The 57,671-nt window shown below is 71.5% G+C and carries 47 protein-coding genes, 1 pseudogene, 1 CRISPR repeat array and 1 riboswitch (2 of these 50 cut by a window edge); of the genes and pseudogenes, 28 read left to right on the forward strand and 20 right to left on the reverse strand.

Features of this window, described 5'->3' with window-relative positions; genetic code table 11:
• The 4 genes from PWG71_RS19395 to PWG71_RS19410 form a co-directional block, all read right to left on the reverse strand.
• Window positions 1–1,359, reverse strand: the 5' portion of a protein-coding gene (locus tag PWG71_RS19395) for an ATP-binding protein (protein WP_274811304.1). It extends 762 nt beyond the left edge of the window; the window shows 1,359 of its 2,121 coding nt (coding positions 1–1,359); it begins with the start codon at window positions 1,357–1,359; its stop codon lies beyond the left edge, outside the window.
• Window positions 1,356–1,919, reverse strand: coding sequence for a DUF6879 family protein (locus PWG71_RS19400; RefSeq protein WP_274811305.1), 564 nt, complete (start codon window positions 1,917–1,919; stop codon window positions 1,356–1,358). The genes PWG71_RS19395 and PWG71_RS19400 overlap by 4 nt, the downstream gene beginning before the upstream one ends.
• Window positions 1,916–2,134: a hypothetical protein gene (locus tag PWG71_RS19405; RefSeq protein WP_274811306.1), complete on the reverse strand. Its 219-nt coding sequence runs from the start codon at window positions 2,132–2,134 to the stop codon at window positions 1,916–1,918. The genes PWG71_RS19400 and PWG71_RS19405 overlap by 4 nt, the downstream gene beginning before the upstream one ends.
• 91 nt (window positions 2,135–2,225) lie before the next feature.
• Complete coding sequence (locus tag PWG71_RS19410; protein WP_274811308.1) at window positions 2,226–2,396, reverse strand: hypothetical protein; 171 nt, start codon at window positions 2,394–2,396, stop codon at window positions 2,226–2,228.
• Window positions 2,397–2,660: 264 nt separating this feature from the next.
• Between PWG71_RS19410 and PWG71_RS19415 the strand changes: the two are divergent.
• From PWG71_RS19415 to PWG71_RS19425, 3 genes and pseudogenes are all read left to right on the forward strand, one after another.
• A pseudogene (locus PWG71_RS19415) lies at window positions 2,661–3,002 on the forward strand (transposase); the annotation flags it as partial.
• A gap of 296 nt (window positions 3,003–3,298) precedes the next feature.
• Entirely contained in the window at window positions 3,299–4,507 is a 1,209-nt protein-coding gene (locus PWG71_RS19420) for a right-handed parallel beta-helix repeat-containing protein (protein WP_274811311.1), read from the forward strand.
• A 224-nt stretch (window positions 4,508–4,731) separates the two neighbouring features.
• On the forward strand, window positions 4,732–5,538 hold the full coding sequence (locus PWG71_RS19425) for a PRC and DUF2382 domain-containing protein (RefSeq protein WP_274811313.1): 807 nt from the start codon (window positions 4,732–4,734) through the stop codon (window positions 5,536–5,538).
• A 293-nt stretch (window positions 5,539–5,831) separates the two neighbouring features.
• Here PWG71_RS19425 and PWG71_RS19430 read toward each other — a convergent pair whose 3' ends face one another.
• Window positions 5,832–6,407: a chorismate mutase gene (locus PWG71_RS19430; RefSeq protein ID WP_274811315.1), complete on the reverse strand. Its 576-nt coding sequence runs from the start codon at window positions 6,405–6,407 to the stop codon at window positions 5,832–5,834.
• A 192-nt stretch (window positions 6,408–6,599) separates the two neighbouring features.
• On the opposite strand from PWG71_RS19430, the gene PWG71_RS19435 reads away from it, so the two are divergent.
• Entirely contained in the window at window positions 6,600–7,985 is a 1,386-nt protein-coding gene (locus PWG71_RS19435) for a flavin monoamine oxidase family protein (protein WP_274811317.1), read from the forward strand.
• A gap of 36 nt (window positions 7,986–8,021) precedes the next feature.
• Here the strand turns inward: PWG71_RS19435 and PWG71_RS19440 are convergent, their stop codons facing one another.
• Window positions 8,022–8,318, reverse strand: coding sequence for an MTH1187 family thiamine-binding protein (locus PWG71_RS19440; protein WP_274811318.1), 297 nt, complete (start codon window positions 8,316–8,318; stop codon window positions 8,022–8,024).
• A gap of 34 nt (window positions 8,319–8,352) precedes the next feature.
• On the reverse strand, window positions 8,353–9,141 hold the full coding sequence (locus tag PWG71_RS19445; protein ID WP_274811320.1) for a hypothetical protein: 789 nt from the start codon (window positions 9,139–9,141) through the stop codon (window positions 8,353–8,355).
• 117 nt (window positions 9,142–9,258) lie between these two features.
• Between PWG71_RS19445 and PWG71_RS19450 the strand changes: the two genes are divergently transcribed.
• From PWG71_RS19450 to PWG71_RS19495, 10 genes are all read left to right on the forward strand, one after another.
• The gene (locus tag PWG71_RS19450) at window positions 9,259–11,073 is read left to right on the forward strand and encodes a carbon starvation CstA family protein (protein ID WP_274811321.1); all 1,815 of its coding nucleotides are present in this window, start codon (window positions 9,259–9,261) and stop codon (window positions 11,071–11,073) included.
• A 10-nt stretch (window positions 11,074–11,083) separates the two neighbouring features.
• Window positions 11,084–11,392, forward strand: coding sequence for a cory-CC-star protein (locus PWG71_RS19455; RefSeq protein WP_274811323.1), 309 nt, complete (start codon window positions 11,084–11,086; stop codon window positions 11,390–11,392).
• Window positions 11,383–12,303: an ArsA family ATPase gene (locus PWG71_RS19460; protein WP_274811404.1), complete on the forward strand. Its 921-nt coding sequence runs from the start codon at window positions 11,383–11,385 to the stop codon at window positions 12,301–12,303. The genes PWG71_RS19455 and PWG71_RS19460 overlap by 10 nt, the downstream gene beginning before the upstream one ends.
• Before the next feature lie 236 nt (window positions 12,304–12,539).
• Entirely contained in the window at window positions 12,540–13,298 is a 759-nt protein-coding gene (locus PWG71_RS19465) for a CDP-alcohol phosphatidyltransferase family protein (protein WP_274811405.1), read from the forward strand.
• 198 nt (window positions 13,299–13,496) lie between these two features.
• Window positions 13,497–16,001 (forward strand): mannose-1-phosphate guanyltransferase, encoded by a 2,505-nt coding sequence (locus PWG71_RS19470; RefSeq protein ID WP_274811406.1) that lies wholly within the window; start codon window positions 13,497–13,499, stop codon window positions 15,999–16,001.
• A gap of 611 nt (window positions 16,002–16,612) precedes the next feature.
• Entirely contained in the window at window positions 16,613–17,155 is a 543-nt protein-coding gene (locus PWG71_RS19475) for an FHA domain-containing protein (protein WP_274811324.1), read from the forward strand.
• 184 nt (window positions 17,156–17,339) lie between these two features.
• A complete protein-coding gene (locus PWG71_RS19480) occupies window positions 17,340–17,813 on the forward strand; it encodes a bifunctional nuclease family protein (RefSeq protein ID WP_274811325.1) in 474 nt (157 codons plus the stop codon).
• Between the two features lie 468 nt (window positions 17,814–18,281).
• A complete protein-coding gene (locus PWG71_RS19485; protein WP_274811407.1) occupies window positions 18,282–18,770 on the forward strand; it encodes a MerR family transcriptional regulator in 489 nt (162 codons plus the stop codon).
• Window positions 18,771–19,692: 922 nt separating this feature from the next.
• Window positions 19,693–19,786: riboswitch (glycine riboswitch) on the forward strand.
• A gap of 98 nt (window positions 19,787–19,884) precedes the next feature.
• On the forward strand, window positions 19,885–22,779 hold the full coding sequence (gcvP, locus tag PWG71_RS19490; protein ID WP_274811326.1) for an aminomethyl-transferring glycine dehydrogenase: 2,895 nt from the start codon (window positions 19,885–19,887) through the stop codon (window positions 22,777–22,779).
• A gap of 220 nt (window positions 22,780–22,999) precedes the next feature.
• Window positions 23,000–24,223: a tetratricopeptide repeat protein gene (locus PWG71_RS19495; RefSeq protein WP_274811327.1), complete on the forward strand. Its 1,224-nt coding sequence runs from the start codon at window positions 23,000–23,002 to the stop codon at window positions 24,221–24,223.
• Window positions 24,224–24,605: 382 nt separating this feature from the next.
• Here the strand turns inward: PWG71_RS19495 and PWG71_RS19500 are convergent, their stop codons facing one another.
• The 4 genes from PWG71_RS19500 to PWG71_RS19515 all read right to left on the reverse strand — a co-directional run bounded on the left by PWG71_RS19500 (window position 24,606) and on the right by PWG71_RS19515 (window position 28,159).
• Window positions 24,606–24,797: a DUF5999 family protein gene (locus tag PWG71_RS19500; protein ID WP_274811328.1), complete on the reverse strand. Its 192-nt coding sequence runs from the start codon at window positions 24,795–24,797 to the stop codon at window positions 24,606–24,608.
• Between the two features lie 168 nt (window positions 24,798–24,965).
• Entirely contained in the window at window positions 24,966–26,393 is a 1,428-nt protein-coding gene (locus PWG71_RS19505) for a threonine/serine ThrE exporter family protein (RefSeq protein ID WP_274811329.1), read from the reverse strand.
• Window positions 26,394–26,595: 202 nt separating this feature from the next.
• Window positions 26,596–27,285 carry a response regulator gene (locus PWG71_RS19510; protein ID WP_274811330.1) on the reverse strand — a complete coding sequence of 230 codons (690 nt, stop codon included), beginning with the start codon at window positions 27,283–27,285 and terminating at the stop codon, window positions 26,596–26,598.
• A 61-nt stretch (window positions 27,286–27,346) separates the two neighbouring features.
• Entirely contained in the window at window positions 27,347–28,159 is an 813-nt protein-coding gene (locus tag PWG71_RS19515; RefSeq protein ID WP_274811331.1) for a RecB family exonuclease, read from the reverse strand.
• 90 nt (window positions 28,160–28,249) lie between these two features.
• On the opposite strand from PWG71_RS19515, the gene PWG71_RS19520 reads away from it, so the two are divergent.
• Entirely contained in the window at window positions 28,250–29,401 is a 1,152-nt protein-coding gene (locus PWG71_RS19520) for a site-2 protease family protein (RefSeq protein WP_446725056.1), read from the forward strand.
• Between the two features lie 273 nt (window positions 29,402–29,674).
• On the opposite strand, the gene PWG71_RS19525 is transcribed toward PWG71_RS19520, so the two are convergent.
• Together PWG71_RS19525 and PWG71_RS19530 are read right to left on the reverse strand one after the other, a co-directional pair.
• Entirely contained in the window at window positions 29,675–30,148 is a 474-nt protein-coding gene (locus PWG71_RS19525; RefSeq protein WP_274811332.1) for a hypothetical protein, read from the reverse strand.
• A 102-nt stretch (window positions 30,149–30,250) separates the two neighbouring features.
• Window positions 30,251–31,474: a helix-turn-helix domain-containing protein gene (locus tag PWG71_RS19530; RefSeq protein WP_274811409.1), complete on the reverse strand. Its 1,224-nt coding sequence runs from the start codon at window positions 31,472–31,474 to the stop codon at window positions 30,251–30,253.
• A 378-nt stretch (window positions 31,475–31,852) separates the two neighbouring features.
• On the opposite strand from PWG71_RS19530, the gene PWG71_RS19535 reads away from it, so the two are divergent.
• Window positions 31,853–32,155: a hypothetical protein gene (locus PWG71_RS19535; protein ID WP_274811333.1), complete on the forward strand. Its 303-nt coding sequence runs from the start codon at window positions 31,853–31,855 to the stop codon at window positions 32,153–32,155.
• 446 nt (window positions 32,156–32,601) lie between these two features.
• Here PWG71_RS19535 and ppgK read toward each other — a convergent pair whose 3' ends face one another.
• Window positions 32,602–33,405 (reverse strand): polyphosphate--glucose phosphotransferase, encoded by an 804-nt coding sequence (gene ppgK, locus PWG71_RS19540; RefSeq protein WP_274811334.1) that lies wholly within the window; start codon window positions 33,403–33,405, stop codon window positions 32,602–32,604.
• Window positions 33,406–33,635: 230 nt separating this feature from the next.
• Between ppgK and PWG71_RS19545 the strand changes: the two genes are divergently transcribed.
• Entirely contained in the window at window positions 33,636–34,688 is a 1,053-nt protein-coding gene (locus tag PWG71_RS19545) for a tRNA (adenine-N1)-methyltransferase (RefSeq protein WP_274811335.1), read from the forward strand.
• 416 nt (window positions 34,689–35,104) lie between these two features.
• Window positions 35,105–36,874: a proteasome ATPase gene (arc, locus tag PWG71_RS19550; RefSeq protein ID WP_274811336.1), complete on the forward strand. Its 1,770-nt coding sequence runs from the start codon at window positions 35,105–35,107 to the stop codon at window positions 36,872–36,874.
• Window positions 36,875–37,152: 278 nt separating this feature from the next.
• Here arc and PWG71_RS19555 read toward each other — a convergent pair whose 3' ends face one another.
• Complete coding sequence (locus PWG71_RS19555; protein ID WP_274811337.1) at window positions 37,153–37,716, reverse strand: hypothetical protein; 564 nt, start codon at window positions 37,714–37,716, stop codon at window positions 37,153–37,155.
• 396 nt (window positions 37,717–38,112) lie between these two features.
• Between PWG71_RS19555 and dop the strand changes: the two genes are divergently transcribed.
• From dop to PWG71_RS19570, 3 genes are all read left to right on the forward strand, one after another.
• The gene (dop, locus tag PWG71_RS19560; RefSeq protein WP_342455992.1) at window positions 38,113–39,630 is read left to right on the forward strand and encodes a depupylase/deamidase Dop; all 1,518 of its coding nucleotides are present in this window, start codon (window positions 38,113–38,115) and stop codon (window positions 39,628–39,630) included.
• Window positions 39,631–39,939: 309 nt separating this feature from the next.
• A complete protein-coding gene (locus tag PWG71_RS19565; protein WP_274811339.1) occupies window positions 39,940–40,419 on the forward strand; it encodes a PPOX class F420-dependent oxidoreductase in 480 nt (159 codons plus the stop codon).
• 85 nt (window positions 40,420–40,504) lie between these two features.
• Window positions 40,505–43,149: a CRISPR direct-repeat array (repeat unit 29 nt; unit sequence GTGCTCCCCGCGCACGCGGGGATGGTCCC).
• 56 nt (window positions 43,150–43,205) lie between these two features.
• Window positions 43,206–43,403 (forward strand): SDR family oxidoreductase, encoded by a 198-nt coding sequence (locus tag PWG71_RS19570; protein ID WP_446725057.1) that lies wholly within the window; start codon window positions 43,206–43,208, stop codon window positions 43,401–43,403.
• Window positions 43,404–43,410: 7 nt separating this feature from the next.
• Here the strand turns inward: PWG71_RS19570 and PWG71_RS19575 are convergent, their stop codons facing one another.
• Window positions 43,411–43,980, reverse strand: a complete 570-nt coding sequence (locus PWG71_RS19575) for a TetR/AcrR family transcriptional regulator (protein WP_274811340.1) — start codon at window positions 43,978–43,980, stop codon at window positions 43,411–43,413.
• Window positions 43,981–44,235: 255 nt separating this feature from the next.
• Here PWG71_RS19575 and PWG71_RS19580 point away from each other — a divergent pair, with 255 nt between their 5' ends.
• Window positions 44,236–44,844 (forward strand): NAD(P)-dependent oxidoreductase, encoded by a 609-nt coding sequence (locus PWG71_RS19580; protein WP_274811341.1) that lies wholly within the window; start codon window positions 44,236–44,238, stop codon window positions 44,842–44,844.
• 75 nt (window positions 44,845–44,919) lie between these two features.
• On the opposite strand, the gene PWG71_RS19585 is transcribed toward PWG71_RS19580, so the two are convergent.
• On the reverse strand, window positions 44,920–46,428 hold the full coding sequence (locus tag PWG71_RS19585; RefSeq protein ID WP_274811342.1) for a PucR family transcriptional regulator: 1,509 nt from the start codon (window positions 46,426–46,428) through the stop codon (window positions 44,920–44,922).
• A gap of 156 nt (window positions 46,429–46,584) precedes the next feature.
• Between PWG71_RS19585 and PWG71_RS19590 the strand changes: the two genes are divergently transcribed.
• A complete protein-coding gene (locus tag PWG71_RS19590) occupies window positions 46,585–47,886 on the forward strand; it encodes an MFS transporter (RefSeq protein ID WP_274811343.1) in 1,302 nt (433 codons plus the stop codon).
• A gap of 89 nt (window positions 47,887–47,975) precedes the next feature.
• Window positions 47,976–49,586 (forward strand): amidohydrolase, encoded by a 1,611-nt coding sequence (locus PWG71_RS19595; protein WP_274811345.1) that lies wholly within the window; start codon window positions 47,976–47,978, stop codon window positions 49,584–49,586.
• Between the two features lie 90 nt (window positions 49,587–49,676).
• On the opposite strand, the gene PWG71_RS19600 is transcribed toward PWG71_RS19595, so the two are convergent.
• From PWG71_RS19600 to PWG71_RS19610, 3 genes are all read right to left on the reverse strand, one after another.
• Entirely contained in the window at window positions 49,677–50,819 is a 1,143-nt protein-coding gene (locus tag PWG71_RS19600) for a S1 family peptidase (RefSeq protein ID WP_274811347.1), read from the reverse strand.
• 576 nt (window positions 50,820–51,395) lie between these two features.
• Window positions 51,396–52,496, reverse strand: coding sequence for a S1 family peptidase (locus PWG71_RS19605; RefSeq protein WP_274811348.1), 1,101 nt, complete (start codon window positions 52,494–52,496; stop codon window positions 51,396–51,398).
• 416 nt (window positions 52,497–52,912) lie between these two features.
• A complete protein-coding gene (locus PWG71_RS19610; RefSeq protein ID WP_274811349.1) occupies window positions 52,913–54,052 on the reverse strand; it encodes a S1 family peptidase in 1,140 nt (379 codons plus the stop codon).
• Window positions 54,053–54,626: 574 nt separating this feature from the next.
• On the opposite strand from PWG71_RS19610, the gene PWG71_RS19615 reads away from it, so the two are divergent.
• The 4 genes from PWG71_RS19615 to pafA all read left to right on the forward strand — a co-directional run.
• Entirely contained in the window at window positions 54,627–54,827 is a 201-nt protein-coding gene (locus PWG71_RS19615; RefSeq protein WP_073382115.1) for a ubiquitin-like protein Pup, read from the forward strand.
• A 179-nt stretch (window positions 54,828–55,006) separates the two neighbouring features.
• Window positions 55,007–55,852: a proteasome subunit beta gene (prcB, locus tag PWG71_RS19620; RefSeq protein WP_274811352.1), complete on the forward strand. Its 846-nt coding sequence runs from the start codon at window positions 55,007–55,009 to the stop codon at window positions 55,850–55,852.
• A 53-nt stretch (window positions 55,853–55,905) separates the two neighbouring features.
• Entirely contained in the window at window positions 55,906–56,658 is a 753-nt protein-coding gene (gene prcA, locus PWG71_RS19625) for a proteasome subunit alpha (RefSeq protein WP_274811353.1), read from the forward strand.
• A 124-nt stretch (window positions 56,659–56,782) separates the two neighbouring features.
• Window positions 56,783–57,671: the 5' portion of a Pup--protein ligase gene (pafA, locus tag PWG71_RS19630; protein ID WP_274811354.1), read on the forward strand. It continues 470 nt past the right edge of the window; the window shows 889 of its 1,359 coding nt (coding positions 1–889); it begins with the start codon at window positions 56,783–56,785; the stop codon falls past the right edge of the window.

The following is a 57,671-nucleotide window of genomic DNA, read 5'->3' on the forward strand; positions in this document are numbered from 1 at the left end:
GGCGGTTTCGAGGTGGCCGTGATCGAAAGCCGACCCCGTGACGGCGAGCAGAGTGGCGTGCTCCTGCTCGAACCAGGCCGGGGCTTCACCGGGAGAGGAGAAGAGGGGCAGGCCGTCGGGGGCTTCGGCGCCGGGGACGACCGGGAAGTGCGGGTGTTCGGTGGCCTGGGCGCGGGCGGCGGCGTGGGTGTACCACCGGGCGACCCGGCCGACGGCCTCACTCCGTGCCTTCGGCCCGTCCTCGGCCTCGACGCGTTCGATCGCGTACAGACGTACCAGATCGTGCAGGCGGTAGCGGTCCTCCCGCACGCGTTCCACCAGATGCGCGCGGGTCAGCCGTTCCAGGAACCGCTGGGCCTCGTCCCATCGGGCCCCGGTGAGCCCCGAGGCCGCCCCGGACGAGAACTCGGCCCCCGGGTGTAGCCCCAGAGCGCGGAAGAAGCGGGCGGTGTCGTGGTCCAGGGCACGGTAGGAGGCGCTCATCACCGCGCGCAGGTCGCTCAGTTCGTCCTCCTCGGAGAGCGCGTCCAGGCGTGACTCCTCAGTGGCCAGTTCGGTCACCAGATCGCTCAATGACGCGTCGGGGCGGTCGATGAGCCGCTCGGCCGCCACCCGCAGGGCCAAGGGGAGACGCGCGCAGTGTTCGGCCAGTTCGTGCGCCGTGGTGGAGTCGGTGTCCACACGCGGACCGATCGTGTTCCGGAGCAGTGCCACGGAGTCGGCCATCGGCAGGACGTCCAGGGGGAGGCGTCGGGCCCCCTCCCGGGCGATGAGCCCCGACAACGTGTTACGGCTGGTCACCACCACCATGCAGCCGGGTGAGGCGGGCAGCAGCGGACGCACCTGAGCCGGTCCGAGCACGTCGTCGATGACGATCAGCAGGTGCTTGCCGTCGGTCTCGGTACGGTACAGGGCCGAGCGGCCGTCCAGGTCCAAAGGGACACGGTCGGGAGGGACGCCGAGCGCCCGCAGGAGGGAGTCCAGGTTCTGTGCGGCCTCCGCGCGCGGGCCCGGGGCGTGTGCGTGGACGCCGACGTAGAGGCAGCCGCCGGGGAATCGGGCTCGGGCACGGTGCGCCCAGTGAACGGCCAGCGCGGTCTTGCCGACACCGGGTGGGCCGGACAGCACCACGACCGGGACACGGACCTTCGCCTCCTCCGCCAAAGCGTCCAAGCGCCGCAGATGTGTCGTCCGGCCCACGAAACCGGTGGCCGGCAACGGAAGTTGGCGGGGGACCGGTGCGGAGCGGCCGGGGGAGGAGGCGATGTGGATGCCACCGTGGACGGTGCCCGCTTGGACCACGGCCTCGGGGCTGCCGTACACGGTGTTCTCTGTGCGGTCGTCGTGGGAGTTCGTCACAGGGGTTTCATGTCGGCGTCGAAACGTTTCTCGTATTCGCTGAAGGGGACCGACAGGTGCAGGGCCCGGTCCCGTACGGCGTTGGCCAGGACGACCTCTCCGGGGTCGGTCACCAGCTCGGGGGTGAGCATGGTTCCGTCCGGCGCGTAGTTCATCCGCACCAGGCGATGCGAGTCGAACAGCCAGTAGTCGGAGCGGGGGATGCCCGCGGGCCAGGTGTTCTCTGCGACGGGCAGGATGTTGACGTCCTCGCCGGCTTCGACGTTGGACCGGTAGGCCCACACGCATTCGAATCGCAGGTAGTCGGTGAGGGGTTCGATGACCACGTGCACACGACGGAAATGGCGCTCGCCACCGACGATGCGCGCCCACTCCGAGTGAGAGTCGGTGGTGATGATCTGGCCGTCGGCCAGAAAGCGCCGGAACGCTTCCTCCTCATAACCGACGTCGTAGATTTGAAGTGTTTCGAGCCGGAAGGCGGTGTAGCGGCATTCGGTGAAGAACCGGTCGAATTCCTCCGTGTCCACGGGCCGGATACCACCGCCGTCGGAAGGGGTCACACGCTCCTCCGCCGGTAGGCCTCCACAGCGGCCAGGACGATCTCGGGAGAGATGCGCACGGCGGTCTCACCGGGCAGGGGATCGGCCAGCTCACTGAAGTCGGTGTCGTTCAGCCCGACCCCCTGGACGACGAACTCACCCGTGTCGCTGAGGTAGACGGAGGGACAGCCCTTGTCCCCCGACTTGTCGTCCTTGGCCAGCAGTACCAGTTCCATGGTGCTCCGATCAGGCCGCTCCGGAACGCGAATCGCGGACCACGAAACTAACATGAAGCCTTGCCCCGTAGGGTTTGTGGCCGAGGTCGACCTACTCGCCGGTGTATCTTCTCCGTATCCGCTCCACTTCGTTCCCATCGTCCTCGCGGGACGCACGCACCAGCCGTTTGATGTCGGCTGCGGCGAGCGCGTCACCCAGCGCGGTGACGCTCGTCCGGCGTGTGTCCGTCCGGGCCTCGGTGGGGCGGTCGGAATCGCTCATGTCTCCAGTTGACCACATCCTCTCAAGGGCGATGGGCCATCGAATCACATCCGTTTTCGGTGTAGAAGGACTTTCGTCCCTCGAATACGGGGTTCGCTTCCGACAGTGGCCGTTACCCTCTTCCGGTACTCCAGTCGGACTTCCGGTTTGATCGGTAACGATCACGTTCGTAGGGATCTCGTGGTGTTCGACCGCGCTGATATGGCCGTTTTCCGGACACGGCAACGGCCACCGCCCGATCATCGATGGTTGTGAAGACGACAAATCCCGAGGCGGTGGCCGCACCTGCTGAACGCGACCACCAGCACGATCGTCGACCCGTACCCGGCCCGGCCCGAGACCCGCACCACCACCCGCCAGATGATCCGCGCCCTGCTCGCCCCACTCACCCGCAAGAACTGCCGGACCCTGGCCGAGCACGCCGGACACCGGGCCCCTCAGCGGATCCAGCACCTGCTCAACCGGGCCGCTCTGAACGAAACCGCCCTGGCCGCAGACCTGCGCGGCTACGTCATCGGCCGCCTCAGCACCGACGACGTGGTCCTGGTCGTGGACGGGACCGGCGACCTCAAGAAGGGCACCCACACCGTCGGGGTGACCCGCCAATGACCCCGTGCGGCGACCTTCTGTGATCCGCTTCCGATGGGCGCCGGTTTCGTGGAATGGTCATCGACCACGGCGGCTGTTTCACCCCGTCCGGCACCCGCTGGTGCGCGCGGGCCGTGTCATGGTCCAGGACGGGGACGGTGCCTGGGCGGGTGACCGCCGGCGCGGGCCCTCGGTGATCGCACGGGTATCGGGAATGCGCTTTCCATGCTAGTTTCCCGATTCTGGGAGCGCTCCTGTCATCACCCGCTCACGGTCCGCGACTCCCTCGCGGGCCGATGAAGGAAGGCAACCCGATGAGATCCCCTACCCCCCGGACCCGCCGCCGCGCCCTGCTCGGCGTCGCCGTCGCGGCCGCGCTGGCCTTCGGCGCCGCGACCCTCACCGCACCGGACCCCGATCCGGTCGCCCTCACCGCCGTCGAGGAGGCCGCCCCCGCGGAGACCTTCGCCGCCTGCGGTGACGGCGGCTTCGACACCGAGGTCACCCAGAACGGCTCCACCTACACCGCCCGCGCCGGCGGCAGCACCCTCTACCGGGGCGGCGACATGCTCGCGGCCATGCGCGCGGCGGTCAACGGGCTCAGTCCGGGCCGCACCTCCCGGGAACGGGTCGTGGTGCGGGCCTCCGGCTCCATGCCCGCCAACACCTCCCTGGACCTGCCCAGCCACACCTCCCTGGAGGTCTGCGGCACCATCAACGTCACCGGGACGCCCACCGGGAACAACGCGGCGATCCGGATCCGCCACGCCGTCGACGTCGCCGTTCCCCATCTGTCCCTGACCGGCAACCCGTACTTCGGCGTGTGGGTGCGGACCTCGCGCGACGTCCACTTCGGCCGGATCGACCTGCGCCTGTCGGGCGGTCTGGGCATGCGCATCGACAGCCGCGACAACGACGCGGTCCGCGAGGCCCGGAACATCCGCATCGACGACGTGTACGTCTCCGGAACGAACAACCACGGTGTGGAGACCTACGGCGTCGACGGGCTGACCATCGGCACGGTCACCGCGCGCGACACCGGCTACTCGGGCCTGCTGCTCAACGACACCGTCAACGCCACGGTCGGCCTGGTCGACGCCGTGGGCGCCGGGACCGGAACCGGGTACGCCGCCTTCCGCACGGCCAACCGCAACGGCCGCGTCGGCAACGGGTACCCCGTCAACATCCGGGTCGGCGAGATCCGCGCCCGCGGCGGCGGCCGGGGGATCTTCTGCGTCTCGGAGAGCGGCGGCCTGGTCATCGAACGCGTCGACATCGCGCAGACGGGGAGCAACGCCGTCCTGGTGGAGAACTGCCACAACGTCACCATCGCCGAGCAGGGCGGGACCATCGCCGGGCCGGGCGACATCCGGATCGCCGCCCGGAGCGAATTCGCCAACACCTCCGGGGTGACCTTCCGGAACCTGCGCCTGGTCGACACCGCCCTCAACGAGAACCCGTGCGCCGTCGGCACGGTCGTCCGCGACATCACCTGGGTGAACAGCCGCGACAACAGCTGCTGACGCCTTTCCGGGGCGGGCCGATCGCACACGGCCCGCCCCGGTCCACGGCTCCGAACGCATGCTCCCCGCCAAGGGCTGTTCCGGTCCCCGTCAACCACGGCCAAGCTCTCCCCAATTCTCGGTCGGTCCCACTGAAAACCCTCTTCCCCCTGATCAATGTGGGTAGGCCAGGCGAAGTGCGCGGCGGGTAACCGGCCCGCCGGCCGGGTGAAGGGGTGAGGAACATGGCACACCACCGCGCAGAGGAACTCGTGGGGCACCACGTGCTGGACGAAGAGGGCAACTCCATCGGCAAGGTCTCCCGGGTCTACCTGGACGACCGCACCGGTGACGCGACCTGGGCCTCCGTCAACACCGGCATGTTCGGCATGCGGGAGACACTGGTCCCCTTGCAGGGGGCCCGCCCGGTCCAGGAGGACATCCAGGTCCCCTACGACAAGTCCACCGTCAAGGACGCTCCCAACATCGACGCCAAGGACCACATCTCCCCGGAGGAGGAGCGCGAGGTCCTTGAGTACTACTCCGCGCACGGGATGCCCGCGCAGCGCTCCCCGCAGGCAGGTGCGCCGGACACGGCCGGTGCGCCGGGTGGGCCGGGCGAGCAGGGCAAGCCGGGTATGGCCGGCATGCCCGACCCGCGTGCGGACGCCGAGGACGAGGAGGTCGTCGTCCGTTCCGAGGAGCGGGTCGACATCGGTGTCGAGCGCCGTGAGGCGGGGCAGGCGCGGATGCGCCGCCACGTCGACAAGGAGCACTTCGACACGACCGTCCCGGTGGGCCACGAGGAGTTGGAGGTCGAGCGCCGGCCGATCACCGACCCCGACCAGGTCACGGGTGACCGCCCGATGGAGGAGGGGGAGGAGACCTTCACCCTCTACGAGGAGCGCCCGGTGGTCACCAAGCACCAGGTACCGGTCGAGGAGATCCACGTGCGCAAGCGCGAGGTGACCCACGAGGAGCACGTCGCGGGCGAGCGCCGTTCCGAGCGGGTCGAGTTCGAGGACGACGAAGAGGACCCGAAGGATCGGTGACGACCCCGAAGGCGCCCGTCCGGATCCCGCCGGTCGGGCGCCTTCGCCTGCGCGGATGCGCCGCCCCGATACGGAGCGACGTCTCCGGTGCGGGACGAGGGTCGCTCTCCCGCGCGCCTTCGCGTCCCTCACCACCGACGACCTGTACCAGGGGTGCCGCGACACCCGCCCGGTCGGCGACGACTCGCGGTCGGGCGCCCGTGTCGAGGACGGCCCGCACCGCGTGCCCGCGCGGGACCGGCTCCCGGAGGGGCCCGCGCCGGAGGTCTCCGCGGCCGGACGGCCGTGGGCGGTCAGGAGCACACCGAGGACAGGGCCATCCTCAACGCCGCGCGCCCGCGACGGTCCAGGCCGCGTTCGGCCGCCACCCGGCGGACGTTGCGGTCCAGTCCCGCCTCGCAGTCGGGAGCCGACAACCCGGCCCCGGCCTCGGTCAGCGCTCCCACCAGGGCCGGGGTGATCCGGTCCAGTTCGGCGCGCACCCCCGTCGGGTCCGGCGCCCCCTCGGGGCTCTGTTCGGGATGGGCGTACCACTGGGCGTGCCTGCCCCGTTGGATCACCTTGTTGGCCTCGATCTGGTCGCGCATGACCGTCAGCGCGGCCGCGGGGTCGCCGTCCAGGTCGAGGGCCGATCGCTCGGCCTGGGCCAGCACCGTCTCCTCGCGTTCGGGCGCCTCGACCGGGTCGCCGCTGTGCCATTTGGCGGCCGCCATCAGCTCCGCGGTGGCCAGCCGGTCCGCCGACAGCTCGACGACCGGGGCCAGAGCGGTCTCCACCGGCGGGCCGGTCGGCGGAGCGGCGTACACCGATGCGCCGGTGGCGCACACGAGGACGAGCGCCGAAGCGACGGTGGTGGCGATGACACGCACGGGAAACCTCTCGGAAGACGGGAGGAGGACATCCGGAGTGTAACCATAAGATCGCCGATCGTTACTGGAAGTGAGCGATCCCGGTTCCGTTCCGACCGCTCCGTCCTCTCGTGTCCCGGGGTGTCCTCCCCGCCACGGACACGCCGGGCACATACAGTCGCACTGTCGGTCACCGACATGGAGGGGAGTGCCATGGCTGACCAGGAGGACGTCGGCGCGGAGGTCACCGAGGAGCCGAACGGGGCCGGGGAACGCCCCGACCCCGAGCCCCGCGGTCGCGAGGCCGCTCCCGGACGCGGACACACCATCGTCATCGGGGCGGGCATGGCCGGACTCGTCGCCGCCGACCGCCTGGCCCGGGCCGGTGAGCGCGTCACCGTCCTGGAGGGGCGGGACCGCACCGGCGGACGTGTCCACTCGGTCCGGGCGTGGGACGGCGTCACGCTCGACGCGGGCGCCTCCTGGATGCGCGGGGAGGAGGGCAACCCCCTGGCCGAACTGATCCGCGACATGGGCCTGCGCACCGCCGTGTTCAACCGCTCCACCGAGACCGCCTACGACCCCAAGGGCCGACGGCTGCTCTTCGACCGGCACCGCCGCAACATGGAGGACGTCAACCTCCTGCACGAGCACATGTACTGGGACAACATCGGCGCGGGCGCGCAGGAGTCCATGGAGCACGGCATCGACCAGGCCCTCTACGACGCGAACCTGGTGCGCGGCCGCGCCCGCGACGCCAAGGAGATCGTGCACCGCATGGTCGAGAGCGATCACGGCGCCGACGCCGAGGAGGTCTCCTTCGAGGCCGTGGGCGCGCTGCACGAGTTCAGCGGCGACGACGTGGTCTTCCCCGACGGCATGGGGCGGATCACCGACCACCTGGCCCGAGGGCTGGACGTGCGCCTGGGGCACGTGGTGCGGGCGGTCTCCCACGACCGGGACGGCGTCTCGGTACGGGTGGACGCCCCGGGAGGGGAGGAGACCCTCACCGCCGACCGTGTCGTCGTCACCCTCCCGTTGGGCGTCCTGAAGGACGGGCGGGTCGCCTTCCACCCCGAGCTGCCGGAGGACAAGCGGCGCGCGATCGAGCGCCTGGGCAGCGGTCGCCTGGAGAAGCTGTTCCTGCGCTTCGACGAGGTGTTCTGGGGCGATGCCGAGGTCCTCGTGCACCTGGGCACCGAACAGGGCACCTGGTTCCATTGGTACGCCGGTCAGCGCGTGCTCGACGTGCCGGTGCTGGTGTGCCGCAACGGCGGCAACGCGGCCCGTTTCCTGGCCGGGATGGGGGAGGAGGAGGTGGTCGCGCACGCCATGGCGTCGCTGCGCACCATGTTCCGCAAGGCCCCCGACCCGATCGACCACCACCTCACCGACTGGACGGGCGACCCCTTCGCCCGGGGCGCCTTCTCCTTCACCGCGGTCGGCTCCGACGACGGGGACCGGGTGGCGCTGCGCGCGTCGGTGGACGAGCGGGTGTTCTTCGCGGGGGAGGCCACCGAGATCGAGCACATCGCGACGGTGCACGGTGCCCTGCTGTCGGGGCGTCGCGCGGCCGAGATGATCCTGGACGAGGAGTGAGCCCGACGGGCCCCGGACCGGGGCCCGCCGGTCGGTTCAGAGGCGGTCCAGTTCCCGTTCGACCGCCTCGACCTTGCCGTCCAGGGCCCCGGTGACCCCCGGCCGGATGTCGGCCTTGAGCACCAGGGAGACGCGGCCGGCCCCTTCGCCGGCGGCCTCCGTGGCCGCCTTCACGACGGCCATGACCTCGTCCCACTCTCCCTCGATCGTGGTGAACATGGCGTCGGTGCGATGGGGCAGTCCGCTGTCGCGCACGACCTTGACGGCCTTCGCGACGGCCGGCGCGACGGATTCGCCTGTGCCCTGAGGGCTGACGGAGAAGGCGACGAGCATGGTGATCTCCCTGGTCGATACGGCGGTGCCCTCCTCAGCCTCGCAGACGCCGCTCCGCCTCGGCCACTCCCGCCACGCAGGCGCGTCGCACCCGGTGATGGTTGTTCCACCGTTCCAGGAGACCGAACGGGCGGGGGTCGGGATCGGGGTCCCCGTCCGCCTCGGTGAGCGTCAGCGACTGCCCGGTGAGCTCTCCACGACGGGTCCACCGCTCCCACCGCTCGAAGTCGGGGCTGGACTGGTGCCCCATGACCAGGGCCGGTTCGCCGGAACCGGAGGGATCGTCGCCGTTGCGCCCCCACAGCTCCACGAGGGAACCGGGTTCGGTCGGCCACGCGGGGGAGGTGACCACCTCCACCCGGAGGTCACCGTCGCGTCCGCGCACCAGCAGCGCGTCCTCGGGGCGGTCGCGCGGGGGCAGCCCGACCACCCGGTCCACGTCCACCAGGCGCACGATGGCCCGGCCCATCCACCACCAGTTCTCCCGGCGCGCCATGAGGCTGCCCACCCGCAACCGGGTGGGCGGGTGTTTGTGGACCTCCTGCTCGACCAGGTCGGCGAAGGCCTCCCCACGGGGATCGAGGGACACCTCGACGCGGCCGATGGCGGCCATGGTCGGCTCCCCCTCGGCGGGGGGAGCGCTCACACAGAAGGCGGCCCATCGGCCCAGGGAGGCGATCAGGGGCAGATGGGCCAACGGCAGCGCGATGCAGGGCACGTCCTCGACCAAGGGGACCACCGGGATCGCGTGCGGGCCCGATCCACCCGACCAGCACAGTTCGCCGATGGGGGAGCGGCGCCAAGTCGTGGCCGGATCGTGCACGATACTTCCTTTGGTGTGACGTGGGACTCATGTTAATTTCTCGGGACTGTACTCTCACCCCCGGGTAAATGCACCCCGCCGAGTACGCGGGTGCACTAGAGGGAGGAAACCCCCCCCATGTCCGCTGTGGCCGTCCTACTAGGGGCGTTGGCGCTGTTCGCGCTCGGCTACCGCTTCTACTCCAACTACCTCGCGAAGAAGGTCTACGCCCTCGATCCGGCGTTCCTGACCCCGGCACACGCCTACAAGGACGGGGTCGACTTCGTCCCCACCAACAAGCACATCGTCTTCGCCCACCACTTCATCTCGGTGGCCGGTGCCGCTCCGATCGTCGGCCCGGCCATCGCCGTCTTCTGGGGGTGGGGTCCCGCCCTGGTGTGGGTGGTGCTCGGCACGATCTTCGCCTCCGGGGCCCACGACTTCGGTGCCATCGTCGTCTCGGTCCGGCACAGGGCCAAGAGCATCGGCGCGCTGGCCGGTGACGTGATCAGCGGCCGGGCCCGGATCCTGTTCCTGCTGATCATCTTCTTCCTGGTCACGATGGTCAACGCGGTGTTCGCGGTCATCATCGCCGGGCTGTTCGTCGCCAACCCCCAGGCGGTCCTGCCGGTCCTGGTCACGATCCCCCTGGCGATCGGTGTCGGACAGGTCGTCTACCGCCGCCGGACCGCGGCCCTGGTGCCCTCGGTCATCTCCCTGATCGTGGTCTACGCCTGCATCCCGCTCGGCCAGATGATGCCCATCACCGTCGACCCGATCGCCGGCGCTTTGGGCGTGGACGTCTCCCTGGTGTGGCTGGTGCTGATCTTCACCTACACCTTCTTCACCTCGCGCCTGCCGGTGTGGATGCTCCTCCAGCCGCGTGACTACATCAACCAGCAGCAGATGGTGCTGGCGCTCGTCGTCATCGTCGCGGGCATCGTCGTCGGCATGAACACCATCGAGGCCCCCGTCCTGCGCGGCGACCTGCCCGAGGGGTCCCCGGCGATCTTCCCGCTGCTGTTCATCACCATCGCCTGCGGCGCGGTCTCCGGTTTCCACAGCCTCGTCGCCTCGGGTACCACCTCCAAGCAGCTGGACAAGGAGACCGACGCCCGTTACGTCGGTTATCTCAGCTCGCTCGGTGAGGGCACACTGGCGGTCTGCTCCATCCTGGCCTGCACCGCGGGCATCATGATCTACAGCGCCAACCAGGGCGGGAACTGGTCCGACATCTACGTCGACTGGGCCGCCGCCGGCACCAACCCGGCCGGTCGCTTCGTCCAGGGCGTCGCCGGGTTCGCCTCCAACGTCGGCGTCCCCGAGGGCATCGGCCTGGTCTTCGCGACCCTGGTCGTGGTCAGCTTCGCCGCCACCAGCCTCGACACCGCCGTCCGGCTCCAGCGCTACACCATCCAGGAGATCAGCGTCATCGTCCGGGACCGGGCGACCGAGGGCGGCGCCCTGGAGAAGACCTTCTCCTTCCTGGCCCGCAACATCACCGTGGCCACGCTGATCGCGGTCCTGGTGCCCTTCGGTCTCGCCCTCATCCCCGGCAACTTCGCGGCCGGCACCCTGTGGCAGCTGTTCGGCACCACCAACCAGCTCACCGCAGGGCTGGCGCTGGCCGTCATCGCGGTCTGGGTCACCAAGCGCGGTCGCAACCCGATCGCCGTGCTGGTGCCCCTGGCCTTCCTGGTCGTGATGACCTCGTGGGCACTGGTCGTGCAGCTCCTCGGGTTCCTGGCATCGGAGGACTCCCTCCAGCGGTACCTCCTGGCCCCCCTGGACGCGATCATCTTCGGCCTCGCCGTGTGGATGACGATCGAGGCGGCCATCGCCCTGCGCAAGGCCTTCGCCGCCCGCCGCGAGGGCACCGCGCCCGTCGACGAGGACGCCGCCGAGCCCGAGACGGCCGCCGAGGGCGCCGCCGGCCCGGACGACAGGGCCTGAGCCGCCGGCCATGACCGAACACCGTGACGATGCCGGGTCCTCCCTCGGGAGGGCCTGGCATCGCGCCGTCGCCGCCTGGCGCCGCGTCGAGGACTTCCACCAGCAGGTCTTCGACGCGCGCTGGGGGCACGAACGCCACCGCCTGGCCCGCACCCAGCAGGACACCCTGCGCGCCCTGCTCATGCTGGAGAGCCTGGGCGTGGACAACCCCGTCGCCTACGAGACCCTGGACCTGCTCCCGTACATGGTCGCCGACCTGCACGAGTGGCACCTGAGAATGGGCCGGGACGACTTCGGAGCCCCGGGAGGCTGCTGCTGAACACCCCCACCGCCCACGCCGCCCCGATCCTCTTCGTCGGAGGCAAGGGCGGCGTCGGCAAGACCACGGTGGCCGCCGCCCGGGCCCTGGCCCTGGCCGACGCGGGACACCGGGTCCTGCTCATGTCCACCGACCCCGCCCACTCCCTGGGCGACGTCCTCGAACATCCGTTGGGCGACCGTCCCGTCCGGGTCGCCCCCGGCCTGTGGGCCGCCGAACCCGACGCCGACACCGCCGTGCACCGCAGGATCGCCCAGGTCGTCAGGGACGCCGAACGCGCCCTCCCGGCCGAGATCATGCCCGCCGTCCGCCGCCACCTCGACCACGCCGGGGCCGCCCCGGGGATGGCGGAGTCGGCCCTGGCCGACCTGCTCATGGAACGGATGGAAGAGGTCGGCGACCGGTGGGACCGGCTGGTCGTGGACAGCGCGCCCACCGGGCACCTGCTGCGCCTGCTGGCGCTGCCGACCCTCCTCACCCCCTGGGTGACGGGGTTGACCCGCCGACGCGAGCGCGCCCGCAAGGCCGAGGCGTTCGCCGACGCCGTGGTGGCCGAGCCGGAGGAGGACCCGCTGCTGGCCCGGTTGCACGAACGCCGCCATCGCCTGGAGGGGGCCGCCGCTCGATTGCGCTCCGCCAGCCGGGTGGGCCTGGTGACGGTGCCGCGCCGCATGGTCCTGGCCGAGACCGCACGGGCGCTGGATTCCCTCACCGAGGCGGGCTTCCCCCTCGACACCGTGATCGTCAACCAGATCCCGCCCCCGGGCGCGGTCGGCCCCGACGGGACCGCGGTCCTGGCCGAGATCCGGCGGCGCTTCGCCCACGTGGGCGTCGCCGAGGTCCCCCTGGTGGATCGGGAGCCCACCGGTCCGTCCGGGCTGCGCGCGCTCGCCGCCCACCTCCCGGGGTGAGCCCGCCGGGAACCGCGGCGGCCCCTCCTTCGTTCGATGTGATGGATCGGTCCGACTGAACCCGTCATATCGGGAGATTTCCGACAGGTGGCACGGGGTACCATGGGCGATCGACCGCCCACCGGGCCACGAGGAAGAGAAGGGCTCCGCGGTGGCGGGAAACGACGCGTCCGACCGTTATCGTTGGCGGCATGGGGCGATCCGCGCAAGACGGCAGACTCGATGCGGGGGGCGATGTGGCCAGTCCGGCGGTCAGTGACCGCATCTGGACGGTTCCCAATCTGCTGAGCATGCTCCGCCTATTGGGCGTTCCGTTCTTCCTGTGGCTGGTCCTGGTGCCACAGGCCGACTGGTGGGCGCTGCTCGTGCTCGCCTTCGCGGGGATCAGCGACTGGCTCGACGGCAAGATCGCCCGAGCCTGGAACCAGGCCTCGCGGCTGGGCGCGGTGCTGGACCCGCTCGCCGACCGGCTCTACATCTTCGCCGCCCTGCTGGGCCTGGTCGTGCGCGACATCGTGCCCTGGTGGCTGATGGCCATCCTCGTCCTGCGCGACGTCCTCATCCTCGGCGCGCTGCCCCTGCTGCGGTATTTCGGCTACGGCCCCCTCCCGGTCAACTTCGCGGGCAAGGCCGCCACCCTGTGCCTTCTCTACGCCTTTCCGCTGCTGTTCATCGCGGGTTACGCCAACATCCTCGGAGATGTGGCCAAGATCATGGGTTGGGCCTTCGCTCTGTGGGGAACGGCTCTTTATTGGTGGGCCGGATTGCTCTACGCCGTACAGGGACTGCGCCTGATCGCCCAGACCCGCCGCGACGAACGCGCCGATCACACCGACGGTCGTGACCGGGCCGTCGATGACGGCGACCCCGATCGCGGTCTCGGCCAGGGTCGACCCGATCCAGCCACACGGGGGACCGACGGCGGTGACACCGACGCGGTCACCGACGGTCTCGGCCTTCCGGGCCGGGATCAGGGGCGTACCACCGGCCCCTGAGCCACCGACGGGCCGGCTCACCGCGAGTCCTGTCGGAACGAAAGGGAGTGTCGTCTCCGTAATGAGAACATGTCCCACCGCGCGATCTGCCGCGCGCTCCGAACACCGTCCCCTCGCGGTACCCTCCGCGCCCACGCTCGGCCGGAGGTGCCGACGATGACCACCCACGACGAGGCCTCCACGACGCCCTCACCGAACATGAAGGCCGTCGTGATGGCCGGGGGCGAGGGCACCCGCCTGCGTCCCATGACCGCCAATCAGCCCAAACCGCTGCTCCCGGTGGTCAACAAACCCATCATGGAGCACGTGCTGCTCCTGCTGCGCAAACACGGTTTCACCGAGACGGTGGTCACCGTCCAGTTCCTGGCCACCCTGATCCGCAATTACTTCGGCGACGGCGAAGAGCTCGGCATGAAGCTCCACTACGTCGCCGAGGAGGTCCCGCTCGGTACCGCCGGCAGCGTCAAGAACGCCGAGGAGCACCTGCGCGGCGAGCCGTTCATCGTCATCTCCGGCGACGCGCTCACCGACATCGACCTCACCGACATGGTGCGCTTCCACCGGGAGAAGGGCGCCAAGGTCACCATCGCCCTCAAGCGGGTCCCCAACCCGTTGGAGTTCGGCATCATCATCGTCGACGACGAGGGGCGCATCCAGCGCTTCCTGGAGAAGCCCACCTGGGGCCAGGTCTTCTCCGACACCGTCAACACCGGCATCTACATCATGGAGCCGGACGTCCTGGAGCGGGTCGCGGCCGGCGAGGTCGTCGACTGGTCCGGCGACGTCTTCCCCGAACTCCTCCAGGACGGCGAACCCCTCTACGGGTACATCGCCGAGGGCTACTGGGAGGACGTGGGCACCCACGAGAGCTACCTCAGCGCCCAGGCCGACGTCCTGTCCGGCAAGGTCGACGTGGAGATCGACGGCTTCGAGGTCTCCCCGGGCGTGTGGGTGGGCGAGGGCGCCCAGGTCTCATCCGAGGCCGTCCTCAAGGGCCCCCTCTACATCGGCGACTACGCCAAGGTCGAGGCCGGCGCCGAACTGCGCGAGTTCACCGTGCTGGGCAGCAACGCCGTGGTGCGCTCCGAGGCCTTCGCGCACCGCACCGTGCTGCACGACAACGTCTTCATCGGTCGCGGGGCCAACCTGCGCGGCGCGGTCATCGGCAAGAACACCGACATCATGTCGGGGGCCCGGGTCGAGGAGGGCGCGGTCGTCGGCGAGGACTGCGTCATCGAGTCCGAGGCCTATCTCAACAACGACGTCAAGGTCTACCCGTTCAAGACCATCGAGGCCGGCGCGGTCGTCAGCACCAACGTCATCTGGGAGTCGCGCGGGCAGCGGTCGCTGTTCGGGCCGCGCGGCGTCTCGGGGCTGATCAACGTGGAGATCACCCCCGAGCTGGCGGTGCGGCTGGCCAACGCCTACGCCACCACGCTCAAGAAGGGCGCGACCGTCACGACCGCGCGCGACGTCTCGCGCGCGGCCCGCACGCTCAAACGGGCGATCATCAGCGCCCTGACGGCGGCCGCCGTCGAGGTGCGCGACCTGGAGGTCGTGCCGCTGCCGGTGGCCCGCTTCCACACGTCCCAGAGCGGGGTCGACGGCGGCATCACGGTGCGCACCACGCCCGGGGACCCCGAATCGGTGGACATCCTGTTCCTGGACTCCGACGGGGCCGACCTGTCCCCGGCCGCGCAGCGCAAGCTCGACCGGGTCTTCTCCCGCGCCGAGTACCGCCGGGCCTTCCCCGGGGAGATCGGCGAGCTCACCTTCCCCTCGCGCAACGTGGAGAGCTACGCCCACGACCTGCTGCGCGCGGTGGACACCTCCGGGGTCGCCGAGGCGAACCTGAAGGTCGTGGTGGACTGCGCGGGCGGCAGCGGCTCGCTCATCCTGCCCTCCCTGCTGGGACGGGTCGGCGTCGACGTGCTCACGGTCAACAACCGGCTCGACGAGTCCTCGCCCACCGACACCACGGCCAAGCGCGACCGGGATCTGGCACGGCTCGGCGAACTGGTCTCGGGCTCGGGCGCCGACTTCGGCGTGCGCTTCGACCCGGTCGCCGAGCGGCTGTCCATCGTCGACGACAAGGGCGAAGTGGTCGACGGGGACCGGGCCCTGCTGGTCGTCCTGGAGCTGGTGTGCGCCGAGCGGGGCGGCGGCAGGGTGGCGCTCCCCGTCACCACCACCCGGATCGCCGAGCGGGTCGCGGCCGCGCACGACGTCCGGGTGCACTGGACGGCGACGGCCACCAGCGAGCTCACCAAGGCGGTCCGCAGCGAGGGGGACGAGATGATCCTGGCCGGTGACGGCCGGGGCGGTTTCATCATCCCCGAGTTCGGTCACACCAGTGACGGCATCGCGGCCTTCGTGCGGCTGCTGGGCCTGGTGGCCCGGACCCGGCGCTCCCTGGGGCAGATCGAGGGATCGATCCCCCAGGCGCACCTGCTGCGCCGTTCGGTGCCCACCCCGTGGGCGGTCAAGGGCAGCGTCATGCGGGCCGTCGTGGAGGCGGCCGGCGACCGGGAACTGGACACCACGGACGGGGTGCGGGTCATCGAATCCGACGGCAGTTGGGCGTTGGTCCTGCCCGACACCGCCGAAGCCGTGACCCATCTTTGGGCCGAAGGTCCCGACTCGGACACCGCGCGCCGCCTGTTGGACGATTGGGCGGCCGTCGTGGAACGCGCGGAGGGCTGATCTCGATGATCGATCGGGGCGCGGGACACGAGGTCCGCGCCCCGATCGGTGTACAGAGGAAACAAAAGGTCGCCCATCCTGCCACCGATCGCGTTCCTCCTGGCTAAACTGGACATAACGACAGGTCGTGGCGGTCCGGAGGCGTCGAGGCGAATCCGTGGGGTGCGGTCGAGAACCAAACCCCCCGGAGCGGCATCGGTACCAGAACAGGTGCCTCTCCTCGGCGAGGTCGGCCATCGGTGGAGTCGGTGCTCAAGGCAGCGGATCCGCCGTTCACCCCATCGGTCGCGTGGTGGTGTGTTCACGGCAGGCCGCCGGGGAGCGAAACCTTTCCCGGACAGGGATATGGTTTAAAGTCGAGTGTTCCCTGGAGCGCCGCGTCGCCTATCGCACGGGCCTTCCCGCAACGGCGGACCCGTCAAGGGTGACAAGGAGTACAACATGGGGGATGAGACCTAGCGACCGACCGCGCGAGACGCGCCGCCGCGACGGCGGACCGCCTCGCCGCGTTCCGGACACTGTGCGGGCTCCTCGCCCGCACGACGGCCGGAACGTGCCACCGATCAGCCGAATCAAGCACCGCCCCGTGCGGTAGGAGGCCGAGCCGACCTATGTCGAGCGTTTACTGCACGCAGTGCGGTCACGCCGTTGCGGATGATGCCCGTTTCTGCTCCCACTGTGGGACTCCTGTCCGCAGGGCCGGACAGTCGGGTCCACGACCCGCGGGGAGCGGGGAATCCGCCGGAGACGTCACGTCCACCATCTCCATCTCCGGCATACAGGCCTTGGAGGAGGAGGACTCCGGTGACGACGTGGGCGGTGACGACCCCGGCAACGTCGACGCCCTGCCTCCGGGCACGGCGCTCCTGGTGGTCAAGCGAGGCCCCAACGCCGGTAGCCGCTTCCTCCTGGACAGCGACGTGACCACCGCCGGCCGCCACCCCAACAGCGACATCTTCCTGGACGACGTCACCGTCTCGCGGCGGCACGTGGAGTTCTTCCGCCGCGGTAATGGTTTCGGGGTCCGTGACGTGGGCAGCCTGAACGGCACCTATGTCAACCGTGAGCCGGTCGACGAGGCCGAGATCGGTGGGGGGGACGAGATCCAGATCGGCAAGTTCCGTATGGTCCTGCTGACCAAGCCGCGCCGCTGAGCGAAGTCGCCACGACGCGTGCGCACACGGTCGACGGCGGCGGGTGGGCCGAGGAGGTTTGCGGCCCCCCGCCGCCGGACAGCTTTGTATCGAAGGGTGCCGATTTCGCCCTCGGGTCCTGATCCAACGGGGGATACAGGGACGAGCGCCCATCCGGCATGACGACTCGTGGGACGGAGCCGCTGTGAAGCACATGGAGTTCGTCGGCGTCCGGGTTGAGATGCCCTCGAATCAACCGATAATCCTGCTCAAGGAGTCCGACGGTGACCGCTACCTGACGATCTGGATCGGTGGGGTGGAGGCGACCGCGATCGCTCTGGCGCAGCAGGGCGTCGTTCCGGCCCGACCGCTCACCCACGACCTCTTCCGGGACGTCCTGGACGCCCTGGGGACCAGGCTCACGACGGTGAACATCACGGGCCTGAGCGACGGCATCTTCTACGCCGAACTGGTGTTCAGCAACGGTGCGGAGGTCAGTGCCCGCCCCTCGGACTCGATCGCCCTCGCCCTGCGGACCGGGACGCCGATCTACGCACACGAGGACGTGATCGACGAGGCGGGGATGCCCATCCCGGACGAGCAGGAGGATCAGGTCGAGGCCTTCCGGGAATTCCTCGACAACATCTCGCCCGAGGATTTCGAGCGCCGAGCGGAGTAGCGGGGGCGGTGTCCGCGCGGGGCGGGAGCCGCCTCTCGCCGCGCCCCGGGAACGGATCATCTCGATGGAGTCCTGGGCGGGACACGGCCGCGACCTGCGGCTTCGTCCCTTGCCTCCGGTGTTAGATTGGGATTGGGGAATTGATCGTCGTGGTCGGGGCCGAAAAGCGGAGGACGCGCGCGTCGCGCGACCGCCGCGGCACCGAGACACCCGGGGGCGCGCACTTGACGACGCGCCGAGGGGTGTCGTTGACGCTGCCCTCCGGTCGTCCTACGGTCGGTGCAGTGGAACCCGCGGCGCACCCGTTCCCTCTGTGGACATCCCCTGTCGATACCGCCGCGGGACGAGGAGCCGGAGGTCGGCGTGGCGGTAGCGAGCGGCAAGCGGGAACCCCATGACAGGCGGTCCATGCTGCGGCTAGCGGGGCAGCAGGGCCTACTGTGCGAAGAGGACGTGGTGGCGCTGCCTATGGACGTCGGGTATCGGGGCCCCGCGGCGTGCACGGCCGCAGGGATCACCTACCGCCAACTCGACTACTGGGCCAGAACCGGTCTGGTGGAGCCGAGCGTGCGCACCGGCGCCCACAACGCCCCCCTGTACAGCCTCCCCGACATACTCCTCCTCAAGGTGGCCAAGCGGCTCCTGGACACCGGGATATCCCTCCAGCAGATCCGTACCGCGGTCGATCACCTGCGCGGTCGCCCCGCCCCCGAACTGGCCCGGATCACCCTCATGAGCGACGGTGTCAGCGTCTACGAGTGCACCTCCCCCGAGGAGGTCGTCGACCTCATGCAGCGCGGCCAGGGCATGTTCGGGCTGGCGCTGGCCAACGTCTGGCGGGAGCTGGAGGAGACCCTGGGCGTGGTCCCGGACGAGGAACGCGGCGACCTGCCCCCGGTGACCCCCGCCCCGATGGACGAGCTGGCCCGGCGTCGGCGGGAACGCCGTATCGGCTGACCCCTGCCGGCGCGAGCCGGTGACGGTCCGCGCGAGCGGATCCGGACCGCCGGCGTTCCGCGCCGCACGGCACGGGCGCGGAACGTCGACTCGCGGAGGTCGCCGAGAACGACCGGCGGGGCCGCGGCCGGCCGGTTCCTCGACGGCGGGCCCCGGGGACCGTTCCGGATCACCCGCGCGGCGGTTCCGCCCGCTCGACATCCCCGGCCGCGGGCGTCCCACCCGACCGAGACGCGAACGCGCCCGCCCGAGGGGCCCGATCCCGCCCGAACCCCGCGCACCGTCATCCCGGCCCCCTCGTGCCGGCCCCGGCCGCGCCGGTTCGACGCGGCCTCGCTCCGGTGCCGTGCGCGCACGGCCGACCGGCCTCCGAGACCGACCGGCCCCCCGGGGGTCGTATACGACAGCACCCCCGGACGAGGGCTCGCCGCCGTCGGATACGGCGGTCCGGCCGCGGATCGTCCGTGGGTGATGACAGAGTGAGTGATGAGGGGTTCGCGCGGATGGACGGCCGCGTGAACCTCTCCATACGTCCTGTCCGAGAGGAGAGGGGGAAGGGTCCGTGCGGAGGGACGGCCGCACGGGCCCTTCCGCGTCAACGCACCGATGCGATCGGGCCCGGGGTCGTTCCCGGACCGTCCGAGAGAAGAGGGCGTGGGGCCCGCGGGCCTCGTCGGGGACCGTCCGAGAGAGGGCGGTGGAGGGCCCGTGCGGAGGGACGGCCGCACGGGCCCTCGTCGTTCCCCCGGCCGCCCCGGTGATGATCCGGTGTCCGTGCGCGCGAAGAGGGCGGGGACGTGGCGCGCGGAACGCGCGGGGCGGCTCGGCTCCCGGGCGCGGAATCGAGTACGGTCGTAACCACAACAGGGATGAAAACCGACATTCACCCTGTCCTTACAAGTGCACACCGTCAGCAGGCTGTCGATACCGCGCGGGAGAGACCCCTGGATCCCAGGGGCGCCGACGGGGCAATACTCCCCAGTAACCTCTCAGGCACCACGGACCGCGCGAAGGAGGCCGCTCTGAAGCCTGGGCACCCTCGTGCCCGGTGACAGAGGGGGAGACCGTGAGGAACACCGCCGATCCGTATCGGCCCTGTCACCAGGAGGTCTCCGTGTCCGACCAGCCCGTGAACGTCCCCGGCGCGCCCGCCCGGGTGTTCGCCGACCGCCACGTCGGACCCTCGCCCGGTGCCATCGAGGAGATGCTCAAGACGGTCGGCTACGGCTCCACCGCCGAGATCATGGCCGCCGCCGTCCCCGAGACCATCCTCACCGCTCCCGGTCGCAACGCCCCGCTGGACCTGCCCGAGGCCATCGGCGAGGCCGAGACCCTCGCCGAGCTGCGCGAGCTGGCCGCCCGCAACAAGGTCGTCACCCCCCTCATCGGCCAGGGCTACCACGGCACCTTCACCCCGCCGGTGATCCTGCGCAACATCATGGAGAACCCGGCCTGGTACACGGCCTACACGCCCTATCAGCCGGAGATCTCCCAGGGCCGGCTCGAAGCCCTCATCAACTTCCAGACCATGGTCTCCGACCTCACCGGCCTGCCGGTCTGCGGTGCGTCCCTGCTGGACGAGGCGACCGCCGCCGCCGAGGCCATGACCCTGGCCCGCCGCTCCTCCAAGAGCAGGGCGGACGTCTTCGTCGTCGACTCCGACGTCCTCCCCCAGACCCTCCAGGTGCTGCGCACCCGCGCCGAACCCCTCGGCATCGAGGTCGTCGTGGCCGACCTGTCCCAGGGGCTGCCCGACGGCGACGCCTTCGGCGTCCTGGTCCAGTACCCCGCCTCCAGCGGCGTGGTGCGCGACCCGAGCGCCCTCATCGCCGCCGCCCGCGAACGCGGCGCCCTGGCCGTGGTCGCCGCCGACATCCTCGCCCTGACCCTGCTGCGCAGCCCCGGCGACCTGGGCGCGGACATCGCGGTGGGCTCCACCCAGCGTTTCGGCGTCCCGCTCGGCTTCGGCGGCCCGCACGCCGGCTACATGTCCGTCACCGAGAAACTGCGTCGCCAGATCCCCGGCCGCCTCGTCGGCGTCTCGGTCGACGCCGCCGGCCGTCCCGCCTACCGGCTGGCCCTCCAGACCCGCGAGCAGCACATCCGCCGCGAGAAGGCCACCAGCAACATCTGTACCGCCCAGGTACTGCTGGCCGTCATGGCCGGGATGTACGCCGTCCACCACGGCCCGCACGGCCTGCGCGCGATCGCCGAGCAGGTGCACGCGCACGCCATGGACATGGCCGACGCCCTGACCGCGCGCGGCTTCGAGATCGTCCACGCGTCCTTCTTCGACACCCTGCGCGTACGGGTGCCCAGCGCCGACCGGGTGCTGGAGAACGCCCTGGCCGCCGGCTACAACCTGCTGCGCGTCGACGCGCACACCGTCGGTGTCAGCCTGGACGAGACGACCACCCCCGCCGACGTCGCCGCCGTGCTCAACGCGTTCGGCGAGTCCGGCCGGACCCCGGAGGAGGGCGCCCCGGTCGCCGACGAGGACCGTCGGCGCTTCCCCGCCGAGCTGGCGCGCGGTGTGGACTACCTCGACCACCCGGTGTTCAACACCCACCGCAGCGAGACCTCGCTGCTGCGCTACATGCGCAGGCTGTCCGACCGCGACCTGGCGCTGGACCGCACGATGATCCCGCTGGGCTCGTGCACCATGAAGCTCAACGCCACCACCGAGATGGAGGCGGTCACCTGGTCGGAGTTCGCGGGCCTGCACCCGCTCGCCCCGCTGGACCAGGCGGCCGGCTCGGTCGAGATCGTCCGCGACCTGGAGGCCTGGCTGGCCGAGATCACCGGCTACGACGCGGTGTCCCTCCAGCCCAACGCCGGTTCCCAGGGCGAGTTCGCCGGTCTGCTGGCCATCCGCGGCTACCACCGCTCGCGCGGTGAGGACCACCGCGACGTGTGCCTCATCCCCGGCTCCGCGCACGGCACCAACGCCGCCAGCGCGGTGATGGCCGGCATGCGCGTCGCCGTCGTGGCCTGCGACGAGGGCGGCAACATCGACCTGGACGACCTGCGCGCCAAGATCGCGCAGCACGCCGACGCGCTGTCCGCGATCATGGTGACCTACCCGTCCACGCACGGCGTGTACGAGGACACCATCACCGAGGTGTGCCGCCTGGTCCACGAGGCCGGGGGCCAGGTCTACGTCGACGGCGCCAACTTCAACGCGCTGCTGGGCTGGGCCAAGCCGGGTGAGTTCGGGGCCGACGTCAGCCACCTCAACCTGCACAAGACCTTCTGCATCCCGCACGGCGGCGGCGGTCCGGGCGTGGGCCCCGTCGCGGTCCGCTCCCACCTGGCCGGTTTCCTGCCCAACCACCCGGGCCGGCCGGAGGCGGGCCCGCACACGGGCGTGGGCCCGGTCTCGGCCGCCCCGTTCGGCTCGGCGGGCATCCTGCCGATCTCCTGGGCGTACGTGCGGATGATGGGCGAGCGGGGGCTGCGCACCGCCACCGAGGTCGCCGTGCTGTCGGCGAACTACGTGGCCAAGCGCCTGGAGCCGTACTACCCGGTGCTCTACACCGGCGCCAACGGCCTGGTGGCCCACGAGTGCATCATCGACATCCGCCCGCTCCAGAAGGCGAGCGGCGTCAGCAACGAGGACGTCGCCAAGCGGCTGATGGACTACGGCTTCCACGCTCCGACGATGTCCTTCCCGGTGGCCGGCACCCTGATGGTGGAGCCGACCGAGAGCGAGGACCTCGCCGAACTGGAGCGGTTCATCGAGGCGATGATCGCCATCCGCGCCGAGATCGACAAGGTCGCGGCGGGGGAGTGGGACGCCCGGGACAACCCGCTCAAGAACGCCCCGCACACCGCCGAGGAGGTCACGGCCGACGAGTGGGGGCACGGGTACTCCCGCGCGGACGCCGCCTACCCGGTGCCGTCGCTGCGCCGTGACAAGTACTGGCCGCCGGTGGGCCGCATCGACCAGGCCTACGGTGACCGGAACCTGGTGTGCTCCTGCCCGCCGCCGGAGGCCTTCGAGCTGTAGGCCCCGAGGGGGGCGTCGCCCGGCACCGGGCGACGCCCCCATTTCGGACATAAAGTGAATCTACGACATAAAGGTGTGTCGTGTGTCCACTACCGGAACACACGGGCCCCATGAGGCGACACCGACCACCACAGCCCCCATCCCGGACCCCCTCCCGCGTTAGAGTTGCGGCGACACCCGCGTGTCCCACCCCGCGGACCCCCACCGGAAAGCGCTCAGCATGACCACGACGTCCGGACCCTCCGCACGCTCCGGCCCCGCCGACCCGCCGCCCCGCGCCACCGACCCCCGCGACGCCCCGGCCGGCCCCACGCCCTCGGCCGAGGAGGCGTCCGGACTGTGCGACCAGGCCCGCGACCTGGTCGCCAACGGCCACCTGGACCGCGCCGCCGACCTCTATCGCCGCGCCGCCGAGGCCGACGCGCCCGCGGCCGTACGGGCCCGCGCCCTGCTGGGCCTGGCCGTGACCGAGGACGGCCGCGGCGATACCGGAGCCGCCCGCGACGCGGCCCGCCGCGCGATGGAGGCCGGCGACCCGCGCCGCGCCCCCCGTGCCGCCCACCACCTGGCGCTGTCCCTGGAACAGGGCGGCGAGGGGGCCGAGGCCGAACGGATCTGGCGCCGCCTGCTCGACCTGGGGGCGGGCCCCGGCTACACGGCCCTGGCCCATCACGGACTGGCCCGCGCGGCGGAGGAACGCGGGGACGCCAGCGCGGCCGAGGCGCACTGGGAGGCGGCGCTCTCCCCGCCGGTCGGGTCCGCGCCTCCGGACCGGCTGCACGCCGAGACCCTGGTCGAGGCCGCCCGCGACCTCACCGGCCGGCTGCTGCGTCGCGGCTCGCCGGGTGCCGCCCTGAGCGCCGCAGACCGGGGCCTGTCCGTCGCCGACGACCCGGAACTGCGTCTGCTGCGGGCCGCCGCCCACCTTGAGCACGCCATCGCCGACCTCGGCGCGGTCGTCGACCCCGACGCAGGGGTCGCCGAGGCCGGACCGGTCACCGCGGGGGCGGCGGTGGAACTCCTCGCCGGGCTGCTCGCCCTGCGCGGGGACACCGACGGCTCCGCCCGGGTGTGGCGGGCCGGGCTGGAGGGGCACGGCGAGGAGACCGCCGAGGAGGCGCGCGCCCGGTTGCGCCGCGGGTTCGCCACGGGTGAGGACTCCTGGTGGGACGCCTACCTGGAGGAGGCGGTCGCGACGGCCAGCGCGCCGGCGCTGGCGGCGGAGCTGTTCGCGGCGCTGACCCGGATGCACGCGCTGGCGTCGCTGCCCGCACTGGAGGGCGAGTCGCGCCCGGCGGTCCTGCGGGAGGCCCTGGTGCAGGCGGTGCGGACCCCCGACGAACTCGTGTGGGGGCCGGGGCTGCACGCCGATCTGCGTCGCCGGTTGGCCGAGGCCACCGGAGGGGACGACGTACTGGCGGAGGACTGGCCGGACCGTCTCTGACCCTGTCCCGAAGACGGGTGGGCCCGGCCGTTCCGGGGCGCGTTCGGTGGACGCCGCCCGGCGCGTCCGGCGCGTTCGTCTCGGGGGCGGAGAAGGGGCGGGGCCGGTGCCCCGCCGGCCGAGGACGACTCCGCGCAGGGGGATGCCGTCGGCCGTGGGCCGCGTTTCGCGGGCGGAGGGCGACGGGTGGGTGTGCGGGGCGTCGTGCGGCGGGGCGGGCGTTCGCCGGGCACGCTCCGGGGGCGGTCTCCCGCTTCCCCGCCGACCGCGACGATCCTCGCCGTCCGAGGGCGACCCGGACGGGCGTGCCGCCGCCCGGGGCGATGGGTCCCGGGCGGGGTCGTCGGCCGGTCAGGGCCGGTGGGGACGGTGGGTTCCGCCGTCAGGCGGCCAGGACACGGGGCCGGTGCGGTGCCACGACGGCGCCGTCCGGCAGCAGCTCACCGGTGTCGTCGAAAAGGACGACGCCGTTGCAGAGCAGACTCCATCCCTGTTCCGGATGGCTGGAGACGACACGGGCCGCCTCGCGGTCGGTGTCCTCGAAGGACGGGCACGGAGGCTGGTGGCTGCACATGGGGTCGGCCTTTCACTAGAGGCTCTTCGTTGAGCTGACGCCAAGAATAGTGGTTCACATCACATGATCGTCGCGTTTCGGGTCGGAAACACGCTGCCTGTGTCGTCGTCCGCTCTCACCCTGTGAGATACCCGCAGGCGATGAGTGGTTCTCGTCACCTCGCGAGGATCAATAACCGCCGCGGGTCCGGCGCGCCGCCGGCCGGCTGCGCATGCCCGCCCCGGCCAATCCGCCGCGCTGGAAGGCGCGCACCAGCTCACCGCCCAGGTTCACCCCCGCGCCCAGGGCCAGCCCCACCATGACCGCCTCCACCAGCGACAGCAGGCCCGACACCGCGGTGCCCTGGGTGAACTCGATCAGCCCCCGGTACAGCAGGCTGCCCGGCAGCAGCGGCGCGATCGACGGCACCAGGTAGGGCAGCACCGGGCGACGGGTCCGCCGCGCCAACCAGTGGCCCACCACGCCCACCGCCACCGCGCCCGTGACGGTGCCGACCACCGGCGGCACCTGGAGCAGGGATCCCATCCCCGCGTAGATCACCCAGATCATCACGCCCAACAGGCCGATGGTCGGCAGCATCCGGGTCGGCACCGCCAACGAGATGGCGAACGCGATCGCGATCCCGGCCGCGCCGAGCAGCACCGGGACCTCCATCGAGGTGCCCGCCGAGGGCAGGTTGTCCAGGTCGATCGAGACCCCCAGGCGCACCGCCGTGTACGCGATCGCGCCCACCCCCGACACGATCGCGCCCAGGATGAAGAACGTCTCCAACAGCCGGGCCGCCGCCGACACGTAACTGCCGCTGATCCCGTCCTGGAGACTGGCCACCAACGGGCGTCCCGGGAGCAGCGCCATGATGTTGCCGGTGATGATCGCGCCCGCCTGCAAGCCCAGGTCCATCTCGGAGCTGACCCACAGCAGCCCGACGCCGATGGTCGCCGCGACCATCGCCGCCGCGGTCATCTGGTAGAACTCGGCGACCCCGCGCCGGGCCAGGAAGACCGAGGTGCGGTCGCCCAGCACGGCCGCCAGGAACGCCACCGTGGCCACGATCGGGCCGCCGCCCATCATCACGCCGGCGCTGGAGGCGATCAGCCCGAAACCGACGACGATGACCCAGTTGGGGTAGGGCGTCTTGGCCCGCCGGACCTGCTCCAGGCGGGCCGCCGCGTCCTCCAGCTCCAGCAGGCCCAGGGCCGCCTGCTGCACCAGGGTGTGCAGCTCGCCCACCCGGAAGTAGTCCAGGCTGCGGCGGCGCACCACGCGCTCGCCGGTGATGGGCGGCTGGTCACCGCCGGGGTGCGTGGACAGGGTGATGGTGGTGAAGGTGACCGACACCTCCGAGCGGGGCAGGTTGAAGGCCACCGACAGGCTGAGCATCGCCTCGCTGACCGCCTCGGTGCCCTCCCCGCTGGCGAGCATCAGCTCGCCCACACGCAGCACCAGGTCGATGGCCCGGGCGTCGGGCAGCGGACGCTCGTCCTCGTCGTCGAACCCGTCCGGCGTCAACTCGCGTTCGTGTCGGGCCCTCCAGTCGCGCATGCGGCTCAGCATGCGGTCCTCACCCGACGGCGGGCGCCCCCGCTTGTCCGACATGTTCGTCCTCTCCTCCCCGCCGATCCCCCTCGGCGGTCGACGCGGTGCTCACGACCCCAGAGAGGGACGCGGTCCCGAAGGGTCGGGTTCGCCCGCACGGGCACCGGGTACCGGTGAGTTCGATCACCGGATCATCCTGCCAAGTCCGGCGGTGCGCGCAGGGGGAACGCGCCGGAGGCCGACGATGGTCCGCGCGGGTACCTCACCCCTGCTCATCGCGCTCCCCGGGCCGCACCAGACCGCTCTCGTAGGCGTGCACCACGGCTTGGACCCGGTCGCGCAGGCCCAGCTTGGTGAGGATACGGCCCACGTGCGATTTCACCGTGGTCTCCCCGACGACGAGCCGCGCGGCGATCTCGGCGTTGGAACGGCCGCGCGCCACCAGACGCAGCACCTCGCGTTCGCGGTCGGTGAGCGGGTCGGCCGCCCGGGCGGCCTCGTCCACGACGGAGGGCAGCAGCGGGGCGTACCGGTCCAGCAGGCGTGCCAGGACCTGGGGCGAGATGACCGAGCCTCCGGCGGCGACGGTCTCCACGGCGCCGATCAGCTCCTCGGGCGGGGAGTCCTTGAGCAGGAACCCGCGGGCGCCCGCCCGGAGCGTCTCCACCGCGTACTCGTCCAGATCGAAGGTGGTCAACACCAGGATCCGGACACGGTGTCCCAGGGGGCGGGCCCAGTCGAGGATGCGACGGGTGGCCTCGACGCCGTCCATGCCCGGCATGCGCACGTCCATGAGGACGACGTCGGGCAGCAGCCGGCGGGCAGCCGCCACCGCCTCGCGTCCGTCGGAGGCCTCACCGACCACGGACGCCCACGGGGACGCCTCCAGGATCATCCGGAAGCCGGCGCGGACGAGCGGTTGGTCGTCGACCAACAGGACTGAAACGGGCACAGGGGTGATTGTGCCGTATCGGCGGGCGCCCCGTGGACCGTCCGGTGCTCCCGCCGAGGGGCTATCCGCGCGGGGCCGTGGGCAGGGGCGGCGGGGTGCCGCCGAAGGCGGGGCAGATCGCCTGGTGTTCGCACCAGTCGCACAGCCTGCTCTTCTTGGGCTCCCACACCCCGGCGCGGCCGGCCGCCTCGATGCGCGTCCAGATGTCGGAGATCTCGGCCTCGGCGGCGCGCAGTTCGTCCTCGGTGGGGTCGTACCACCGGATCGCCCCGTCCCCGCCCAGGTAGACGAGCTGCAACCGGGTGGGGACCACGCCCAGGTCGCGCCAGATCATGACCGCGTAGAAGAAGATCTGGAACTTGGCCTTGTCCTCGAACCGGGGAGAGGGGGACTTGCCGGTCTTGTAGTCGACGACGCGGATCCGGCCGTCGGGGGTCACGTCGAGCCGGTCGACGTAGCCGCGCAGTCGCAGCCCGGTGGGCAGGCCCACCTCCAGACGCATCTCCCGGTCGCGCGGCTCCAGGGCGGTGGGGTTCTCCAGGTCGAAGTAGCGGAGCACCAGGTCGCGGGCCGACTCCAGCCAGGCGTCGCGGGCCTGGTCGTCGGCGAACAGCTCCTCCACCTCGGGGCGCTTGTCCCGGAGCCGGTTCCACTGGGGGTCGACCAGGCCGACGGCGGTGCGTGGGGTGCGCGTCTCGGCGGGCAGCTCGTACAGGCGCTCCAGGCAGGCGTGGACCAGGGTGCCGCGCAGGGCCGCCGCGCTGGGCGCTTCGGGGAGCCGGTCGATGGCGCGGAACCGGAACAGCAGCGGGCACTGGAGGAAGTCCGACGCCCGGGAGGGCGACAGGGCGGACGGCAGGAGCGCGGTGGTCATGTTCCGAGCCTATGAGAAGGCCGTGACAGGCGACACCCGCTCGCGCGGGGGTGTGGACGGGGGTCGGGGAGGGGCCCGTAACCTGGGGGCGTGACCACCGGCAACGATCGTCCCGCGCCCCGTTCCCGCGACCGCTCCCGGCCTCCCGGGCTGCTTCTGGGGCGGCCCTTCGGGGTCCCCGTGTACGTCACCGCCTCGTGGTGGGTGGTGGCGGTCCTCATCACCCTGGTCTACGGCGGGATCGTGCAGGACCGGTTGGCGCTCGGGCCGATCGCGTACGTGTTGGCGTTCGTGTTCGCGCTGCTGTTGTACGCCTCGGTGCTGGTGCACGAGCTGGCGCACTCGGTGCTGGCGCGCCACTACGGGCTGCCGGTGCGGCGGATCGTGCTGTACGTGCTGGGCGGGGTCTCCGAGATCGAGAAGGAGGCGCCCACCCCGGGCCGGGAGTTCTGGATCGCGTTCGTCGGGCCGTTGTTCTCGCTGTTGATCGCGGCGGGGGCGTTCGGGCTGTACCTGCTGTCGGACCCGTTCACGGTGGTGGGGGAGCTGCTGTTCCAGCTGTGGGTGGCGAACCTGCTGGTGGGCGTGTTCAACCTGCTGCCCGGTCTGCCGTTGGACGGCGGCCGGTTGGTGCGGGCCGGGGTGTGGAAGCTGACGGGCCGACCGTTGGCGGGCAGTGTGGCGGGGGCCTGGGGCGGCCGGATCCTGGCCCTGGTGGTGGTGGCGACGCCGTTGCTGCTGGGATGGCTGGGCGGTGGGCTCAACCCCTGGGGCACGGTGTGGGGGCTGGTCCTGGGCGGTTTCATGTGGATGGGCGCCACCGATTCCCTGCGCGCGGCCCGAGCGCGTTCGCGGGTGCCGGGGCTGCGGGCGCGCGGGCTGGCCCGCAGGGCGGTCGCCGTGCCTGCCGACACCCCGTTGACGGAGGCCGAACGGCGGGCCGGGGAGGCCGGTGCCGAGGCGATCGTGGTGACCGATACGGACGGGACGCCGACGTCGATCGTGCACCCGGGGTTGGCCGCCGAGGTCATACCGGCGCGTCGGGCGTGGACGCCGGTGGTGGAGGTGGCGCGGGCGTTGGGCGCGCACTCCGTCGTGCCGTGGGGGCTGGAGGGCGAGGAGCTGTTGGAGTTCCTGACCGGGCACCCGCTTCCGGAGTACCTGGTGGTGGACGACGCCGGCGATGTGCACGGGGTGCTGCGCGCCGCCGATGTCAACGCGGCGATGTCGGACCGGGACTGACCCGTGCCCTTCGGGGTCCTCGCCCCGCCCGTTCGGGCGTCTCCGGCGGCGGGAGGGGCCCGGGCGGCCGCCGCGCCCGCGTTCCGGCCGCCCCACGGCGCCGTTCCCCGAAGGTGTCCGCTCCGTCGGTCCACGGGACCCCGGGGCGCCCGTGCCCCGGTGAGCCTCCGCTCCGCTCGGGTCGGTGCTCGGGTGCCCGAAGGACGGGGACCTTCGGCCGCCGCGTCGACGTCCCCGTGCTCCGGGCGTCTCCTGTGTCGGTCCGGGGCGCCCTCACCTTCGGGCGCCCTCGGGCCACAGCACCGTCACGGGTCGGCCCAGCGATCGGGCGTGGGCCACCACGTCGGCGGTCCCGCCGGGGCCGCGGGCGGGCTCGCCGTCCCACACCGCGACGAGCCGGTCGCAGCCCTCCACCAGGAGGCGTCCGGCCTCCGCGTGGGCTCGGGGCGTGGACTCCACGTGCGGTAGGGCGTGGACGCGGACGGCCCGGGAGAGCAGCCGGTCGTACAGCGGGTGGTGCTCGGCGGGCAGTCCGTCGCGGTACTCCCGGGCGGGGACGATCACCTCCAGGGGCGCTCCCGCCGCGACGACGGCCTCGGCGAAGAGGGCGTCGGCCCCGTCCGCCAGGCAGGACAGGCCGACCATGGCGCGTCCGTGGGATGTCAGGTGCGCGTCGATGAGCGCGGCGGTGGCGCGGCTCACGTCGGGGGTCAGGTTCCGATGGCCGGTGATGCCGATGCGGATCACGTCACCCTCCCTGCTGTTCGTTTAGCCGCCTTTCTACCCAAAGTGCAGGGAGTGGGCCCCTACCTTCCGGTAAGGGGTGGGTGGCGTTCTCGCGGGGCGGTCTCACCCGGCGACGGGTGTCTCGGTCACGAGCGCCGCGAGCCGGTCGTCGAGTTCTCTCACGCAGACGGCGTCGGGGCCTCTGTAACGCCGTCTGAAGGAGCGCACCCGGTCCACGACCCGGGCCGATCCGAAGCGCACGCCGGTCTCCAGGGCCTCCACGGCCAGGCGGAACGCCTCGTCGACGTCGCCGGCCTCGGCGTGGGCGGAGGCCAGTTCGACCTTGAGGACCGCGGACTGCTTGGCGCCCTGGGCGACGGGTCGCGCGGCCTCGGCGAAGGCCGTGCGGGCGTCGTGGGGGCTGCGCAGGCGCACGCCCACCAGGGCGCGGTAGCCGGAGATCTTGGCCTGGTCGAAGGCGAACACCCAGGGCCAGGGCGGGTTGATGTTGCCCGAGCGGGAGATCTCCTTCTCCGCGCGGCCGATGGCGTGGGCGGCGGCGGAGCGGTCGCCGATCCCGGCGTGGGCCAGCGCCCCCACACAGGCCAGCCAGGCGCGGGCGGTGGGGTGCGCGGAGGGGCCCAGGACGTGCTCGGCCTCCTGGACCAGTCCCAGTCCCAGTTCGGGATCCTCCGCGGTGTCGATCTCGAAGGCGGCCAGGGAGCCGAGCATGTAGACGTCGAGCAGGCGCATGCCGGCCTGGCGGGCGCGGATGACGGCGGTGCGGTAGTGCATGCGGGCCGAGCCCATGTCGCCCTGGTCGGCGTGCAGCCAGGCGGCGAACCCGGAGGCCTCGCTGGCGGCGGCGCTCACGGCGGAGTGGTGGCCGGTGCCGCGCGCCTTGACCAGCATCCGTTCGGCCAGTTGGACGTGGGTCACGGCGCTGGGCAGCAGGTCGCGGGTGGGCGAGGTGGAGTCCATGCGGCGCTGGCCGCCGGTGATGGAGCGCAGGGCGGGCGCGGTGGTCTCGTTGACGACCGTGTGGACGCCGTACTGGGTGGATCCGTCCGTGAGCGCCCCGCGTTCCCCGCCCCGGTCGGCGGGGATCTCCTCCGGTGTGGGCGGCGCGGTGCCGTCGAAGCGCAGGAGGTGCAGGGGGACGTCCAGGCGCCGGGCCAGGTCGTGGACCTGGGCGACGGTGAGCGCCTGTTGTCCGTTGACGACGCGGGAGACCCAGCTCTGGGAGTAGTCGACGGCGCGGGCGAGATCGCCCTGGGACCAGCCGCGGGCGGTGCGCACGCCTTCGATGACGGCGGCCATGTCGCAGGTGGCCAAAGCGGCCGCGATGCGCGGTCGGGACCACAGGTCCGGTGGAAGTTGGGGCATGGAGTTCAGATTAGGGATTCGTGGTGCGGTCGGTGGCCGTGTTCGGTCCGACGATTCCATGGAAAGTGTCGGTTCTGGCTTTTTCGTGGCTTCTCACAATGCCGTTCGATGGAACTTGGCTGACCGTTCCCTGCCTGCTAGGTCGAGATGTTCGGATAAGAGCGATAAAATACTTCTGGTGTTTTTTCACCGTTCCGGTTGGTGTTCTCCCGATATCGTCCCGTGCCTTGGGGAAAAGGGCGCGTGACGGCTCATGCGTGATCCGCATAGGCGTGCGTTCCCGGTCCCGGGGGTGCGGCATCGTGGGAGGGGACGTTGGTGACCACACGGGAGGCCTGAGTGACCGTCGAGACCCCACCGGCGGGTGACCCTGACGGGCGCTGTTCGGGCGGAGCCGACCTCGCGCTGCGGGGGCTCGCCGCCGAACTGCGCTCGCACGGGGTGGAGGCCCGTGAGGACGGGGTGCACGGGATCGTGCACGCCGGTCCGCAGCACGCGCTGCTGCGGCCGCACAGGGGCGACCTGTGGTGGTGGATGCGCTGGCCGGGGGAGCCCCGGCCGTTGGCGGGTGTGCCGCTCTCCCCGGCCACCCGTACCTCCGACGCGGTCCGGCGCATCCTGGGGGCCCTGGACCGCACCTGAGACCGCGCGGCCCGCACGGACCCGGACTCGCCCCGCGCCTCCCGGGCCGACGGCGCGCGGGCCCCGTGCGAGCCGGTCTCCCCCTCGGCGGGGCCTCCCGGCCCCGCCCGCCCGACCTCCCCGTCGAAGGGGCGCCTTCCCCGCGCCCCCGACCACGGCGGGGGACCGGAGCGTCCCGACCGCAGTCCCTCCGTGGCCGGGCCGCGTCCGTGCCGTGCTCCGGCCGCACCTCCCCCGTGGCCGGGGCACGGCGATCATCCACACGCCTTCTCGGCGGGCGCGGGGGCGTCCCGTCGTCCGGGACGGAGCCGGCGGGCGCGTCCCGCCCCGTGGCCGGGACGCGCCTTCCCGTTCCCCTCCCCGGTCCTCGCGGGGCCGCGGTGCCCGGACGGGTCCGGGAGACGGACCGCGCCGGCCGGGGAGAGCGACCCGTGCGGTGTCCGGGTTCAGGAGCGCGGGGTGTCCGGGGCCGCGGGGACCGCACCGGAGCCGGGGCCCGCCTCCACCGCCGCCAGGGCCGCGCCGACGATGCCCGCCGTGTTGCGCAGCTCGGCCGGAATGATGGGGGTGCGGATGTCCAGCAGGGGTAGGAACTTCTCGGACTTGCGGCTCACCCCGCCCCCGACCACGATCAGGTCCGGCCAGAGCAGGTCCTCCAGCACCCGGTAATAGCGCTGGAGCCGTTCGTGCGCCCACTCGTGGTACGACAGCCGGTCGCGCTCCTTGGCCCCGGAGGAGGCCTTGGATTCGGCGTCGTGGCCGTCGATCTCCAGGTGCCCGAACTCGGTGTTGGGCACCAGCCGTCCGTCCACCACCAGCGCCGTGCCGATCCCCGTGCCCAGGGTCGTCATCAGCACCACCCCCATCACGTCCTTGGCGGCGCCGTAGCGGGCCTCGGCGACGGCCGCGGCGTCGGCGTCGTTGAGCAGCCGCACCGGCCGTTCCGTGACCCGTGAGAACAGGCTCCGGGCGTCGGTGCCGATCCAGCTCTTGTTCAGGTTGGCGGCGGTGCGCACCACCCCGTTCTGCACCACGCCGGGGAAGGTGACACCCAGGGGGACGTCGACGGTCTCGGGGAAGTGCGCGGCGATCTCGCCCACGATCTCGGCGATCTCCTCGGGGCCGGCGTTGTGGGGGGTGGGGATCTTCAGGCGCTCCTTGAGGAACTCTCCGGTGGCCAGATCGACCGGTGCCCCCTTGATGCCGCTGCCGCCGATGTCGATCCCCAGCCCGGTGGTCGGCTGTGACATGAGTCCTCGTCTCCGTGGTCCGTGGGTCCGCGGGTCTCGACCCGCAGGGCTGATACTGCCCTGCCCGGTGGGGCTTCGCACACGATCGGCGGTGTCGGGGCGCGTAATCGCCCCGTTCCGGCGGCCCGTCGCCGCCCCGGGACGGCGACGGATGTGCGCGGATGGTGTCGGCGGACCGATACGCTGGGCGATCGCCCCGACCGAACGAACCTGGGAAGACGAGAGCGACGTTGACCGGTATCCATGGCCGCCGTGGTCCCTTCACCGACGGTGACACCGTGCAGTTGACCGACCCCAAGGGTCGTATGCACACGATCACCCTCCGCGATGGAGGCACCTTCCATTCCCACAAGGGCAAGGTCGAACACGCCGACCTCATCGGCCGGCCCGAGGGCAGTGTGGTGCGCTCCAACACCGGCACCGCCTATGTGGCCCTGCGCCCTCTGCTCATCGACTACACCCTGTCCATGAAGCGCGGGGCGACCATCGTCTACCCCAAGGACGCCGCCCAGGTGTTGGTGGAGGCCGACATCTTCCCCGGAGCCCGGGTCGTGGAGGCCGGGGCGGGGTCGGGCGCCATGTCCAGCTGGCTGCTGCGCGCGGTCGGCGAGAACGGCATGGTGCACTCCTACGAGCGTCGCGCCGACTTCGCGGAGATCGCCCGCAAGAACGTCGAGCGGTTCTACGGCGGCCCCCACCCGGCGTGGAAGCTGACCGTCGGCGACCTGGTCGAGGAGCTGGACGAGACCGACGTCGACCGGATCTTCCTGGACATGCTGGCCCCCTGGGAGTGCCTCGACGCCGTCGCGAAGGCGCTGATCCCCGGCGGGCTGCTGTGCTGCTACGTGGCCACCACCACCCAGCTCTCGCGCGTGGTGGAGGAGCTGCGCGAGGACGACCGGTTCTACGAGCCGCGTTCGTGGGAGACGATGCTGCGGACCTGGCACGTGGAGGGTCTGGCGGTGCGCCCCGACCACCGCATGATCGGCCACACCGGGTTCCTGGTGGTCGCCCGCCGCCTGGCCGACGGGGTGGAGGCGCCCGAGCGCCGTCGCCGCCCGGCCAAGGGCGCCTACGGCCAGGACTACGAGGCCGCGCGTGCCGCCGCCGGTGCCGCCTCCGCCGGGCCGACGTCGGCCGTGCGGGAGCCGCAGGCCCCGCGGGCGCCCGCCGAGGAGGTGGCGTCGGAGACGCCCGCGGAGGCCGTCGAGGAGACGGCGCCGAAGCCGGAGGGGGAGGCCGGGACGGCCGCCTCGGAGGCCGCCGGACCCACCGCCGAGTGATCCGAACGCGGAACCCCCTGGCCCGCACCGGTCACCCGGTGCCGCGTGCGTTCCGGTAGGAGTTCAGCCGAAAAACACCGAAGGCCCGTCCGGAACCTGGATCCGGGCGGGCCTTCGTGTACGCGCGGTGAGGGCGGACCGCGGCCGCCCTGCCCATCCTTCGCGGGGCGTAAACATGTGCGTTTCATCGGCGGCGACGTGCGCGGCGACGCCGCGCCGGCCAGGGGCGACGGCGTGACCGAACCTCTCCCCGGAGGTTACTTTCTCATTACGTCGGGTCATCCTGTAGCACTGTGACCTGCGATGACGCAAGACCTGGAAATGAGGCCTACGACACTCGTCCACGCTGGGAGGTTAGGAATCGGGCACGGGTAGGTAGGCTCCCGAGTAGTCGTAGTCGTCCTTCTCATAGGGAGGTGGCGGACGTGGCCGAGCGCGATGATGAGCGTCAGAGCGACCGGGACCGTGAAGTCGCTGAACTCACGGCCCAGGTCTCCTACATGGAAAAGGAACTCAGCGTGGTTCGGCGTAAGCTCGCCGATTCGCCCCGACATGTACGCCTCCTGGAGGAACGGCTCAGGGAGGCCCAGGCCAATCTCGCCGCCGCCAACGGGCAGAACGAGCGTCTGGTCTCCACCCTCAAGGAGGCCCGCGAACAGATCGTGGCGCTCAAGGAGGAGGTCGACCGGCTGGCGCAGCCGCCGTCCGGCTTCGGTGTCTTCTTGGGCGTGCGCGAGGACGAGACCGTCGAGATCTTCACCAACGGCCGCAAGATGCGGGTCAACGTGAGCCCCTCGGTGGACCTGGACGCGCTGCGCCCGGGCCAGGAGGTCATGCTCAACGAGGCCTTCAACGTGGTCGAGGTGGAGTCCTTCGAGACGGTCGGCGAGGTCGTCATGCTCAAGGAGATCCTTGAGGACGGCGAACGCGCCCTGGTCATCTCGCACCACGACGAGGAGCGCATCGTCCGCCTCGCGGACCCGCTGCGCGACGAGCCCATCCGACCGGGTGACTCCCTGCTGCTGGAGACCCGCTCGGGGTACGTGTACGAGCGCATCCCCAAGTCGGAGGTGGAGGAGCTCATCCTGGAGGAGGTGCCCGACATCTCCTACACCGACATCGGTGGCCTGGCCGGGCAGATCGAGCTCATCCGCGACGCGGTCGAGCTTCCCTACCTGCACAAGGACCTGTTCCGCGAGCACCAGCTGCGCGCCCCCAAGGGCGTACTGCTGTACGGCCCGCCCGGGTGCGGTAAGACGCTCATCGCCAAGGCGGTCGCCAACTCGCTGGCCAAACAGGTCGCCGAGCGCACCGGCCGCGACGTCGGCAAGAGCTTCTTCCTCAACATCAAGGGCCCGGAGTTGCTCAACAAGTACGTCGGCGAGACCGAGCGGCACATCCGCCTGGTCTTCCAGCGGGCTCGTGAGAAAGCGTCCGAGGGCACCCCGGTCATCGTTTTCTTCGACGAGATGGACTCCATCTTCCGCACCCGTGGCTCGGGCGTGTCCTCCGACGTGGAGAACACGATCGTGCCGCAGCTGTTGAGCGAGATCGACGGTGTGGAGGGTCTGGAGAACGTCATCGTCATCGGCGCCTCCAACCGCGAGGACATGATCGACCCGGCGATCCTGAGGCCCGGCCGGCTGGACGTCAAGATCAAGATCGAGCGGCCCGACGCCGAGGCGGCCCGGGACATCTTCGCCAAGTACATCCTCGTGGATCTGCCTCTCCACGAGGACGACATGGCCGAGCACGGCGGTTCGGCCAAGGCCACGGTGGACGCCATGATCCAGACGGTCGTGGAACGGATGTACACCGAGGGCGAGGAGAACCGGTTCCTGGAGGTCACCTACGCCAACGGTGACAAGGAGGTCCTGTACTTCAAGGACTTCAACTCCGGCGCCATGATCGAGAACATCGTCTCGCGGGCCAAGAAGATGGCCATCAAGGACTTCATCGACCACGACTCCAAGGGCATCCGGGTCGCGCACCTGCTCCAGGCGTGCGTCGACGAGTTCAGCGAGAACGAGGACCTGCCCAACACCACCAACCCCGACGACTGGGCGCGGATCTCCGGCAAGAAGGGCGAGCGCATCGTCTACATCCGGACCCTCGTCACGGGCAAGAAGGGCGCGGACTCCGGGCGGAGCATCGACACGGTGGCCAACACCGGCCAGTACCTGTAGCGACGCACCCGTACCACTCCTCGTGGGGGCCGACCGGACCACCGGTCGGCCCCTTCGCGTGCCGGTCGCCGGGGCCGGGAGGGCGTTCGACGCCTCTCCGGTCCGCGGGCGGGCAGGGGGGTGCCCCGTCGTCCTCTCGGAGAGCACCGACGGTGACCGTCGAGGGTGGACCCGGGAGGGCGTGGTGGCGGCCGTCACCACGGGAAGGGTCTGAGCGGGCGTGTGCGCCACGTGGCCCGTCCCGGAGCCGACCGGCCGGGGCCGGGGCCCCGGCCGGGTCAGGTCAGGGCGGTGAACAGGATCGCGGCGGTCGCGCCGAGCAGGCCGCCCACCACCACCTGGGCGGGGGTGTGGGCGCGCAGGTGCACCCGCGACCAGCCCGCCGCCAGCGCCGCCAGCGCGGCCGGGACGCCCGCCCACGGGCCGTACAGCAGCGCGGCCAGGGTCGCGCCCGTCACGACGGTGAGCGCGTGCACGGACACCTTCCAGCCGCCGCGGTCGGTGACCGCCCACACCACGGCCAGGGTCGCGCACATCACCAGCGCCAGGACCAGCAGTTCCACCGGGCCGCGGAAGACGGCGCCCACGGCCGCGCCGGTCAGCACGGAGGCGACCGCCACCGCGATCGGCCAGCGGCGGTGCGCCGGGTCGGGGACGTGGTGGTCGGTCCACCAGCCGCGCCGTTGTCCCAGCAGCAGGAAGCCCAGGGGGATCGCGGCCCCGAAGAGCACCGCCACCGCCGCCCACAGGAGCCCCGAGGCGGGCGTCGGGGCGGCGGCGAAGGCGACCATGGCCCCGATCGCGGCCGTCGCCACGGCGGGGGCGAAAAGTTCGGTGACCACCAGCGCGCACCGGGTGGAGAGCGGAACGGTCCGGGCTGGAGCGGTAGGGGACAATGGGCACCTTCCGGGCGTGCGGCGGGACGCGTCCATTGTGTCGCCGCCCCGATGCCCCGTCGTCTCCGGGGGCGGCCGAGGGCGCTCCGGCGCACCGTTCCGCCGAAGGCCACGGCGGGGCCGGAGGAGGAACGGCGGTGACAGGGCGCGGAGGGGGCGCGGCGCGGGCGGCCGGCTTTTTCGGAGAAACGGCCGGGAACCTTTTCCCCGCCTTTGGAAAGACCGACCGACCTGCGATGACAACGGCACGCCGGGGGCTCGGGAACTCCCGCGAAGACGGCACTTGGGCCACAATCGACGCGGAGGCGTTCAAGATCAAGCCTTGGTGGATAACCTCTCACCATGAGTGTGCGGCGGATTATGGGTATCGAGACCGAGTACGGGATCTCCGTGCCGGGCAACCCCGGGGCCAACGCGATGGTCACCTCCACCCAGGTGGTCAACGCCTATCTGGCCGCCTCGGCGGCCCGGGCACGGCGGGCACGATGGGACTTCGAGGAGGAGAATCCGCTGCGCGACGCGCGCGGCTTCGACCTGGCGCGTGAGGTGGCCGACCCCACGCAGCTCACCGACGAGGATCTGGGGTTGGCCAACGTCATCCTCACCAACGGGGCGCGGCTGTACGTGGACCACGCCCACCCGGAGTACTCGGCGCCCGAGGTCACCAACCCGCGCGACGCGGTGCTGTGGGACAAGGCGGGTGAGCGGGTGATGGCCGACGCGGCGGCCCGGGCGGGCGCCACACCGGGGATCGAGCCGATCCAGCTGTACAAGAACAACACCGACAACAAGGGCGCCTCCTACGGGTGCCACGAGAACTACCTGATGCGGCGGTCGACGCCGTTCGGCGACATCGTCCGTCACCTCATCCCGTTCTTCGTGTCCCGCCAGGTGGTGGTGGGCTCCGGCAAGGTGGGGATCGGCTCCGACGGGCAGGGCACCGGTTTCCAGATCTCGCAGCGCGCGGACTTCTTCGAGGTCGAGGTGGGGCTGGAGACCACCTTGAAGCGCCCCATCATCAACACGCGGGACGAACCCCACGCCGACCCGGACAAGTACCGGCGGCTGCACGTGATCATCGGCGACGCCAACATGAGCGAGATCTCCACGTACCTCAAGTTGGGGACGACGGCGTTGGTCCTGTCGATGATCGAGGACGGGTTCATCAGTGTGGACCTGTCGCTGGAGACGCCGGTGGCGGACCTGCGGGCGGTCTCCCACGACCCGACGCTGGCGCACCGGGTGAAGCTGCGCGACGGCCGGCGCATGACGGCGCTGGAGTTGCAGCGGGAGTACCTGGACCAGGCGCGCAAGTACGTGGAGGACCGGTTCGGGACCGACGTGGACCCGGACACGGTGGACGTGCTGAACCGGTGGGAGTCGGTGCTGACCCGGCTGGGGAGCGATCCGATGAGCCTGGCCGACGAGCTGGACTGGGTGGCCAAGCTGAAGGTGCTGGAGGGGTACCGGTCGCGGGACGGGCTGGACTGGTCGCACCCGCGGTTGCAGCTGGTGGACCTCCAGTACTCGGACGTGCGGTCGGACAAGGGGATCTACAACCGGTTGGTGGCGCGCGGGCGGATCAAGCGGTTGCTGGACGAGCCCCATGTGCAGCGGGCCGTCACGGAGCCGCCGGAGGACACCCGGGCGTACTTCCGGGGACGGTGCCTGGCGAAGTACGCGGACTCGGTGGCGGCGGCGTCGTGGGACTCGGTGATCTTCGACCTGCCGGGGTACGACTCGTTGCAGCGGGTGCCCACCCTGGAGCCCCGCCGGGGGACGAAGGAGCACGTGGGAGCACTGCTGGACGCCTCGGCCACGGCTGCGGACCTGGTGGCGGTGCTGTCGGGCAACCGCTAGGCGAACGGGCACGGGGGCACGGCCGAGGCCGTGCCCCCGCCCATGCCCGGCCCCACGAAGCCGGGATGATCCCGTGGGCTTCCCGCGAGCGGCCCAGCGGGAGTCGCGATGAACCGGGGGTCGAAGCCGGACCCCACCTGAGGGAACCTCGCCGTTTCGCGGTCCGCGACTCGAATGACCTTCCGTGGACCTCTGGGGGTGACCGTTCTCCAGCGGTCGCCTTTTTCCGCTGTGCGGGGCGCCGACCGCTCGAAGGGTCGTGGTCTCCGGGGATAGGCTGAGGCCGTTTCCCGGTGAAGAGAGAGGCGCATGAGTCCTTCGATCGCGACCAACACCACCGTCGACCTGCCAGGGCTGTTGGAGTTCATCCGGCCGAGGCACAACGCTCTGCTCATCACGCGCAGGGGTGACGGGGGGCCGCAGGCCTCACCGGTGACCTGCGGCGTGGACGCCCAGGGTCGGATCGTGGTGTCGACGTATCCGGAGCGGGCGAAGGCCCGCAACGCCGCACGCGACCCGCAGGTGAGCGTGGTGGTGCTGTCCGACTCCTTCGGCGAGGCCTGGGTCCAGGTCGACGGAGAGGCCGAGGTCATCGACGGTGAGGAGGCCGTGGAGCCGTTGGTGGAGTACTTCCGGGTGATCGCGGGGGAGCACCCGGACTGGGAGGAGTACCGGGAGGCGATGCGCCGCCAGGGGAAGGCGCTCGTCCGGGTGACCCCGAAGCGCTGGGGCCCGATCGCCACGGGAGGATTCCCCGCCGACCGTGTGCCGTCGCCGTCCGCCGACTGAGTTCGCGCCCGTGTCGCTTATGTCCGTTTCTTGAGAAGTTGCAAAATCGGCTGGTTTCCATTGGAATCCATGCAGGTCATGTAGCGTGCTCCCCGCGCACGCGGGGATGGTCCCAGGCAGCGGCTACCCTAGCGGGCTTCATGTCGGTGCTCCCCGCGCACGCGGGGATGGTCCCGCACTCCGGGGACGGGGGAACGCACTGGGGAAGTGCTCCCCGCGCACGCGGGGATGGTCCCCCCGAGCGCCGGGGGGACGTCCGCTTCCGGATGTGCTCCCCGCGCACGCGGGGATGGTCCCCGGCCGCCCATCGACGGCGGCGACACCTACCTGTGCTCCCCGCGCACGCGGGGATGGTCCCCGGCGCGGGCGGCAAACACCCTGCGGCTCTCTGTGCTCCCCGCGCACGCGGGGATGGTCCCACCTCTTCGTGGTGGTGCAGGGAACGGCCGCGGTGCTCCCCGCGCACGCGGGGATGGTCCCCGGGGGGGGACCGGCCCGGGGCTTGAGCAGATGTGCTCCCCGCGCACGCGGGGATGGTCCCGATCCCGGTTGCGTTTGTCCGGGTCGTAGTGCAGTGCTCCCCGCGCACGCGGGGATGGTCCCAACAGGTGGTTGGGGGTGTTCGGGTCGACCGCGTGCTCCCCGCGCACGCGGGGATGGTCCCGCCGCGGGCATCATCGCCTGGGCGGTCGTGCTGTGCTCCCCGCGCACGCGGGGATGGTCCCAACCCGGACGGCTACCGCACGGGCCGGAGAATGTGCTCCCCGCGCACGCGGGGATGGTCCCGCCGACAGGAGGCAGCTCACCGAGGCCCAGCGGTGCTCCCCGCGCACGCGGGGATGGTCCCATCGCGGTACCGCTCTTGTTGGGCAGAGCGCCGTGCTCCCCGCGCACGCGGGGATGGTCCCGTCTTGCCGGGGCCGTTCCGCGTGGTCGCAGTGTGCTCCCCGCGCACGCGGGGATGGTCCCTCCTCCACCAGGCAGGTGGGCTTGCCCGCGTCGTGCTCCCCGCGCACGCGGGGATGGTCCCGAGGGCCGCATGGTCCTCGCCCCCTTCAACGGGTGCTCCCCGCGCACGCGGGGATGGTCCCGCGAATGGTGTCGCCGGGAAAGACCTTGGGCTGTGCTCCCCGCGCACGCGGGGATGGTCCCATCGCGCGGTCGACCTTCAACGACTGGCGAGCGTGCTCCCCGCGCACGCGGGGATGGTCCCCAGGCGAGGCGGAGAGCGACGATGACGAGGGCGTGCTCCCCGCGCACGCGGGGATGGTCCCGTGTCCTGGGCGCGCACCCCGCACCGCGCCGAGTGCTCCCCGCGCACGCGGGGATGGTCCCGGGTTGGCCGGCGCGAACACCGACCCGCAGTCGTGCTCCCCGCGCACGCGGGGATGGTCCCTCTGAAAGGCAACACATGAAGCTCGAAGTGAAGTGCTCCCCGCGCACGCGGGGATGGTCCCCGCGACCCCGACGCAGGAGGGGTCGGGACCGCGTGCTCCCCGCGCACGCGGGGATGGTCCCGCCGCAGGCACCGGGCACCTGGGGGCGTTGGTGTGCTCCCCGCGCACGCGGGGATGGTCCCGGGTGCGCGGTGAACTGGGGTGCGGTGCTCCCCGCGCACGCGGGGATGGTCCCGGGGGTGGCAGCGGCAGGTCACCTACTTCGTGGTGCTCCCCGCGCACGCGGGGATGGTCCCTGGCTCGGTGTGTCCTCCTGGTCGTTCCGGGCGTGCTCCCCGCGCACGCGGGGATGGTCCCGTGCCCACCCCCATCGAGGTGACCGGGCTGAAGTGCTCCCCGCGCACGCGGGGATGGTCCCTCATCGCCGTCCCTACGCACCGTGACGGGCTTGTGCTCCCCGCGCACGCGGGGATGGTCCCGGGGCGTACGTGGCGGCCGCCCTCGACGCCGTGTGCTCCCCGCGCACGCGGGGATGGTCCCCCGTCCAGGTTCTCCAGGACGCGCACGTGCTCGTGCTCCCCGCGCACGCGGGGATGGTCCCGTCCGCAAGTCCCCGCTGACCACCGAGGTCGAGTGCTCCCCGCGCACGCGGGGATGGTCCCTACACCGAGAAGACCCAGTTCGCCCAGCACTGGTGCTCCCCGCGCACGCGGGGATGGTCCCGCGGAGATCAGCGTCCGGTACTCGTCGCCGTAGTGCTCCCCGCGCACGCGGGGATGGTCCCCGGACGGTGTCCGATCAGGAGACCCGGGTCGCGTGCTCCCCGCGCACGCGGGGATGGTCCCGAGGCGCTTTGCTTCTGCCTCAGCGACTCCGAGTGCTCCCCGCGCACGCGGGGATGGTCCCGGGCGTCTGGACGTCATCATCGAGCGCCTGGAGTGCTCCCCGCGCACGCGGGGATGGTCCCGGGACCCGCGTCGGACCGCGGGAGAAGTTCCAGTGCTCCCCGCGCACGCGGGGATGGTCCCGCGCTGGCCCGCGACGTCAAGCTGATGGGACCGTGCTCCCCGCGCACGCGGGGATGGTCCCTCCCACCTCGACACGGCCTGGGACACCGGCCTGTGCTCCCCGCGCACGCGGGGATGGTCCCGTGCAAGAGTGCTCCCTGTGCCGCCCCTGGGAGTGCTCCCCGCGCACGCGGGGATGGTCCCGCGACCGTGGTCGTGGACTGGCTCAAGGACCGGTGCTCCCCGCGCACGCGGGGATGGTCCCTTCTTGAGGTTCGCCGGGCGCGGCATGCGGATGTGCTCCCCGCGCACGCGGGGATGGTCCCGGCGGCCCGTCCGTGTGGGAGCCGGTGGTGTCGAGGATTTCGTCCACGAGCCGGTGATGGACAAGGATCTCCCCTGGGAGGAGGCGCGGCGTGCCTTCATGCGCGAGCACCGCTCGATGTCCCTGTCGCGGCGGCTCATCGGACCCGAGGAGATCGCCGAGATGGTCGGCTACCTCGCCTCTCCGCAGGCCTCGGCCACCACCGGCGGCGCCGTCCGGGTGGACGGCGGCCACGTCGACTCGATCCTGCCCTGACCCCGTGTCACGGATCCCGGCGGCACAGGCCGACGAAGACGAGTTCGAGGAGCCGCCTGGCACGCGGCTCCCAGTCGCCCGCCGGGTCGAGCTGGTACAGCCCGGCGATGGCCAGGAGCACGTCGTCGGGTTCCAGGTCCTCGCGCAGGGTCCCGGCGGCGCGGTTGGCGTCGAGCAGCCGCTGGAGCGCGGCGGTGAGCGGTCCCCGGGCCTCCTGGGCGAAGCGACCCCGGCTCGTGGCGCTCTGGAGTGCTCCGATGAGCCCCGCCTTCGTCATGGCGTAGCGGGCGAAACGGTTGAGCCACAGCCGGAAGGCGTTCAGCGGCGGGTGTTCCTCAAGCAGGTCGTCGGCGGCCTGCGCCATCTGCTGGACCTCGCCCCGGTACAGCTCGAAGATCAGGTCCTCGCGGGTGGGGAAGTGCCGGTACAGGGTGCCGATGCCCACGCCGGCCTTCTTGGCGATGGAGTTCAGGGAGGCGTCACTGCACGTCGAGAACGCCTCGCGGGCGCTCTCCAGCAGGTGGGCGCGCGTGCGGACGCCTTGGGCGTGCAACTGCTCGACGCGCTTGGTCGACACGGACGTGGTCCTTCGTTAGCGGAGATCTCTCCGCCATAGGTTAACCGATCTGTCGAATTTTTGTCATCCCAGCTCAACCGCCTTTTCTTGTGGAACCTGAGGCTGGCGTCACAGGCTTCGGAGATTGCGTGGCGGAGACCTCTCCGGTACGTTGGGGGTACTTGACGGAGACCTCTCCGTCACTGGTGCGGGACCGTTCCCCCCCGACTCGACGGCCTCGCACCAGGTCGAGCACCCGTTCCAAAGGACCCGCCCATGCAAGACAACATCACTCCCGTGCGGATCGGTGTCATCGGCGCGACCGGCGGCATCGGTGCGCGCATCGCGGCCGAGGCCGAGGCCCGTGGGCACAGCGTGTGCGTCATCCGGCGCGACGCCCTCGACCTCGACTACGGCGACCTCGACGGTCTGGACGTGCTGGTCAACGCCCACCAGGCGCAGGTGGGCCGCGAACGCGACCACCTGGAGGTCGATCGGCACCTCATCTCGCTGCTGACCGGTACCCCCGTGCGGCTCATCGTCGTCGGCAGCGCCGGACACCTGTTCACCGACGACTCGCGCACCGCCATCTACTGGCAGAGCAGGCTGGCCCGCGGGCCCCTGCGCAACCTGGCGCGCGCCCTCGAACGCGCCTACTTCCTGTACAAGATCAGTCTCGACCTGCGGTGGACCTACCTGGCCCCGCCGGTCGAACTCGTCAGCCAGGGCGAGCGGACCGGGCGCTACCGCGTCGGCGGGGACGTCATCCTGACGGACGAGTTCGGACGCAGCAGGCTCAGCCACGCCGACTACGCGGTCGCGCTCGTGGACGAGATCGAGACCGACGCCCACGCGGGGCGGATGTACACCGTCGCCGCCGCCTGACCACCGGCGGTCCTCCCCACGTGCGGCGGGGAGGACCGCCGGCGCCCGGCCGTTCCCGCGGCCCGGTCGCCGCGCTCAGTCGTGCCAGCCGCCGTCGGCGCAGCGCATCGGGTTCAGGCTCAACGCCGTCCACACCTCCAGACGGGCGCGCGGGTCGCGCAGGTCGTGGCCCAGCACCCGCTCGGCCGTCCGCAGCCGTGCCCGCAACGTGTTGCGGTGCACCCCCAGCTCCCGGGCCGTCTCCTCCACGTGCGCGCTGTTGTCCAGGTAGTGCCGCAGGGTGTGCGCCAGGTCGGTGCCGTTGCGCGCGTCGTGCTCCACGATCCCGCCCAGCACCGCGTCGGTGAACGCCCGCGACCCGCTCTCGGGCACCGACGACCGCAGCAGCGCCCAGGCGTCGGCCTCGTCCATGTGCCGGTGGCCCTGCGCGGGGATCGCCCCGCGCACCCGGGCCACCGCTGAGGCGAGTTCGCCCGGACCGCGCGCCCGGCAGGCCCCCGCCGCCGACACCCCGTCCAGCAGGGCGAGCAGCCGCTCTCCCGCGTACGGGCGGCCCGTGTCGGGCAGTACCGCCACCAGCACCTCGCCCATGTGGCACAGCCCGCTGTCCCCGGCGGCCCCCGTGTCGCCCAGCACGTCGACCAGGGCGTCGGCCGCCGCGTCCAGCGTCCCCGGGTCGGCGGTCCGGAAGCACACCACCTCCCAGGGCGGGGTCGGCAGCGTCAACGGCACCCCCACCGGGCGCCCCAGCGCGGCGGCGCGCAACAGCGGGGCGCGTTCGCCGAACAGGGACCGGCGCGCGTCGCGGGAGTGCAGCAGGTCCACGGCCAGCAGGGACGCGGCGTGGTTGGCGAGCACCCGCACGTTCGGCGAGGACTCCTCGCAGCGCAGCGCCAGCCAGCCGAGGGTGCGCCCGGTCGTGCCCAGGGTCTGCAACAGGATCGCCGCCCCCTCATCGGCCAGCACCCGCATGCCCGGGGTGCGCGCCGCCCCCAGCACCTCCGCGCGCACCAGCGAGTGCCAGACCGGCTCGCTCTCGGGGACCGCCCGACTGGTCATCCCGTTGCGGTCCAGCAGCAGACACGCCCCCGACGTCGCCGACGCGAGTTCGCGCATCACCCCCGCCGGGCCCGAACGCAGCGCCGCCCGCGCCATCGCGTCCTGGGCGGCCAGCACCCTGCCCTGCTCACGGGTGCGTTCGGCGGCGTAGTGGTCGGCGACGGTCTCCACCACGGCGATGAACGACGTCTCGCCCTCGACCCGCAGGACCGGGAACCCGAGCCGGTCGCCCTCGTCCAGGATCTCGGGCGGGATCGTCCCGCCCAGCCACACGTCGATGGCGAACGCCAGTCCCGCGCACCCGGCCTCGCACAGCCGCCGCACATAGGCGCGGCGCTCCTCCTCGCCCTGACCCAGGCCGAGGCCGACGGTCAGGACGAGTTCCCCGCCGCGCAGCCACCGCACCGGGTCGGGCAGTTCGGTCACGTGCGCCCACCGCACCGCGCGGTCCAGCCCGGCCAGCCCGGCGGAGGCGCCGACCTCCAGGTGCGGCGCCGTGGTGATGTCGCGGACGGTGATGCTCACGGAGCCTCCTCCTTGTGCGGCCCGCACTTTTGTCACGGTGCGCTCTGTGCGGATCATCCCATCACCGGTGGCCACGGGGTGTCTACCGTCACGACAACACCCGGATCACATCGGCCGTGGTCACCGACGACCACGCCACGCGCCATCGGAGTTCCCATGTCAGAGCGGACCGCCCCCACGTCCCCGCACCCCGCGCGTGCGGCCGTGGCGGCCTTCGTCGGCACCACCATCGAGTGGTTCGACTTCTACGTCTACGCCACGGCGGCGGCCTTGGTGTTCGCCACCCAGTTCTTCCCCCCGGGGACCGACCCGGTCGTCGGCCTCATGGCCTCCTTCGCGACCTTCTCCGTCGGTTTCTTCGCCCGTCCGCTGGGCGGGATCGTCTTCGGCCATTACGGTGACCGCCTGGGCCGCAAGTCCGCCCTGGTCATCACCCTGCTCATGATGGGAGTGGCCACCTTCTGCGTGGGCCTGCTGCCCACCTACGAACAGATCGGGTTCGTCGCCCCGCTGCTGCTGGTGGTCCTGCGTTTCGTGCAGGGCATCGCGGTGGGCGGCGAGTGGGGCGGCGCCGTCCTCATGGCGGTCGAGCACGCCCCCGAGGACCGCAAGACCTTCTACGGCGCCTTCGCCCAGCTCGGCAACCCCGCCGGTGCCCTGCTGGCCACCGGCTCGTTCAGCCTCATCGCCGCCTGGGACACCGAGATCCTCTACGACTGGGGATGGCGCCTGCCGTTCCTGGCCTCGGTGTTGCTGGTCCTGGTGGGCCTGGTCATCCGACTCAAGGTCGAGGAGTCCCCGGTCTTCGAGGCCGTCCGGAACGGTGAGGAACCCAGCGAACTCCCCGTCCGCGAGGCGCTGCGCACCTCCTGGCGGCCACTGCTGCTGGGCATCGGCATCCTGCCGGTCGCGGTCGGCGGCTACTACATCGTCACCACGTTCCTCCAGGGGTACGGCGTCACCGAGGTCGGCATCAGCGAGCAGGTCATCCTCAACGGTCTGAGCCTGGCCGCGTTCGTCGAACTCGTCGCCACCCTGGCCGTGTCCTGGCTGGGCGACCGCTACGGCACCGTCCGTGTGATCACCATCGGCCTGGTCGGCGTCATCGTCCTGGCCGTGCCCCAGTTCCTGGTCCTGGAGACCGGCAGCGTCGGGCTGATCTTCCTCGTCCTGTGCCTGATGCGCCTGGCCATGGCCACCGTCTACGGACCCATCGCCCGCGTGCTCGCCCAGATGTACCCGCCGCGCGCCCGCTACACCAGCATCTCCATCGCCTACCAGGTCGCCGGCGCGATCTTCGGTGGCCTGTCCCCGCTGGTCAGCACCGCCCTGTACGCGGCGACCGGGAGCATCCTGCCGGTGGCCGGACTGCTCATGGCGATGGCCGTGGTCAGCATCGTCTGCCTGGCCAAGGCGCCCCGACACCGCGACGCCGACCTGCTCGAATCCGCGGCCTGACCCCGCCCTTCCCGTCCGCCCCGGGACGGACCGCCCGTCCTGCGCTCCGTCCCGGGGCTCCCCACCCGTACTCCAACGAGGAGGAAGCCGTGCCCGGCCTGCTCATCCACAACGCCACCGTCCTGACCATGGACGAGGCCCGTCCCCGCGCCGAGGCGGTGGCCGTGCGCGACGGCCGCGTCCGTCTGGTGGGCGCCGTCGAGCAGGCCCGCGCCGCCGCCGGACCGGGCGCCGTCGAGGTCGACGCCGGTGGGCGCACCGTCCTGCCCGGGTTCATCGACCCGCACAACCACCTGTTGTCCACGGCCGAGTCCCTGGCCGCCGTCGACGCCCGCTACCCCCGGGTGGGCAGCGCCGCCGAACTGGTCGCGGCGCTGGCCGCCGAGGCCGCCCGCACCCCCGCCGGTCAGTGGATCCGCGCCTTCTCGATGGACGACGCCAAGTACCCGGGCGGACGTCCCACCCGGCGCGACCTGGACGCGGCCACCACCGAGCACCCCGTCATCGTCTACCACGTGTCCGGTCACCAGGCCGTCGTCAACTCGGCGGCGCTGGCCTGGAGCGGGATCGGCGAGGACGTGCCCGACCCCGCGGGCGGTTCGTTCGTGCGCGACGAGGGCGGTCGCCTCACCGGCATGGTCACCGACGCCGCCATGGAACTGCTGCTGCCGCTGGCCGTCGACATCGGCTGCCACGGCCCCAACTTCCACACCGACCTGCCCACCGAGCACCTGTTGGGCTGGCTGGCCGACGCCGCCCGCCCCTACCTGTCGGCCGGTGTGACCACCGTGTGCGACCCGCAGGTGTCGGCGCGCGAGCTGCGCGTGTACCGGGCCGCGCGGGCCGCCGGAACGCTGCCGCTGCGCACCTTCGGGATGCCGCTCTCCCACCAGCTCGACGACCTCACCCGGGCCGGTCTGGCCTCGCCCTTCGGGGACGAGTGGCTGCGGCTGACCGGCATGAAGTTCTACTCCGACGGCACCCTCCTGGGCGGCACCGCGAAGTTCACCGTCCCCTACGGCGAGCACGGTCAGTTCGCCGGAAGCCTGTACCACCACCCCGATCAACTGGTGGACCTGGTCACCCGGGCCGCCCGCGAGGGCTGGCAGGTGGCGATCCACACCCAGGGCGACGCCGCCATGGAGCACACCCTGGCCGCGATCGCCTCGGCGGCGAAGGTCTCCGGGCCCGATCCGCGGCCCCGCGTGGAGCACTGCGGGTACCCGACGGTGGAGCAGGCCAAGCGGTTCACCGAGTACGGGGTCATCCCGATCAACCAGCCCAACTTCCTCTACGACAGCGGTGGGGACTTCCTGCGCCGCCTGGGCGACCGGGCCCACCGACTCCAGCCGATGCGCGAGGAGATCGACCTGGGGTTGCGCCCGGCGCTGTCCAGCGACGCCTTCGTGTCCAGCCTGCGGCCGATGGACACCATCGCCAACGCCGTGGGACGCCTCACCCGCGAGGGCGACGGGATCGGGGTCGACCAGGCGATCACCCTGCACGAGGCGCTGCGGGCGCACACCCTGGACGCCGCCCACGCGCTGGGCGTGGAGGACCGGCTCGGCGCGCTCAAACCGGGGTACCTGGCCGACATCGTGGTCCTGGACCGCGACATCGAGGGTCTGACCCCGGACGATCTGCGTTCCGTCGACGCGTGGCTGACGGTGCTGGACGGGGGGATCGCCCATCGGGCCTGAGCCCGGATGGGCCACCCCGGAGAAAGGGGGTGTCCCCGCCCGCGCGGCGGGCGCGGGCGGGGACACCGGGGATGGGGATGGCGGGAGCGACTAGCTGGTGCGGATCCGCACGCCCCACGAGTTCACCATCGGCATGACCTCCTGGTAGAAGGTGGTGCCGCCGAAGGAGCAGTTGCCGGAGCCACCGGAGGTGACGCCCTGCGCCTGCGAGCCGGAGATGAACGAGCCGCCGGAGTCGCCGGGCTCGGCGCACACGGTGGTACGGGTCAGCGAGTAGACGGTGCCCTGCGGGTAGTTGACCGTCTGGTTGCGGGCCTGGATGGTGCCGCAGCGCCAGCCGGTGGTGGAGCCGGAGCGGCAGATCGCCGAGCCGATGGGGGCCTGCGTGGTACCGGTCACGGTCTGGTTGCCGCCGCTGTTGTAGCGGGAGACGAGGTTGGTCAGGGTGAAGTTCGAGGTGCCCCGCACGAACGCGGCGTCGTTACCGGGGAAGACCGAGCGCTCGAAGACGCCGGTGCCGTTGCCGATGGTGACGTTGGTGCCGACCCGGCCGCAGTGGCCGGCGGTGACGAAGCCGGGCTGGCCGGCGCTGTTGGTCGCCGCGAAGCCGACCGAGCAGCGGCCGCCCATGTAGTAGGCCAGACCACCGATGATGTTCGCGTACAGCTGGGGGGTCTCGTCGGTCGTGACGACCTCGACGGCGGAGGCGTCGACGTCGGCGTCGGCCAGCAGGGCCGCCACGTCGGCGCCCTCCAGGACCTCCAGCACGACCGTGTCACCGGTGACGTCGGGGTACCAGCCCAGGACGCCCTCGGGGACCTCGGCCGCGTCGAGGGCCTCGACGACCTCGGCCAGGCCCTCGGTGCCGTGGTCGACGACGGTGGCCTCGGCGCCGGCCGCCTCGACCGCCGCGACGGCGTCGGCGTCGGTCACCAGGATCGTGAGCTCGTTGGTCTCGATGTCGTACAGCGAACCGCCGTAGGCGTCGCCGGCGGCCTCGGTGGCCTCGGCGTCGACGTCCAGGGCCGCCTCCTGGGCGTCCAGGAGGTCGCCGGCCTCGGTGGCGGTCAGGTCGAGGTCCCGGGCCAATGCCTCCAGCATGGTGGCGCTGTTGTCATCGGCGACGGGGGCCTGTGGAGTGGTGGCCGCGTAGGCGCCGGGGGACATCGCGAGCACCAGGCCGAAGACCAGGGCTCCCGTTCCTACGGCGGAGATGACGGGGGAGGGTCGCATGATCCCTACTCTCCAGGGGGAGTGACGGGGGAATGGGAGTCCGTTCCTGTGGGGGCGGACATCCCTTCCGGAGGATGGAGTTGGTCCATTCCCCGGAGTTCACCAAGACGTTCAGTAAACGATTCCAAACCATAAGTGCACATTTTGGCGAGGGAAAGACCCGCTTTGTCGAGAAAGCATTCAAGTCGACGCCGGATCATCCGATGAAACCGGGTACCGTGGTGGCTGTTGGTAGTCGAAGGTTGAACGACCTTGTCTTTTTCCGCAGTCGTCCGGTTACCCAGCGAGTAAAGGTGGGGATTTCAAGGGGGGCAACGTGGCCGGATGCGGCCACCGGGACACCGTCCCCTTCGTGATCGCTCGGCTACACCTCGGTAACATTCGAGGTCACCGCGTTCACATTCGAGGGATCCCGACCCCTGGGCGACGGAGGACCACGCGGAGCACGCCTCCGGAGGGGAACGCTCCCAAGACGAACGGTCGGGGAAAAGGACAGGACGGCCGCCGAATATCGGACGACCGTCCCGCTGTATCGAGCGACCTCTTACCGGGGGGTAAAGTCGGATCCTCCGGGGTCTAGGAGGTGACCAGGGTCAGCCCCCACAATGACAACAAAGGATTGACCTCCTGTCCGAATGTGGTGCACCCGGTACCGGGAGAACCCGAACCCCCCGAAACGATCCCCTGCGCCTGGCTCCCGGCCACGATCGGCGCGCCCGAGTCACCCGGACCCGCGCACAAGGTGCTCCGGAACAGGCCCTGCACGCTGCCCTGCGGGTAGGTGACCGTCTGGTCGCGGGCCTGGAGGGTGCCGCACCGCCACCCGTGGGTGGACGAGGACAGGCACAACGCCGAGCCGACCGGCGCGGGGTTGGAACCCGTCACCCGAACGAACGTGCCGTCGTACCGGTCCACCAGGTTCGTCACCCGCCACGGGTCGTAGACCCGCACGAACGCGCCGTCACGCCCGGGGAAGACCGAGTGCTGGAACACCCCGACGGGACCGTCGGGACCCTGGAGGACCTGCCCGACCCGCCCGCAGTGTCCGGCGGTCAGGAAGCCCCGCGCGTCGCGCCCTCCGGTCGCGGAGAAGCCGATGGTGCAGCGAACGCCGTTGACGACGAACGGGCGCCCGCCGATGATCTGCCCGTAGGTCCTCGGGCGCGTGTCCGTCTCGACCAGGCGCACGGCGTCGTCGGGCACGCCCAGGTCCCCGGCGTCGATCCCGCTCCCGGCCATCACCTCCACCACGACGGTGTCGGAGTCGGGATACCAACCGACGACGCCCTCGGGCACCGCGGCGGCGTCCAGGGCGCGGACGGTGTCCGCCGGGTCGGTGTCGATGACCACCACCTCGGCGCCGGCGGCCTCGACCGCCGAGGCGACCCCGGAGTCGGTGACCAGCACCGTCAACGCGTGGGTGTCGATGTCGAAGGAGGAGCCCGCGTAGGCGTCGCCGGCGATGTCGGCGGCCTCGGCGTCGATCTCCCCGGCGACGGCCTGCGCCGCCAGGAGGTCGTGCGCCTCGGTCTCGGTCAGGTCCATGTCCCGGACCAGGGCGGCCACGGGATCGTCGGCGACGGGCTCGGCGGGGGAGGGGGCGGCCGTCGCGGGAGCGGGGGCCGCGAGCACCGCGGCGACCAGGCCCAGCGCGGCCAGAACGGGGGGGTACTTCATGGGGGGCACTTCCTTGTGGGAAGGGACGGGGGAGCGAACCCGAGAGGTTCGTGACGCCAGGTATGCCCGCTTTCCCGCTCCGTCACCACCTGGGATCATCCGAGCACTCGCCCTCGCCCTCTCCGGCCGTCCTCATGCCGCCGTGAGCGATCGAAAGGCCGATGCCGCGTAGGCGTCCCGGCGCGCGGCACGCTCCCACCGATCGGATCCCCCGCCTCCTTTGCCGGGCCCGTCCGCCCGCACCCCCGCGGTCCACCGCCTCGCACGGGCCGACGACACGCGCCGCCCCGGTGCCCTACCGCGATCCCCTCTTCCGCGGTCACGGCCCCGCCCGTCCGGCGACGCCGGACGGGCGGCAAAGGGGGAGCCGCGGACGAGGACGCCCCCGCCGGGGCGGGGGCGTCCTGTTCCACGGATCAGCCGGTCCTGAGGCTCAGGCCCCACGAACTCAGCATCGGGGCGACCTCCTGGTAGTAGGTGGTGCCGCCGGACGAGCAGTTGCCGGAGCCACCGGAGGTGACGCCCTGCGCCTGCGAGCCGGAGATGAACGAGCCGCCGGAGTCGCCGGGCTCGGCGCACACGGTGGTGCGCGTCAGGTTCCGCACGGTGCCCTGCGGGTAGCTCACCGTCTGGCCGCGGGCCTGGATGGTGCCGCAGTGCCAACCGGTGGTGGAGCCGGACCGGCACACGGCCGATCCGATCGGCGCCTGGGACGAGCCCGAGACGGTCTGGTGGGTGCCGTCGTACCGGCTGACCAGAGCGGTCGGGTTCCACCCGGAGGTGGCCCGGACGAAGGCGCTGTCGCTGCCCGGGAACACCGAGCGGTCGAACACGCCCGACCCGGAGCCGTCGGCACTGCTCGCCGACGTGCCCGCGGCGCCGCAGTGGCCGGCCGTGACGAAGCCCGGCTCGCCGGCCGAGTCGGTGGCGGGGAAGCCGATGGAGCAGCGTCCGCCGCCCATGTGGTAGGCCGCACCGCCGACGATGTCGGCGTACAGCTCGGGTGCCTCGTCGGTCGTGACGACCTCGACGGCGGCGGGGTCGACCCCGGCGGACTCCAGGAGCCCGGCGGGGTCGGCGCCCTCCAGGACCTCGACGACGACGGTGTCGTCGGCGACGTCCGGGTACCAGCCGGTGACGCCCTCGGGCGCGCCGGCGGTGTCGAGGGCCTCGACGATCTCGTCCAGACCCTCGACGCCGTACTCCACGACGACGGCCTCGGCGCCGACGGCCTCGACCGCGGAGGCGGCGTCGGCGTCGGTGACCAGGATCGTCAGTTCGTGGGTCTCGATGTCGTACAGCGAACCGCCGTAGGCGTCGCCGGCGGCCTCGGTGGCCTCGGCGTCGATCTTCAGCGCTTCCTCCTGGGCCTCCAGCAGGTTCTCGGCCCCGAGCGGGGTGAGGCCGAGATCCCTGGCGAGGGCCTCCGTCATGGTCGCCTCACCCTGGGGTCCGGGTGCGGCGGGGAGGGGTGCGGCGTCGGCTCCCGGAGCGAGCGCCAGCCCGAAGGCCAGAGCGCCGGTCCCGATCGCGGAGATGGTGGGGAAAGGTCTCATGGACCCTGAACTCTCCTTTGTCGTGAACGGGGGTCATGTTCACCGAAAGTCCTCGTTTCGAGACGTTCGGTAAACGAGTCCACACCCTAGGGGCCCGTTTCGATGAGCGGAAGTCGGAGAGGGGGATCGTTCGTTCACGGGTGGATTCATTCATCGGGTCACCCGATGAAAGGTGAATGATCACGGAATGTCACGAGTGCTCTGACCTGTCGCTTCCTCGCGAAGATCATCCGCGGAAGGCGTCGAACCCTTCGCGTCAAGAGGTGTTCCGTGGCCGGATGCGGCCACGCATTTCGGGCGCTCAGGGTGATCGATCAAACACGAAGACGTAACAACGGAGGTCAGGACTGTGACCCATCGGTAACTTCGCGTGGGCGAACGGCGGCGCCCTCGATCGACCCGACCGTCTCCCACCGCGACGCGCCCGGAAACGGGGACGTCGCGGCCCGTCGCCGGACGCCGGTACGCCCCGTGATCCGAGGTAACCAGCCGGTATCAGGCCCCGGGAACGGGGTTGAGGTGCCCGGCGTTGGGCCAAGATAAGGGCGAGAGCCCCGAACGGGAGGTAGCAGGTATGGCGAAGGACACCGGCGGCCAGAAGCACGCCTCGCGCCGCGACGAAGAGGTCGAGGAGGTCGAGGCCTCCACGGACGTTCAGGAGCGCAAGGACCAATTGGACGAGGACGTCGACGACATCCTCGACGAGATCGACGACGTGCTCGAAAGCAACGCCGAGGACTTCGTTCGACAGTTCGTGCAGAAGGGCGGCCAGTAGACCGCACGCGCGACGGTTCGCTGACAGCGCACTCCGGTGCCGTCGGCCCCGCCGCGAGCACGACTAGGGTCGATCCCGACCGACCGGCCGTCGCACCCGACGGCCGGTGATCAAGACAAGACGATCGAGGCGCCCCGTCCGCCCCCGCGTCGGGGTGGGGCGCGAGTGGAGGGAGTCGCGTGTTCGAAGGGTTCGAGGGCAAAGGGTTGCCCGCCGCTTTCATCAGTGCGGGGACCTCGTCCTTCACCGAGTTTCTCCGTGAGGTCAGGCCGGAACTCCTGCCCGGCCACGGCCTGCCGGGCCAGGGGGCCGCGGCCGAGCACCTCACCCCCGACGCGACGACCATCGTCGCGCTGACCTTCCCCGGGGGTGTACTGATCGCGGGCGACCGTCGTGCCACCCAGGGCAACGTGATCGCCAACCGCGACATGGAGAAAGTCTTCCGCACGGACGAGTTCTCGGCGGTGGCCATCGCGGGCTCCGCCGGCATAGGTATCGAGTTGGCCCGCCTCTATCAGGTGGAACTGGAGCACTACGAGAAGATGGAGGGCCGGTCGCTCTCCCTCGAAGGTAAGGCGAACAAGCTCGCCCAGATGGTCCGCGGCAACCTGGGCATGGCCCTCCAGGGCTTCGTCGTGGTCCCCGTCCTGGTCGGCTACGACGAGAACGACGACAAGGGCCGTGTGTTCAGCTACGACGCGGTCGGCGGGCGCTACGAGGAGCACCGCTACCACTCCATCGGCTCGGGTTCGGTCTTCGCCAAGGGCTCCATCAAGAAGCTCTACCGCGAGGACCTCGCCGAGACCGACGCCGTCAAGGTCGCCCTGGAGTCCCTCTACGACGCGGCGGACGACGACTCCGCCACCGGCGGACCCGACCTGCACCGCAAGATCTTCCCCTTGGTCGACGTCATCACCTCGGACGGTCACCGCCGTCTGCCCGCCGACGAGGTCGCCCGCCTGGCGACCGAGGTGGTCCAGGGGCGCGCCGTCCACCCGGAGGGCCCCACCGCCACCCTGGCCTGAGCCGCCCACCCGATATTGGACTTCTCCCGATCTAGGTAAGGAAACGATCCGCGGTGTCGATGCCGTTCTACGTCGCCCCCGAGCAGCAGATGAAGGACAAGGCGGACTACGCGCGCAAGGGCATCGCGCGCGGCCGCAGCGCCGTCGTTCTGCAATACGAGGGCGGCATCCTGCTGGTTGCGGACAACGTCTCCCGCACCCTCCACAAGATCAGCGAGCTCTACGACCGCATCGCCTTCGCCGCCGTCGGCCGCTACCCCGAGTTCGAGAACCTGCGCCTGATGGGCGTGCGCTTCGCGGACGTGCGCGGGTACCAGTACGACCGCCGCGACGTCAGTGCACGCCAACTCGCCAACATCTACGCCCAGACCCTGGGCACCGTGTTCAGCGAGAGCCTCAAGCCGTGGGAGGTGGAGATCGTCGTCTCCGAGGTCGGCGACACCCCCGACGACGACGAGATCTACCGCATCACCTTCGACGGCTCCATCGTCGACGAACAGGGCTTCGTCGCCGTCGGCGGATCCTCCGAGCACGTCTCCCAGTCGCTCAAGGACCGCTTCGCCGCCGATGCCTCCCTCGCCGCCGCCATCAACGCCGCCACCCACGCCCTGGCCAGGGAGAACGGCGAAGAACGCGAACTGGAGGCCGCCAACCTGGAGGTCGCCATCCTGGAGCGGTCCAGGCAACACCGCAAGTTCCGCCGCATCCAGGGGCCCCGTCTGATCTCCCTCCTCGAAGAGGGACGCGGCGGCCCCCGGAGCGCCTCCGGCGACGGGACCTCCACCGACGACGAGGCCGACGCATGACCTGTTGAGCGATGAGCAGATGGTCACGGTGCGGCACCCCCGAGGCGCCGCACCGGGCCGGGCCGGCGCGGACGACGTGGCCCCGTCGTCCGCGCCAACGGTGACGGGAAGTTGGTGAGGCCGCGTGGAACGACGGATCTTCGGGCTGGAGAACGAGTACGGGGTCACGTGCACCTTCCGTGGACAGCGTCGGCTGTCCCCGGACGAGGTCGCCCGCTACCTCTTCCGGAGGGTGGTCTCCTGGGGGCGCAGCAGCAACGTGTTCCTGCGCAACGGAGCCCGCCTCTACCTGGACGTGGGAAGCCACCCCGAGTACGCCACCCCCGAATGCGACAGCCTCGTGGACCTGGTGGCCCACGACAAGGCCGGCGAACGCATCCTGGAGGGATTGCAGGTCGACGCCGAGCAGCGCCTGCACGAGGAGGGCATCGCCGGGGACATCTACCTGTTCAAGAACAACACCGACTCGGCGGGCAACTCCTACGGCTGCCACGAGAACTACCTCGTGGGACGACACGGGGAGTTCGGTCGACTGGCCGACGTCCTCATCCCCTTCCTGGTCACCCGCCAGATCATCTGCGGTGCGGGCAAGGTGCTCCAGACCCCACGCGGCGCCCTGTACTGCGTCAGCCAGCGGGCCGAGCACATCTGGGAGGGCGTCTCCTCCGCCACCACCCGTTCCCGGCCGATCATCAACACCCGCGACGAGCCGCACGCCGACGCCGAGCGGTTCCGCCGCCTGCACGTCATCGTCGGCGACTCCAACATGAGCGAGACCACCACCCTCCTCAAGCTGGGCTCCACCGACCTGGTGCTGCGGATGATCGAGGCCGGCGTGGTCATGCGCGACTACACCCTGGAGAACCCGATCCGGGCCATCCGGGAGGTCAGCCACGACATGACCGGTCGCCGCAAGGTGCGCCTGGCCAACGGCCGTGAGGCCGGCGCGCTGGAGATCCAGCGCGAGTACCTGGAGAAGGTGCAGAGCTACGTCGACCGGCACGGCACCGACG

It is taken from the genome of Nocardiopsis sp. N85 (assembly GCF_028882275.1).
GTDB classification, from domain to species: Bacteria; Actinomycetota; Actinomycetes; order Streptosporangiales; family Streptosporangiaceae; genus Nocardiopsis; species Nocardiopsis lambiniae.

What these genes read in the sequence shown, in the direction of transcription:
- PWG71_RS19455 (WP_274811323.1), top strand. Translation starts at nt 11,084, where the DNA reads ATGACCGAACACCGTGACGATGCCGGGTCCTCCCTCGGGAGGGCCTGG.
- PWG71_RS19615 (WP_073382115.1), top strand. Translation starts at nt 54,627, where the DNA reads ATGGCGAAGGACACCGGCGGCCAGAAGCACGCCTCGCGCCGCGACGAA.
- PWG71_RS19605 (WP_274811348.1), bottom strand. Translation starts at nt 52,496, where the DNA reads ATGAAGTACCCCCCCGTTCTGGCCGCGCTGGGCCTGGTCGCCGCGGTG.
- PWG71_RS19505 (WP_274811329.1), bottom strand. Translation starts at nt 26,393, where the DNA reads ATGTCGGACAAGCGGGGGCGCCCGCCGTCGGGTGAGGACCGCATGCTG.
- PWG71_RS19425 (WP_274811313.1), top strand. Translation starts at nt 4,732, where the DNA reads ATGGCACACCACCGCGCAGAGGAACTCGTGGGGCACCACGTGCTGGAC.
- PWG71_RS19565 (WP_274811339.1), top strand. Translation starts at nt 39,940, where the DNA reads ATGAGTCCTTCGATCGCGACCAACACCACCGTCGACCTGCCAGGGCTG.
- PWG71_RS19470 (WP_274811406.1), top strand. Translation starts at nt 13,497, where the DNA reads ATGAAGGCCGTCGTGATGGCCGGGGGCGAGGGCACCCGCCTGCGTCCC.
- PWG71_RS19495 (WP_274811327.1), top strand. Translation starts at nt 23,000, where the DNA reads ATGACCACGACGTCCGGACCCTCCGCACGCTCCGGCCCCGCCGACCCG.
- PWG71_RS19475 (WP_274811324.1), top strand. Translation starts at nt 16,613, where the DNA reads ATGTCGAGCGTTTACTGCACGCAGTGCGGTCACGCCGTTGCGGATGAT.
- PWG71_RS19570 (WP_446725057.1), top strand. Translation starts at nt 43,206, where the DNA reads ATGGACAAGGATCTCCCCTGGGAGGAGGCGCGGCGTGCCTTCATGCGC.
- PWG71_RS19405 (WP_274811306.1), bottom strand. Translation starts at nt 2,134, where the DNA reads ATGGAACTGGTACTGCTGGCCAAGGACGACAAGTCGGGGGACAAGGGC.
- PWG71_RS19500 (WP_274811328.1), bottom strand. Translation starts at nt 24,797, where the DNA reads ATGTGCAGCCACCAGCCTCCGTGCCCGTCCTTCGAGGACACCGACCGC.
- PWG71_RS19600 (WP_274811347.1), bottom strand. Translation starts at nt 50,819, where the DNA reads ATGCGACCCTCCCCCGTCATCTCCGCCGTAGGAACGGGAGCCCTGGTC.
- PWG71_RS19440 (WP_274811318.1), bottom strand. Translation starts at nt 8,318, where the DNA reads ATGCTCGTCGCCTTCTCCGTCAGCCCTCAGGGCACAGGCGAATCCGTC.
- PWG71_RS19610 (WP_274811349.1), bottom strand. Translation starts at nt 54,052, where the DNA reads ATGAGACCTTTCCCCACCATCTCCGCGATCGGGACCGGCGCTCTGGCC.
- PWG71_RS19420 (WP_274811311.1), top strand. Translation starts at nt 3,299, where the DNA reads ATGAGATCCCCTACCCCCCGGACCCGCCGCCGCGCCCTGCTCGGCGTC.
- dop (WP_342455992.1), top strand. Translation starts at nt 38,113, where the DNA reads ATGAGTGTGCGGCGGATTATGGGTATCGAGACCGAGTACGGGATCTCC.
- PWG71_RS19410 (WP_274811308.1), bottom strand. Translation starts at nt 2,396, where the DNA reads ATGAGCGATTCCGACCGCCCCACCGAGGCCCGGACGGACACACGCCGG.
- PWG71_RS19485 (WP_274811407.1), top strand. Translation starts at nt 18,282, where the DNA reads ATGGACGTCGGGTATCGGGGCCCCGCGGCGTGCACGGCCGCAGGGATC.
- PWG71_RS19515 (WP_274811331.1), bottom strand. Translation starts at nt 28,159, where the DNA reads ATGACCACCGCGCTCCTGCCGTCCGCCCTGTCGCCCTCCCGGGCGTCG.
- PWG71_RS19450 (WP_274811321.1), top strand. Translation starts at nt 9,259, where the DNA reads ATGTCCGCTGTGGCCGTCCTACTAGGGGCGTTGGCGCTGTTCGCGCTC.
- ppgK (WP_274811334.1), bottom strand. Translation starts at nt 33,405, where the DNA reads ATGTCACAGCCGACCACCGGGCTGGGGATCGACATCGGCGGCAGCGGC.
- PWG71_RS19435 (WP_274811317.1), top strand. Translation starts at nt 6,600, where the DNA reads ATGGCTGACCAGGAGGACGTCGGCGCGGAGGTCACCGAGGAGCCGAAC.
- PWG71_RS19580 (WP_274811341.1), top strand. Translation starts at nt 44,236, where the DNA reads ATGCAAGACAACATCACTCCCGTGCGGATCGGTGTCATCGGCGCGACC.
- PWG71_RS19590 (WP_274811343.1), top strand. Translation starts at nt 46,585, where the DNA reads ATGTCAGAGCGGACCGCCCCCACGTCCCCGCACCCCGCGCGTGCGGCC.